This is a genomic window from Nostoc sp. (assembly GCF_036917635.1).
Classification (GTDB): Bacteria; Cyanobacteriota; Cyanobacteriia; order Cyanobacteriales; family Nostocaceae; genus Nostoc.
This window is the reverse complement of sequence record NZ_JBALCW010000057.1, coordinates 1-48,818: the sequence shown is the minus strand read 5'-3', so window position 1 is coordinate 48,818 and position 48,818 is coordinate 1. Positions and strand designations below refer to the sequence as shown.

The 48,818-nt window shown below is 41.5% G+C and carries 40 protein-coding genes and 2 pseudogenes; 20 read left to right on the top strand and 22 right to left on the bottom strand.

Annotated features, from left to right (window positions below; genetic code table 11):
- Window positions 1–294: 294 nt before the first annotated feature.
- The gene (locus V7K32_RS15120) at window positions 295–2,262 is read left to right on the top strand and encodes a putative bifunctional diguanylate cyclase/phosphodiesterase (protein ID WP_334994522.1); all 1,968 of its coding nucleotides are present in this window, start codon (window positions 295–297) and stop codon (window positions 2,260–2,262) included.
- On the opposite strand, the gene V7K32_RS15115 is transcribed toward V7K32_RS15120, so the two are convergent.
- The 5 genes from V7K32_RS15115 to V7K32_RS15095 form a co-directional block, all read right to left on the bottom strand.
- Entirely contained in the window at window positions 2,240–3,349 is a 1,110-nt protein-coding gene (locus V7K32_RS15115) for a WD40 repeat domain-containing protein (RefSeq protein WP_334994520.1), read from the bottom strand. The two genes, V7K32_RS15120 and V7K32_RS15115, sit on opposite strands and share 23 nt — an antisense overlap.
- A gap of 64 nt (window positions 3,350–3,413) precedes the next feature.
- On the bottom strand, window positions 3,414–3,995 hold the full coding sequence (locus tag V7K32_RS15110; protein WP_334994518.1) for a ferric reductase-like transmembrane domain-containing protein: 582 nt from the start codon (window positions 3,993–3,995) through the stop codon (window positions 3,414–3,416).
- 592 nt (window positions 3,996–4,587) lie between these two features.
- A complete protein-coding gene (locus V7K32_RS15105) occupies window positions 4,588–5,583 on the bottom strand; it encodes a PRC-barrel domain-containing protein (RefSeq protein ID WP_334994516.1) in 996 nt (331 codons plus the stop codon).
- Between the two features lie 245 nt (window positions 5,584–5,828).
- Window positions 5,829–9,488, bottom strand: coding sequence for a chromosome segregation protein SMC (gene smc / locus V7K32_RS15100; protein WP_334994514.1), 3,660 nt, complete (start codon window positions 9,486–9,488; stop codon window positions 5,829–5,831).
- 394 nt (window positions 9,489–9,882) lie between these two features.
- Window positions 9,883–10,353, bottom strand: coding sequence for a BON domain-containing protein (locus V7K32_RS15095; protein WP_334994512.1), 471 nt, complete (start codon window positions 10,351–10,353; stop codon window positions 9,883–9,885).
- A gap of 470 nt (window positions 10,354–10,823) precedes the next feature.
- On the opposite strand from V7K32_RS15095, the gene V7K32_RS15090 reads away from it, so the two are divergent.
- The 4 genes from V7K32_RS15090 to V7K32_RS15075 all read left to right on the top strand — a co-directional run bounded on the left by V7K32_RS15090 (window position 10,824) and on the right by V7K32_RS15075 (window position 15,336).
- Window positions 10,824–11,744: a ribonuclease D gene (locus V7K32_RS15090; protein WP_334994510.1), complete on the top strand. Its 921-nt coding sequence runs from the start codon at window positions 10,824–10,826 to the stop codon at window positions 11,742–11,744.
- A 361-nt stretch (window positions 11,745–12,105) separates the two neighbouring features.
- Window positions 12,106–12,948: a tetratricopeptide repeat protein gene (locus V7K32_RS15085; protein WP_334994508.1), complete on the top strand. Its 843-nt coding sequence runs from the start codon at window positions 12,106–12,108 to the stop codon at window positions 12,946–12,948.
- 702 nt (window positions 12,949–13,650) lie between these two features.
- The gene (locus V7K32_RS15080) at window positions 13,651–13,887 is read left to right on the top strand and encodes a hypothetical protein (RefSeq protein ID WP_334994506.1); all 237 of its coding nucleotides are present in this window, start codon (window positions 13,651–13,653) and stop codon (window positions 13,885–13,887) included.
- A 666-nt stretch (window positions 13,888–14,553) separates the two neighbouring features.
- The gene (locus V7K32_RS15075; protein ID WP_334994504.1) at window positions 14,554–15,336 is read left to right on the top strand and encodes a hypothetical protein; all 783 of its coding nucleotides are present in this window, start codon (window positions 14,554–14,556) and stop codon (window positions 15,334–15,336) included.
- Between the two features lie 414 nt (window positions 15,337–15,750).
- On the opposite strand, the gene V7K32_RS15070 is transcribed toward V7K32_RS15075, so the two are convergent.
- Both V7K32_RS15070 and V7K32_RS15065 read right to left on the bottom strand, forming a co-directional pair.
- Window positions 15,751–17,319, bottom strand: coding sequence for a sodium:solute symporter family transporter (locus V7K32_RS15070; RefSeq protein WP_334994502.1), 1,569 nt, complete (start codon window positions 17,317–17,319; stop codon window positions 15,751–15,753).
- A 227-nt stretch (window positions 17,320–17,546) separates the two neighbouring features.
- The gene (locus tag V7K32_RS15065) at window positions 17,547–17,822 is read right to left on the bottom strand and encodes a DUF485 domain-containing protein (RefSeq protein ID WP_334994500.1); all 276 of its coding nucleotides are present in this window, start codon (window positions 17,820–17,822) and stop codon (window positions 17,547–17,549) included.
- 658 nt (window positions 17,823–18,480) lie between these two features.
- Between V7K32_RS15065 and V7K32_RS15060 the strand changes: the two genes are divergently transcribed.
- Window positions 18,481–18,954, top strand: a complete 474-nt coding sequence (locus tag V7K32_RS15060; RefSeq protein ID WP_334994498.1) for a hypothetical protein — start codon at window positions 18,481–18,483, stop codon at window positions 18,952–18,954.
- 285 nt (window positions 18,955–19,239) lie between these two features.
- Here the strand turns inward: V7K32_RS15060 and V7K32_RS15055 are convergent, their stop codons facing one another.
- The 4 genes from V7K32_RS15055 to V7K32_RS15040 form a co-directional block, all read right to left on the bottom strand.
- Window positions 19,240–20,631 (bottom strand): hypothetical protein, encoded by a 1,392-nt coding sequence (locus tag V7K32_RS15055; RefSeq protein ID WP_334994496.1) that lies wholly within the window; start codon window positions 20,629–20,631, stop codon window positions 19,240–19,242.
- A 295-nt stretch (window positions 20,632–20,926) separates the two neighbouring features.
- Entirely contained in the window at window positions 20,927–22,597 is a 1,671-nt protein-coding gene (locus V7K32_RS15050) for a phosphatidylglycerol lysyltransferase domain-containing protein (RefSeq protein ID WP_334994494.1), read from the bottom strand.
- Window positions 22,598–22,782: 185 nt separating this feature from the next.
- Window positions 22,783–23,691, bottom strand: a complete 909-nt coding sequence (locus V7K32_RS15045; protein ID WP_334994492.1) for an alpha/beta hydrolase — start codon at window positions 23,689–23,691, stop codon at window positions 22,783–22,785.
- A gap of 137 nt (window positions 23,692–23,828) precedes the next feature.
- Complete coding sequence (locus tag V7K32_RS15040; RefSeq protein WP_334994490.1) at window positions 23,829–24,806, bottom strand: alpha/beta hydrolase; 978 nt, start codon at window positions 24,804–24,806, stop codon at window positions 23,829–23,831.
- A 128-nt stretch (window positions 24,807–24,934) separates the two neighbouring features.
- On the opposite strand from V7K32_RS15040, the gene V7K32_RS15035 reads away from it, so the two are divergent.
- A complete protein-coding gene (locus tag V7K32_RS15035; protein ID WP_334994526.1) occupies window positions 24,935–25,867 on the top strand; it encodes a lysylphosphatidylglycerol synthase domain-containing protein in 933 nt (310 codons plus the stop codon).
- A 296-nt stretch (window positions 25,868–26,163) separates the two neighbouring features.
- Here V7K32_RS15035 and V7K32_RS15030 read toward each other — a convergent pair whose 3' ends face one another.
- Together V7K32_RS15030 and V7K32_RS15025 are read right to left on the bottom strand one after the other, a co-directional pair.
- Complete coding sequence (locus V7K32_RS15030) at window positions 26,164–26,403, bottom strand: hypothetical protein (protein ID WP_334994486.1); 240 nt, start codon at window positions 26,401–26,403, stop codon at window positions 26,164–26,166.
- A gap of 622 nt (window positions 26,404–27,025) precedes the next feature.
- Window positions 27,026–28,330, bottom strand: coding sequence for a CCA tRNA nucleotidyltransferase (locus V7K32_RS15025; protein ID WP_334994484.1), 1,305 nt, complete (start codon window positions 28,328–28,330; stop codon window positions 27,026–27,028).
- Window positions 28,331–28,416: 86 nt separating this feature from the next.
- On the opposite strand from V7K32_RS15025, the gene V7K32_RS15020 reads away from it, so the two are divergent.
- The 3 genes from V7K32_RS15020 to V7K32_RS15010 all read left to right on the top strand — a co-directional run bounded on the left by V7K32_RS15020 (window position 28,417) and on the right by V7K32_RS15010 (window position 31,190).
- A complete protein-coding gene (locus tag V7K32_RS15020) occupies window positions 28,417–28,665 on the top strand; it encodes a Ycf34 family protein (protein ID WP_196523277.1) in 249 nt (82 codons plus the stop codon).
- Between the two features lie 316 nt (window positions 28,666–28,981).
- On the top strand, window positions 28,982–29,641 hold the full coding sequence (gene tsaB / locus V7K32_RS15015) for a tRNA (adenosine(37)-N6)-threonylcarbamoyltransferase complex dimerization subunit type 1 TsaB (protein WP_334994482.1): 660 nt from the start codon (window positions 28,982–28,984) through the stop codon (window positions 29,639–29,641).
- A 130-nt stretch (window positions 29,642–29,771) separates the two neighbouring features.
- On the top strand, window positions 29,772–31,190 hold the full coding sequence (locus tag V7K32_RS15010; RefSeq protein WP_334994480.1) for a DUF3370 domain-containing protein: 1,419 nt from the start codon (window positions 29,772–29,774) through the stop codon (window positions 31,188–31,190).
- A 53-nt stretch (window positions 31,191–31,243) separates the two neighbouring features.
- Here V7K32_RS15010 and V7K32_RS15005 read toward each other — a convergent pair whose 3' ends face one another.
- Window positions 31,244–32,161, bottom strand: a complete 918-nt coding sequence (locus V7K32_RS15005) for an AEC family transporter (protein WP_334994524.1) — start codon at window positions 32,159–32,161, stop codon at window positions 31,244–31,246.
- Between the two features lie 102 nt (window positions 32,162–32,263).
- Here V7K32_RS15005 and V7K32_RS15000 point away from each other — a divergent pair, with 102 nt between their 5' ends.
- Window positions 32,264–33,067, top strand: a complete 804-nt coding sequence (locus V7K32_RS15000) for a M15 family metallopeptidase (protein WP_334994479.1) — start codon at window positions 32,264–32,266, stop codon at window positions 33,065–33,067.
- Between the two features lie 226 nt (window positions 33,068–33,293).
- Window positions 33,294–34,451 (top strand): DNA cytosine methyltransferase, encoded by a 1,158-nt coding sequence (locus tag V7K32_RS14995; RefSeq protein WP_334994477.1) that lies wholly within the window; start codon window positions 33,294–33,296, stop codon window positions 34,449–34,451.
- Here V7K32_RS14995 and V7K32_RS14990 read toward each other — a convergent pair.
- The 3 genes from V7K32_RS14990 to mrdA form a co-directional block, all read right to left on the bottom strand.
- Window positions 34,414–35,163 carry a hypothetical protein gene (locus tag V7K32_RS14990; RefSeq protein WP_334994475.1) on the bottom strand — a complete coding sequence of 250 codons (750 nt, stop codon included), beginning with the start codon at window positions 35,161–35,163 and terminating at the stop codon, window positions 34,414–34,416. The two genes, V7K32_RS14995 and V7K32_RS14990, sit on opposite strands and share 38 nt — an antisense overlap.
- Window positions 35,141–35,392, bottom strand: a complete 252-nt coding sequence (locus tag V7K32_RS14985; protein ID WP_334994473.1) for a helix-turn-helix domain-containing protein — start codon at window positions 35,390–35,392, stop codon at window positions 35,141–35,143. The genes V7K32_RS14990 and V7K32_RS14985 overlap by 23 nt, the downstream gene beginning before the upstream one ends.
- A gap of 222 nt (window positions 35,393–35,614) precedes the next feature.
- Window positions 35,615–37,462 carry a penicillin-binding protein 2 gene (gene mrdA, locus V7K32_RS14980; protein ID WP_334994471.1) on the bottom strand — a complete coding sequence of 616 codons (1,848 nt, stop codon included), beginning with the start codon at window positions 37,460–37,462 and terminating at the stop codon, window positions 35,615–35,617.
- 199 nt (window positions 37,463–37,661) lie between these two features.
- Here mrdA and V7K32_RS14975 point away from each other — a divergent pair, with 199 nt between their 5' ends.
- Window positions 37,662–38,789, top strand: coding sequence for an ABC transporter ATP-binding protein (locus V7K32_RS14975; RefSeq protein WP_334994469.1), 1,128 nt, complete (start codon window positions 37,662–37,664; stop codon window positions 38,787–38,789).
- A gap of 55 nt (window positions 38,790–38,844) precedes the next feature.
- Window positions 38,845–39,273 carry a hypothetical protein gene (locus tag V7K32_RS14970; protein WP_334994467.1) on the top strand — a complete coding sequence of 143 codons (429 nt, stop codon included), beginning with the start codon at window positions 38,845–38,847 and terminating at the stop codon, window positions 39,271–39,273.
- Between the two features lie 129 nt (window positions 39,274–39,402).
- Here V7K32_RS14970 and V7K32_RS14965 read toward each other — a convergent pair whose 3' ends face one another.
- Window positions 39,403–40,176, bottom strand: coding sequence for an MlaE family lipid ABC transporter permease subunit (locus V7K32_RS14965; RefSeq protein WP_334994464.1), 774 nt, complete (start codon window positions 40,174–40,176; stop codon window positions 39,403–39,405).
- A gap of 715 nt (window positions 40,177–40,891) precedes the next feature.
- On the opposite strand from V7K32_RS14965, the pseudogene V7K32_RS14960 reads away from it, so the two are divergent.
- Window positions 40,892–41,587 (top strand): annotated as a pseudogene (locus tag V7K32_RS14960) (hypothetical protein); the annotation flags it as partial.
- Between the two features lie 259 nt (window positions 41,588–41,846).
- Window positions 41,847–42,035 (top strand): hypothetical protein, encoded by a 189-nt coding sequence (locus V7K32_RS14955; protein ID WP_334994462.1) that lies wholly within the window; start codon window positions 41,847–41,849, stop codon window positions 42,033–42,035.
- A gap of 449 nt (window positions 42,036–42,484) precedes the next feature.
- On the opposite strand, the pseudogene V7K32_RS14950 reads toward V7K32_RS14955, so the two are convergent.
- Window positions 42,485–43,637: pseudogene (locus V7K32_RS14950) on the bottom strand (alanine--glyoxylate aminotransferase family protein).
- A 164-nt stretch (window positions 43,638–43,801) separates the two neighbouring features.
- Between V7K32_RS14950 and V7K32_RS14945 the strand changes: the two are divergent.
- From V7K32_RS14945 to V7K32_RS14935, 3 genes are all read left to right on the top strand, one after another.
- Window positions 43,802–44,191: a DUF1499 domain-containing protein gene (locus tag V7K32_RS14945; RefSeq protein ID WP_334994460.1), complete on the top strand. Its 390-nt coding sequence runs from the start codon at window positions 43,802–43,804 to the stop codon at window positions 44,189–44,191.
- Between the two features lie 357 nt (window positions 44,192–44,548).
- On the top strand, window positions 44,549–45,217 hold the full coding sequence (locus V7K32_RS14940) for a DUF1345 domain-containing protein (protein WP_334994458.1): 669 nt from the start codon (window positions 44,549–44,551) through the stop codon (window positions 45,215–45,217).
- Between the two features lie 114 nt (window positions 45,218–45,331).
- Window positions 45,332–45,577 (top strand): ChaB family protein, encoded by a 246-nt coding sequence (locus V7K32_RS14935; RefSeq protein WP_334994456.1) that lies wholly within the window; start codon window positions 45,332–45,334, stop codon window positions 45,575–45,577.
- 378 nt (window positions 45,578–45,955) lie between these two features.
- On the opposite strand, the gene V7K32_RS14930 is transcribed toward V7K32_RS14935, so the two are convergent.
- From V7K32_RS14930 to V7K32_RS14920, 3 genes are read right to left on the bottom strand one after another with little or no spacing between them, the layout of a single operon-like run.
- A complete protein-coding gene (locus tag V7K32_RS14930; protein ID WP_442938746.1) occupies window positions 45,956–46,135 on the bottom strand; it encodes a hypothetical protein in 180 nt (59 codons plus the stop codon).
- Between the two features lie 60 nt (window positions 46,136–46,195).
- Entirely contained in the window at window positions 46,196–46,861 is a 666-nt protein-coding gene (locus tag V7K32_RS14925) for a response regulator transcription factor (RefSeq protein WP_334994452.1), read from the bottom strand.
- A complete protein-coding gene (locus V7K32_RS14920; RefSeq protein WP_334994450.1) occupies window positions 46,858–48,123 on the bottom strand; it encodes a sensor histidine kinase in 1,266 nt (421 codons plus the stop codon). Before V7K32_RS14920 ends, V7K32_RS14925 begins: the two co-directional genes overlap by 4 nt.
- A gap of 227 nt (window positions 48,124–48,350) precedes the next feature.
- Here V7K32_RS14920 and V7K32_RS14915 point away from each other — a divergent pair, with 227 nt between their 5' ends.
- Window positions 48,351–48,629: a peptidase gene (locus V7K32_RS14915; RefSeq protein ID WP_334994448.1), complete on the top strand. Its 279-nt coding sequence runs from the start codon at window positions 48,351–48,353 to the stop codon at window positions 48,627–48,629.
- Window positions 48,630–48,818: the final 189 nt, after the last annotated feature.

The following is a 48,818-nucleotide window of genomic DNA, read 5'->3' as shown; positions in this document are numbered from 1 at the left end:
ACTTCTTGTGGGGTGGGCATCTTGCCCGCCCATATACAAGGGCGGGCAAGATGCCCACCCCACAAGATTGGGTAATTTATTTCTTGGAAGTCCCTAAAGCGCAACTACGAGCCAAATACAGAGATTTTACTTTTCGTTACATAGTTTGATTTTATCTTGTCTACCTACTTACGTAAATACTAGAAGTATATCCTGCTATAGTATATATGCCAGCTTATTAGTATTAATAAGTACTAACATTTCAATTTAACAATTACTTACACCCACGCTTCCTAATTTTGCAGCTTCAGCAACATGGATGTAGATGACTTTAGCCAACAGATAGAGCAATTGCAATCGCGGGTAAGGGGAATATGCCAGCGCAGTGCAACTCAATCGAACTCACAACAAGAGCTAATAATAGCGGCTTTCGATGAACTCCAAATAGCACTGGAAGAACTATTGGTTGCCTCCCAGGAGCTAGAGGTAACAAGAGCAAGAGCAGAGAAAGAACGCCAGCGTTACCAAGAATTATTCGATTTTGCGCCGGATGGTTACTTGGTAACTAATACCGTAGGGAAGATCCTAGAGGCTAACTATGCAGCAGCAAGTATGCTCTCTGTACACCAACAATATCTGGTAGGTAAGCCATTAATTCTATTTATTGCTCAACAAGACCGCCAGATATTTCGCTCCCTAATAAATAATTCGCAGCAGATAGAGGACTGCGTAATTGAGATAAAGCCCCGGTTTGGTACACCCTTTCCTGCTAGTATCAGGGCATCTCCAGTGTATGACTCACTAGAAAATTTGGTAGGCTGGCGTTGGTTGCTACGTAATATCAGCGAAGCTAAACAAGCACAAGAACAAGTGGCAAAACGCACAGTGGAACTGGCAAAAGCAAATCAGCAATTGCTGAGTGAAGTTAGAGAGCATAAACGAGCCAAGTCACAACTGCTACACCTTGCATTTCACGATGTACTGACGGGACTGCCAAACCGCGCTTTATTTATGAACCGCTTAGAAGATGCGGTCAATTATGCCAAACGGCATTCAGATTATCTATTTGCTGTCTTGTTTCTAGACCTAGATCGCTTCAAGGTGATCAATGACAGCCTGGGACACACATTTGGAGATCAATTACTGGTTACCGTTGCTCAAAGGCTTCAAGAATGCTTGCGCTCTATAGATATAGCTGCACGGCTGGGAGGAGACGAGTTTATCATCCTACTGGTGGGAATTAGAGATGTATTAGAAGTGGTAGCGGTTGTTGAGCGAATACAAAACAATCTGGCACGAACTGTGGTTCTAGACGGACACGAAGTGTCTACTACAGCGAGTATTGGCATTGCTTTAAGCATAAAAGGTTGTGAACAACCAGAAGATTACTTGCGTGACGCCGATATTGCGATGTACCGAGCTAAGGCACAAGGCAGGGCGTGCTATGAGATTTTTAACACTGATATGCATATTCAAGCAATGGCGCAATTGGAGTTGGTTAACGAGCTGCGCCGAGCTATTGAGCTTCAAGAGTTTCGGGTTTATTATCAACCGATAGTGTCACTCAGTCGCGGCAAGATAACTGGTTTTGAAGCACTTGTGCGCTGGCTACATCCAAAACACGGCATTGTTTTGCCAGAGTATTTTATGTCAACTGCCCAAGAAACCGGCCTAATTATGCTTATTGAGCAGTGGGTCTTGCATGAGGCATGTAGTCAGATACAGCAGTGGCAAAAGCAATTCTCCTCTACTTGTGGGGATCTGGCTGAGTGTGCCTTGACCATTAGTGTTAATCTTTGTACTACTAGGTTCAGTGAAGAAAACTTGCTGCCGCACATCAATAAAGTTCTACAAGACACTGGACTCCCCGCGCCGAGTTTGACGCTGGAGATTACAGAAGGCGTAATTATGGAAAACCATGATAAAGCCATCATCAGGGTAAAGGAACTGAGAAATTTAGGAATTAAGTTAGCAATTGATGACTTCGGTACGGGCTATTCCTCATTAGGTCGTCTCTACCACTTTCCAATTAATCAGTTGAAGATAGACCGCTCTTTTGTTACCAGGAGCATTTTTAATGATGGAAATTTAGATATTGTTCAGACAATTATTACATTGGCACACAAATTAGGTGTGGATGTGACCGCCGAAGGGGTGGAGACAGAAGAGGAACTAGCACTGTTGAGAAATTTGAACTGTGAATATGGGCAGGGATATTTTTTCTCCCATCCATTAGATAGCTCTCAGGCGGCGGCATTAATTATGGCAAATCCTCAGTGGTGATGGACTTGGTTAAATATCTTTCAAGTGTTTGAGTATGAGCGGTAGTATCGCGGGGTATAGACCAAAGTTTGATGGTTTCGTCAGCACTGCCACTTACTAAGGTTTGCCCATTAGGGCTAAAGGCAACAGACCATACAGACTTGGTATGTCCTGCAAAGTTAGCAAGGAGTTTGCCACTAGCTAAATCCCAGAGTTTGATTGTTCTGTCATAACTACCACTGGCTAAGGTCTGTCCATTAGGGCTAAAGGCAACAGACCATACAGACTCAGAATGCCCCTTTAGAGTGTGCAACAATTTGCGATCGCCTAAGCGCCACAGTTTGATGGTTTTATCCATACTGCCACTAGCAAGGGTTTGCCCATCAGGGCTGAAGGCAACAGAACGTACTTCTTGGGAATGCCCTGTGAGAGTCTGTATCAGTGTCGGACTGTCAGTATTTAGCTGCCAAATTCTGATGGAGTTATCTTTACTGCCACTGGCTAACTTTTGGCTATCGGGGCTAAAAGCAAGAGACTTTACCCAGACTACATCCTGGAGCGTAAAGATTTCTTTGCCTGTGTCCAGATTCCAGAGCTTAATGGTATTATCAGCACTGCCACTAGCAAGCAATTTTCCGTTGGGACTTATAGCAACTGCTTCTACATCGTCTTTATGCCCATCAAGGGTATGGATGAGAGTTCCTGTTTCCAGATTCCACAGTTTAATTCGATTATCCCAACTGCCACTAGCGAGTATACGGCTATCAGTGCTAATTGCCAAGGATACAACTGCATCAGCATGACCTTTAAAACTGTGGAGTAATTTACCAGTGTGCAGATTCCAAATGTTGATTGTGCGATCGTAGCTACCACTAACCAAAGTATTACCATCTGGACTGATAGCGATCGCATAAATCCAGGCTGAATTTCCCTTGAGGGTTTGATAAGGTTGAATGATTGGCAAGGCCATAGCCCCATCTGTGGCCATCTGGAATGGAAATAGTAAACGATAGGAGCCAAACCCAACCAAGGTTGCTGTAGACGTAATTGCCAGTAATACTGTAATTTTATTAACAATTTGGTTTGGCACTACAGAGTGAGTCTCCATTTACACAATTTGGGCAACAAATAGTACTAAGAAAATAAAGCTTGTTTTAGTTTCAACTAATTAATTACTTCTGCCGTGCTGTACTAGTGCTTTTTTCTGGTAATTCTGCTTTAGTTACTTTAGTTGTAATTTTTTGTTGCCTATTTTGGTGTTCAATCCAAAGTCGGATGATAAATAAAACTGTGATTAGGCTAATAGCAAAAACGCTAATTGGTGTTAAATATGTCCAATGACCTGACATTTTGTCTGAGATATGCCAAATCAAAATAACCATAGCTACATAAGTGAGTTTATGTAATTGCTTCCAGTTCTTTTTCAGCTTTTTTACACTCCAATTATTAGAAGTTATAGACAGCAGTGTAAAAATTATGAAAGTGCTTACGCCCTGGAAATATATCCAAAATGTCTTGATGTCAAAAAAATCAAAGTTTCTCTTTTGAACCATTAAAAAACCATGACCTAAAGCCAAAAAGAAAGCTATAATACCGATGTTGCGGCGGTGTTTTAGCAACCATTGGGGAATACCAGTCTCTTTTGCTTGCGGAAAAACAATTCTTAGAGTTGTGGGAAGTAATGTGGCTATATAGCTAGCTAGTGATAGAAATCCCAGAATATTAGCAAAGGGTGATTCATCAATTGAAAGCATGATTAATCTCTAAAAATAATATTGTTGGCTATAGTAGAAACCACAGGTATAGGTAATGAAAAATAACCTCCGCTCATCCTATTTGATATAGCGGATAAGCTAGGCATTTTAGATATGAAATAAAGGCTAGTATTTTACCAAGACAACTTTGCTAGGGAAATAAGTTTGTAATAACGATTTTAGTTTTTCTGTTAAGCACTGAAGGACATCTTTTTTTTGGTAATTTTCTACTTACTTAAGTAGGTAGACAATGATAAAACCAAACTATGTAACGAAAAGTAAAATCTCTGTATTTGGCTCGTAGTTGCGCCCTCTTGCGCTTTAGCGCAACTACGAGCCAGTGATAATTATTTGCGCCCACTTACTTACATTCATAAATTAGCAATTAGCCGCTTGATTAATTGTTTACATCGTAGTATGACTACTTGGAGGTTCACAGTACCCTACAGGGTACTCTCTCCAACTGCGATCTTTCCTGGGATGACGCAGCATTAACAAAATAATCACGTTAGTTTAGGCGATGGGTTTTACTTTTATTCATAAAAAAACCCCTCCTCGCTGGCGCGGGGAAGGGGTTGAGGGTGGGGATAACCTAATATCCGCCTTCTTCTTCGTATTCTGGCTGTCTTTCCTTGACCTTTTTGGGAATATTCACCGGTTTTGGCGCATCTTCCCAAGCATCGCCGTCTACATCGTCATAATCATCGTATTCATCAACATAAGGCTTGCTGTAGGGCTGGGCTTCATATTTTAGCGGCTGCGGTTGTTGATACCTGTCGCTGCCTGTTGCCTCGCTCCAGTTATCTTCTTCCTCATCTTCTTCGTATTGAATAGATTCATACTGCCGCGCCTTCATTACCTGACGCTGTGGCCTTTGTTCTTCCACATAGTCTTCTGTCCATTCCTCTTCTCGCGCTACGGGTTCGGGGGCGCGAACTTTTTGCCTGGGTGGCTGCAATGGCACTCCACTAGGCAGTTGATTGGGTGGTGCAACTGTACGCGGTGGAGTATAGCCGTATTCTTCTTCTGCATCGCGTTCCCAAGGGGCTTTGCCGATACCCAGGCGCTCTAGTAAACCAACTGTCAACTGGTTTACCCGTTCTTCGGCTCCCTCAAATACAATCAACCGATTGGGGCCAGTGCTGACAATTTCATCTACTGAGAACTCGTAAGTACTCAGAAATTGATCGGGAATTTGGGGCAATCCTAAAGAAGCGATAACTATGGAGTTAAGCTTGCCGGTTTCGCCGTTGAACTTGAAGCCCCGAACTTTGCCTAAGACTTCACCTGTCTCTGTAATTACTTCCCAGTTAATCAGATTACTGAGAGATTCAACTTCGATATCTTCAATTACATCTTCGTTATCAACCAGGATGACATCACCAATCTGGCTGATGTTGTTGAGGTACATATAGCGCGGTATGCCCGAAATGGAGATCAGGCTGTCTCGCAAACCAACAGCCACAACCTCTCGTTGATCTATATCAACCCAGACTTGACTGATGATGCCTAGCCGCTTGCCGTTGTCGCGGGTAATCACCTGGGTATTTAATATGTCGGAACGCCTAATTATCTGTTCGGAGGTCATTCTATACCGAGTCCTGATCTCGAATCCGGTTTAACGCGAGGTACGACTTATTCTTGAAACCCCACTTCCAAACTTCTCCCCCACAGGGAGAGAGGCTTTGATTTTTGCTCCCCAATCCTTTTAGGGAAGGGGTTGGGGAGCCAGTGCGTTGGGCGGCTGTGCCGACTTGAAGCATCTGGCGTGGTTAGGTTTGAGAGAAAGTCGCACATTACGTGGTTTATCTATACACTATTATTAACAAAAACTCAAGCAGATGTATTGGATGATTGTAACTTAATCCCCAAAACTTGAGTGTAAGCTCCTCGTGCTTGAGTAACGCCAATTGTGCGTTCGGCTGATTCTATCATCGGACGACGCAAACTCACAACTATAAATTGCGCTTGTTGTGACTGTTGTTTAATCATTCTAGCTAATCGCTCTACGTTTGCCCCATCTAAGAACATATCAACTTCGTCAAAGGCGTAAAATGGCGATGGGCGGTAGCGTTGCAGGGCAAAAATAAAGCTCAAGGCTGTAAGTGATTTTTCTCCCCCAGACATGGAAGCTAGGCGCTGTACGGGTTTCCCTTTGGGGTGCGCGACTAAATTTAGCCCGCTACTAAAGGGATCTTCAGGATTTTCGAGTTGCAAATAGCCGTCACCATCTGAAAGGATGGCAAAAATCGATTGAAAGTTTTCGTTGACGGCATCGAAAGCTTCTTTAAAGGCAAGTTGCCGCAATGTGGTAAAATTTTCAATCCGCAAAAGTAATTCGGTGCGTTCCCCTTCTAAAGTTTGCAATTTTTGAGTGAGTTCTTGGAGACGGTTTTGAGTGCGTTCGTATTCTTCTAACGCCAGCATATTAACAGGTTCCATTGCCTGTAAGCGTTTGGTAAGCGATCGCAATTCTTTCTGTAATTCCTCCAAATCTACTTTATCTGGAACTTCCGGCAAGGGATTTGGTAATTCTGCTCCCATATCCCGCAACTGATTTTGTAGTGCAATTAGTTCTTCCCGCCGCTTCTCTTGGGTTTCTTGGAGTTTTTGGATTTCCCATTGCAATTGTTGTTGACGCAAAAGATGCGATCGCACTTCCAATTCTGTAGCGTCGCGTTTTTGTTTCTCTTCTCCCAAATTCTGTTCCATAAGACTCAGCGTCGCACGGGTTTCGGCAATTAAAGTGCTGAGTTGTGAGTGTTGAGTGCTGAGGGAAGTTAGTTGATTTTTTCGCGTCTCTTGCTCACGATGATATTGGGCAATTCGCTCCTCCCCTTCTTGGCTTTTCTCTTGCAACCGTTGTTGTTGATTTTCCAAATTTTTTAATCTTTGTTCTGCTTCCCTTAATGCCGCCTCCCGTTGTTGCAATTGTTGCTCTTGAATTTTAATGGTTGCCTGGATTTGTTGCCATTCGCTGGGGGTTTGGGATGCTTCTAACTCTGCTAAAGCGTGTCGCAATTGTTGCAACTGATTTTCTTGCCCCGGTAATTCCCGCTCTAAAATTTCCAGACGGGATTGAGCAGTGGCTAACTTTTCGCTGTTTTGGGAGAGTTGCGATCGCATCACCTCTAATTGCGCTGTCAAACTCTTAATATCTTTTTGCAACTGCTCCAATTGCAACTGCTGTTCGCGCCGCGCCTGACGCGCTTCTGTTAATTCCTGGCTGAGTTTTTTGGTTCTGGCTGACAAAGTAGCGATCGCTTCTGTACAACGTTCTAAAACTCGCTCAATATCCAGCAAGCGACTTCTTAAAGCGATCGCTTCATCAGATTCCGCCGCTTCCGCATTCCCAAACCGCAAGGCTGAACGCTGGCTGTTACTACCACCAGTCATTGCACCGCTAGTTTCTAACAATTCCCCGTCTAAGGTGACGATGCGATATAATCCTAAATTTTTCCGCGCCGCCTCAAGGTTGGCAAATACTACTGTGTTACCAAAAACATAGCTAAATACATCTTTGTAACGGCGATCGCAATCGACTAAGTTAACAGCATAATTAACGAAACCGCTAGCAAAACGCAGCGTTGCATCTTGAGTAAATTTGGGAGCGTGAATTTTATTCAGTGGTAAAAAAGTCGCTCTCCCTGCACGTTTCTGTTTGAGCAATTCAATTCCGGCTGCGGCGATGCTGTCATCCTCTACCACAATATGTCCCAAACGTCCACCAGCTGCCATTTCCAAAGCTAACTGATGGCGGGGTTCCACTTTGCCCAATTGCACAACTAAGCCACAAAGTCCAGGCATTCCCGATTGTAAAATGACTTTACTAGCTTGGGTTCCTTGGACTTCTTGCTGTGCTTGGGCTTGCGCCTCTATTTTATCCAACTGGCGTTGTTTTTCTCGTTGTTCAAAAAGTAAGCGTTTTTGAGTTTCCTGTTGGATTTGCAGTTCTTGTTCTGTGGCTGAGAGATTTTGGGCTAAATTTTGGATGGGTTCGCTAGAGGCGTTAAATTCCGTTTCAACTTGACTACAGTCAGTTTGTTTTTGGGCTAATAACGGTTCATCGCGTTCAATTAACTGGGTTTGTTCTTGGATTAACTGCTGTAACTGATTATTGCGTTCTGTGAGTTGTGCTTGTTCTGTGCGTTGAGGTTCTAGAGTTTGCAGCAGAGTTTCAATTTGACGGTTGAATGCCGTTTGTTGCTGCACCCACGCTTCCGAAGCTGAGGCGATTTCGGCGGCGGCTTCGCGGGAGGTTTCTAGAGCTTGGTGCGCTTCGTTTCTTTGTTGTTGTGAAGACGCGATATATCCCGTCTCTACAATTTGTGTTTGGGCAATTTCTTCTAGGGAATGACGGTGTTTTTCAATCTCTTGCTGAGTTTGAAGCAGACGTTTGGCGGTTTCCTGCGTTGCTGTTTCTAATTCTGTGAGTTGACGCTGGAGTTGTTTTCGTTCAGCTTCTTGGGTGGCGAGGGTAGATTGTACCGCCAAAAGTTCATCTTCTCCCAATGCTTTGACATGTTTATTGAGTTGTTCCAGTTCAGCAGTTTTTTGGACTATTTCAGAATTTAGGTTTGTGAGTTGGGTAGTGAGTTCAGTCGAATTGCGATCGCTATTTTGAATTTCGTGAACTAATTTCTCAAGTTGTGCTTGTAGCGATCGCCATGATAAAACAGCTTCCCACGATTGTTTCGCTAGAAATTCCGTGCGGAGTTTTTGATATTTCTCAGCTTTCGCCCGATCTTGAGAAAGGCGATCGCATTGTGCAGTTAATTCTGTTTCAATAATCCGACAGCTATCTTCTTTTTCTTTCACCTCATCTAAAGTTGATTTGGCTTGAACAATTTTGCGATCGAACGCCGCCACCCCCGCCAATTCATCAATAATTTCCCGCCGTTCGCGCGCATTCATCGAGATAATGCTGGTGACATCGCCTTGCAGCACAACATTGTAGCCTTCAGGATAAACCCGCAGGTTACTTAATTGCTCATGCAATTCTGTCAGCGTGCAAGCTTCACCATTGATATAGTAATTCGACGTGTAAGTGCCTTGGTGAGTGACTCGCAGCCTTCTAGTAACACTCCACTCTCCCGATTTTGGATTTTGGATTTTAGATTTTGGATTTTCTTCCCCTGCTTCCCCTGCTCCCCCTGCCTCCCCTGCCTCCCCTGCCTCCCCTGCTCCCCCACTCTGCGCCTTTGCGGCTTTGGGTGAGTCCTCTGCTGACAAATCAAATGTCACCGTGACGCTAGCTTCAATAGAAGCGCGTCCTTTAGAGGTTTGGGTGTTATTTACCAAATCTGGGAGGCGATCGGCTCGCATTCCCTTAGAACTGGAGAGTCCGAGGCAAAATAGCAGTGCATCTAGAATATTCGATTTACCTGAACCATTTGGCCCAGATATGACAGTACACCCCGGTAGCAAAGGGACTGATGTTGTGCCACCGAAGGATTTGAAGTTCGTAAGTTCCACGCGCTTGATATGCACCATAGGCGCTGGTTCACTGGGCTAATGAAGAATAAGTGTATCAAGTAATTAAAAATTCGCAAGAGGGTAGGGGGAAATTTAGGGATTATCGAACCACAGAGGCGCAGAGAACGCAGAGAGGGGAAGGAGAATCGTGGTAGTGAGAAAATTATCAGTTCATTATTATTTATTGCAAGACTATTTTACAAGTATGTAAGATGATTTTATGGGTAAATATAATAAAGTATAGTTATAGTTTGGCGCATCTTAAGACAGAATTAGTATAAGGGTTTTAGTGCTTAGAAAATAAGGACTAAATTGCTTACTACGAACTTGCGAATAAAAAACAGGACTTACGCAAATGTAAGTCCTTGTTTGGCTTTTATGCCGATGTTAACTGAGAACTTGAGTTATTCGTTTATGACTTTTTCACAGCTTCAACTTTTGCTTCCACCTTCACCGTTTTTACACCTTTCACTTCTTTAGCCAAAGTTTCAGCTTTCTTGAGTTCTTCAGCAGAAGTGGCTGTGCCTTTAAGGATAATTTCACTCTCTTTGTTTTCAACTTGTAACTTATTACCTGGTAAGCCTTTATTCAACTTTTCGCTAACTTGAGTTTTCAAGTTGCTCTTAGCTTTTGTTGCTGCCGTTTTTGCAGAATCGGTTTTAGTAGTATCTGTGCTAACTGCTAAAGGAGTCGTTTGTATTACTGGAATTTTAGCAGTAGTTTTATCCCCAGTTTGATTTATCTGAGAAGCTGGTGTTGCTGTTGGTTGAGCAGCTTCATTAGTAGCGCTAGGAGTTTCTGAACCAGTTTTAGGAGCCTCTTGACAGCCAAAAGTACCAACTACCAAAATGCTACTAACTAGTAATAGAATTAGCTTTTTCATTATCTTCTCCAAATTGAATAAATACTAGAAGCGATTAATTGAGGTGTGTGTGATTGTGAGGAGCAGATGTTAAAAAGCAATTAAATGTGAAGTAGCAAAACTTTCCAAGCAAGTACTCAGGTTGCTGGAAATTGAAACTTAGACGATTTATTGAGGCTAAGATTTTGCAGCCATTTCTGAGAAGCGCCAATTCAATTTTCCTGACGGTTGCTAACCAGGATGCCTCTGCATACAGTCTGTAGCTCTCTATGAATTTAATGTAGATGCACAGTAGCTCTTTCGATGGTAGACTATGCAGCCAGTAGTGACTCGATGTTATCAGATTTAAGTCAGTTTGGCGATATCTAAGCCTATGCAACTCAAAACTTCAGCATTTTTGCAATCCTGTGGCAGCAAAATTACCAACAAAATGTTACTTTAGAAAACTATGGCTTACTTACAATGCCCCAAATATCAGGAAATATTAGCCAATGCCATACCTTACTTCCGCCGGCGAAATTAGTGCCATTGTCGCTGAATATACCAACGCTAAAACGCTGTGGATAGATACAGAAGTAGCTGACTATAAAAGCCGTAATCCTAGACTATCGCTGATTCAGGTATTAGATAATCCCAAAGATATGAGTGGCGATCGCGTCTACCTGTTAGATGTCCTAGATAAGCCTAATATTATAGCTGAATTTATTGAAAAAGTTATGATAAATTCTGCAATTGAAAAAGTTTTTCATAACGCCAGTTACGATCTAAAGCTTCTCGGTAACAAGAAAGCCAAAAATATTACTTGTACTTTAGACATAGCAAAAAAAATTCCCTATTATCTTTTACCATTACCTAATTATCAACTCAAAACCATAGCTACATCAGTTTGTAGCTTTAACAATATCGATAAACAAGAACAAACAAGCGATTGGGGAAAACGTCCTCTGACTGAAGAACAGATAGAATATGCTTACTTAGATTGTATTTATCTGGCTCAGATTCACTCAAATTTATTAGATTTACAAGCCCAAGCCAGCCCCGATCCCGCAACGGAAGACTTAATATCACTAAGTGGCAGATACTCGCAACTTGAGCAACAATGCAAGTTGTTAAATTCAGAATCTGAACATTTACAAGAACGCATGAAAAAAGCCATGCAAGCTCAGAATATATCTGAAACTGCCTATTACAAACTGACTAGTTATGAACGGACTACAGTCAAAGCTACTTTTACAGAATTGGCAAGGCTAGCCCAAAGTGAAGGGATTAATTTAGATTTTCCAATCACACTCACTCAGAAACTCCAAAAAGATTTAGGACAAAATCTGGAACAACTTTCTGTAGATATTGAAAAAACCACCTCTTGGCGGCTAAATTCCAAAATTCAAGAAAGTGGTATTGAGGATGAGTAAATTGTTTAGATGGCTAGAAATGCCAGATTTTATAGAGTTATTATCTGAGAATAGATATTAATATTTAATTTTTTTTCAAAAAGGATTCTAAAAAAGATGAACAACAGTAAGTTTCTGTTCATAAATCCATTGTCAAGAATTACAGAGATGACAATAGCAAAAAGCCAAAATGACAAGTTTTATACTTTATGTTTTATGAGTTTTCCTTAATATAACTATTAAATCACTTTATTGAAGATCAGGTAAATTTATAAATTAACTTGAAATGTCTATTAAAAGCTAGAATTAACTATTGAGTTAAAAAGTTAAAATCTAGATGGTACTAATTGCGTTCAGGTGTTATGGCAGTTTATATTAAATTATGAGACGGCGTTTATTTAAACAAAAGCGAACAAGGGTAAATCAAGTATTTACCCTAGCTATTTTTACTACATTGACAGCAATTAGCAGTGTTTCTTGTAGTAAGAATGACAATGTTTTGGTAACAGAAATAGGAGTCAGTCAACCTAGCCGTCGTTCAGTTACAGCATCCATTGGTGGGCAATTTTATCTTCAGGGAAAGAATCAGCATTTAAACGGCGATTTACAAGCTGCGATCGCTTCATATACTAAGGCAATTGAGCAAAATTCTCAATATGACGCTGCCTACAACGGGCGGGGATTAGCCTACTTTGATTCGGGAGACAAAGAAAAAGCGATCGCAGATTACAATCAAGCACTTCGCATCAACCCTAACGACGCCGAAGTCTACAATAACCTGGGGAATGCCCGCGCCTCACTAGGAAATAACAGAGAAGCAGTGAAAGATTACAGTGAAGCGATTCGCCTGAACCCTAACTATGCCGAAGCCTACAATAACCGGGGAAATGCCCACGCCACCTTGGGACAAAAAAGAGAGGCGCTAGATGATTTTGACCAAGCGATTCTCCTCAACCCCAAATATGCGATCGCTTATAATAACCGAGGAAATGCCCGTTCTGCCAATGGAGAGCCACAGGGTGTGATCGAAGATTACAATCAAGCCATTCGCCTCAACCCTAATTTTGCCCCTGCTTACAATAACCGGGGAAATGCCCGCGCCACCAATGGAGACAAGCAGGGAGCGCTGAAGGACTTACAACAAGCAGCAAACATTTTTCAAAGTCAAGGTAACAATGATTTATATGAACAAGCGATGAAAAACATCAAAGAACTTGGACAGTAGCCAAAAGCAGGGTTTTAGTTAAAGGCGAACAGTCCGGCGAGTTATACCAAATTGCATTCAAAAACTTCACCTCACCTCCAACCCCAGGGCAAACGCATCTAAATTACTCTTGATCACAACCATGATTAAGAAGCAACGAAAAAATAAGGATTTCTCGTTTGATTTACTTTCCGAGACTCGGTGCGATCGCTAAAATCTTTGTCAATAAGAAGGATTAATGAGATAATTTTCGAGTCTATTGATAATACATGAGCCTTATTGACATGATGCGGTCGCCCTGCCTCCAACCCCTCTCCAAAGCATCGGAGAGGGGAGGCGATTACGTTAGCAATTGGCGGGGTGAGGTTATTTATAATATTCGAGTAAGTAAGTGGGCGCAAATAATCATCACTGGCTCGTAGTTGCGCTAAAGCGCAAGAGGGCGCAACTACGAGCCAAATATAGAGATTTTACTTTTCGTTACATAGTTTGGTTTTATCTTACCTACCTACTTAAAAGTAAATTACTTATGTCCCTTTTACGTAATGTAATATTTGCTAAAGTGGGCAGTAATAATGCTAGTTTGTAAAACAATAGTGAATCTCCAAAATAAATTAAGCAACGAATCATTTAAAAGCGTTGTTTAAGTTTTTCAACTCAGAAATAAGCTTGTGTATTTAGAGATTCTTTCCGGTTAATAGTAATTAAATTGAGGTGAAACAGATGGAAAATAGAAAACTAGATAATCTAGATAACGAACTAATTAGTTTTGATTTAAGTCCAGAAGACATGGAGGCAATCAAAGGTGGTACAAGCGTGCCAGTAGATACCTCGAATGGTAGTAAATGTCCATCTCCTGCGAAGCAGCACCCTTTTGGAATTCTAATCGTTGCAGTACCACCCAAGCCCCATTTTCCAATTAGAATAGTTGCAGTACCATCCAAAAGCAAAGACGATTAATCATTTAATTGAAACATTAAGTTTAAGAAGATGTTTGAAAAGTCTAATGATTTTTTATTAGTCGGCGCTCAGACTTCGTTTGTCTAGTAGCAAATTATATGAGACTGTTGGTCAATTCACTCTCTTGTTACCACACCCCTAAAATATTGATTCTGCGTTGTTTTCCAGCCCTGCAATAAATTGCGGGCTAATAGCTAAAGTGCGTTGAAACGCACTAAAATTCAAGAAATTAATATGGATTGCAATACTGCGTAGGTTTTGCCTAAAAAATTACTTTAGTGTAGGTTGGGTTGAGGAACAAAACCCAATATTTTCAGGGCTTTGTTGGGTAATACTTAAGTTAAACCCAACCTACAAATTTTCAAAACCTACGTAGTATTGATATGGATTGGGGTTGATGGGTTAAACTCCCTATCAATTGCTAACAGTCTCATTATATTTGCCCAAGACTTTTTAAATATCCTCTAAGGTTTGTATCTACACCTATGCTTTTATAAGTTACGCAAAAGTACACGCCGTAGGGGCAATTCATGAATTGCCCCTACGTGAAAATAAGGGTTTCGGCTCTTGTTTGCGTAAGTCCTAGTTTTAAGAGTTATGTGGTACTAATAATTATCCAATTAAGGGTAGTAATTATACTAAATATAGTTTTTTGAGATAAAATATATGAACAATGTTAGTGAGTTGGCGCTCAATTATTTACAACGTTATAACTGCCAGATTTTTGAAGATTATCAAAGTGTTTTGAGACAGGCTTGCGAAATTCATCCACCACCACACGGTATGGCATGGTACGGTAATTCCTATCGTCAGTTTGCTCGTAATGCTGAGTGGTTCTCTAATTCCCTGATTACTAACGTCGCTGAAGAAGGAACTGGTTCTAAACAAGTTTGGCAATTCTCAGAGCGGATCGAAAATCAGGAGTTTGCCCAGTTGGTGAGAAATCACTCGATTGATGAGTCGCGCCACTCACTAATGTTTGTGGCACTATTGAATATTATTTTTCCCACAAAAATAGAAGCAGATTTCCGTACAGAGTTGAAAGCCTTTTCTCCGCAATACTATCACCACAACCATCCGCCCCTAGTTCCCATTTCTTCAGCTCAGATAATGGATGATTTGTTGGTGATGGATGAGATTATCCAAATCAATCTCTTAGAAATTCGGGCATTGATCCTACAATTATTATTGCGTCCAGTACTGCAAGCTTATGCCACACCTAATAACTTAGCAAAAGTAACTCGAATGTCTGATTTATTGATTTTCGATGAAACTAAGCATATTGAGTACTCTGGTTACTGCATTGGTAAGTACATGGAGCAAGGTGATAAATCTTGGGTGCGGGAAATGATGATTTACCGTCAAAAGACTGTTAATGAAATGTTTTTAGAAGATTTGGAATTAGCGGATTCTGTTGGCACTACTATTTTACGGACAGAAAATCGCTAGTCTGCTTGATTGCTTCTTATACCCGAAGAACCCCAAAGAGCCAAAGCTATGCTTTGTCTCCCCTCCCGAAAAGCGGGGAAGGGATTAAGGGGAGCCAGTGCGGTCTTGGGGTCTCCCCAAGTGGAGCATCTGGCGTGTGCGGTCTAATGACTGTGGTTAGCATAACTATTTATGCGGACATGATATAAGTAAGCGCAAATAATCATCACTGGCTCGTAGTTGCGCTTTAGCGCTAAAACGCAACTACGAGCCAAACACAGAGATGTTACTTTTAGTTACATAGTTTGGTTTTATCTTGCCTACCTACTTACGCAAACTAGGGAAAAATTGAGTTTTTTAATCCACAAAGGTGGGTTTCGCCTGTGTAGACGCGGTTTATAACCGCCCTTTTAGCTATTTTGTCGGTTAAGAAAATCACATCTGAGAACCAATGTGGATGCGATCCTCAACTTCGGCAAATTTTTCTAGTGCCTGCTGTTCAGTACTCAATAGTGAAACGACGATCGCTACAATAAACGCTAGGGGAATAGTAACTAATCCAGGATTTTTTAGTGGGAAGGGTGCAGAAGCGTGCTTGAGAATCGTTATTTGAATAGTAGGTGATAAATAAATTAGCACCAAAGAGGAGATAGTACCTACTAACATACTTGCAACCGCACCGTTAGTAGTGAAGCGTCGCCAAAGCATGGATAAGAGCAATGCTGGGAAGTTTGCACTAGCAGCGATCGCAAATGCTAAACCTACCATATAAGCTACATTTTGCCCTTTAAACAAGATGCCCAAAAATATCGCCACTAACCCCAAAAGCATTGTTGCACCGCGAGCCACCTTTAGCTGTTCTGACTCGTCAGCATGACCCGATCGCACCACGTTTACCCACAAATCGTGGGACAATGCAGCTGCACCTGAGAGTGTCAAGCCAGCAACAACCGCCAAAATAGTTGCAAAGGAAACAGCAGCAATAAAGCCTAAGAAAGCATCACCACCGAGAAATTCTGCCAACATCGGCGCAGCCATATTCCCACCAGTACCAATTTTCTCGATGGCATCTTTACCTACCAACACCATCGCTCCAAAGCCCAGGATGAAGGTAAGGAGATAAAAAACACCAATAATAGCTGTAGCGTAAGTAACAGAGACCCGCGCTGCTTTGGCATCGGGTACTGTGTAAAAACGCATCAGGATGTGGGGTAATCCAGCAGTGCCGAACATCAACGATATCCCTAAAGAGATAGCATCCAAGGGGTTAGAAACCAGTTTGCCCGGAGCTAATACACCTGTATATTTCTCAGATGCAGCAGCGAAAAGAGCGATCGGGTTAAAGCCAAATCGTGCTAGTACCAAGATAGCTAGTAAGATCGTTCCGCCAAGCAACAGAACTGCTTTGATAATTTGTACCCAAGTGGTAGCAATCATCCCGCCAAAAATCACATAAGCCATCATCACGCAACCGACGATCACCACAGCTAATTCATAATCAAAGCCAAACAATAGTTTGATTAGCTCCCCAGCACCTACCATTTGGGCAATTAAGTAAAAGCTAATCACTACGAGCGTTCCAATCGCCGAGGCTATCCGTACAGGTTTTTGCTTTAAGCGATAAGCCACTACATCCGCAAAGGTGTATTTACCTAAATTTCGTAGTGGTTCGGCAATTAGAAACATGACAATCGGCCAGCCCACCAAGAAGCCGATAGAATAAATTAAGCCGTCAAAGCCGTTGAGTGCCACCAGTCCAGTGATACCTAAAAAGCTAGCTGCACTCATGAAGTCTCCTGCTAGGGCTAGCCCATTTTGGAAACCGCTAATATTACCGCCAGCTGTGTAGAACTGTGCCGTATTTTTGGTCAGTTTTGCCGCCCAATAGGTAATCCCTAGAGAACTGGCAACAAACAGAAAAAAGAAAGCGATCGCTAACGGGTTAAACTTACCAAGACTAGTAATATCCGCCGCCAGTGGCAGATTGAACCACACACTATTCATGCTTTTTTTGGTTTAGTATTTTGGATTTTGAACTAGAATTTGCTAATAGCCATTGGGCATTGGGCATTGGGCATTGGGCATTGGGCATTGGGCATTGGGCATTGGTCAATAATCAATAGTTCTTCTTCCCCTGCCTCCCCTGCCTCCCCTGCCTCCCCTGCCTCCCCTGCCTCCCCTGCCTCCCCTGCCTCCCCTGCCTCCCCTGCCTCCCCTGGTCCCTAATCCCCTCACTTACGTGTTAGCCTTGCTATTTGGTCGTCGTAACTGTTATTTGCCCAACGCACGTAGATAAAAATTAATACCCATGCTGAGACAATTACCAGCGCTCCTAGTAAAATTCCCAGGCTGAGACCAGGAAATACTAATGACCCCAGTAGGGGCTTATTGAACGCGATTAATAGGATAAAGCCAAAGTAAATAAACATCATGGCTCCACTGAGAATCAGGGATACCCGCCAACGTTCAGCTGCGAGAGCCTGGAGAGCCTTTGTGCGATCGTTCATGTCTTCCTTTAGGTTGAGAAGATTAGGTCAGATTGTCTCATTGAACCTGATTTCTGCGTAATTTTCTTAAAGATTATTAGTAAATCTATTGCCATATCAAGTAATAAAACTAACTTTGCCAAGTAATATACAACTGATTTTTTATTAACTCAGACACATTTCATGACTAACTAAAGGCAAATAACAAGTTAAATAACAGCAAATGACAGGCTTATTAATCTCACTCCAATTAGACAACAGTCTCGTTGTTAGTCTTTTAGCCAAAATGAGCGTAAGAGTTTTTGGTCTTTTAGCATTCTTCATCAAAACTTTATTAAAGTTATTTTTGATTTATGTGTATTATTTAAAAGTCAGTTTTGAGATAAATTGCAATTAAATATCAGAGTTTTAACTTCGATATATAGTTGGTAGCTTTGCTAATTTTAAAAATTGCTTCCAGGTGCAGTTTATCAATTTAGCTAGCTACTAATTGGTGAAAATTAAGGCTGACTAACGCTCTTTAATCAATCTGGCTAAAGGAAATAAACCCCCTTTTTATCCACAGGATAAACGCATCTTAAATTAGGTCAAAAAATCTTGTATTTGACCAAATCTTTTTGTGTTTAAATTCTAATACTACCAGTTCTTTGCTAACCTTTTATCACACAGGATCTTTATCATGATTTGTCAAAATCTTGCGCTTAAAGCAGTAATCACTGCATCAGTAGTAGGTTCCCTTCTAAGTACTCTTTCTGTTCGTCCGGTTATGGCTGACAAGGTGAGCAATAGTTGTAATAACGCAACTATACAAGGTGCCTATGGATTGCAGGATATAGGTTCTCGAAAAACTAAAAACGGAACTGTAGATTACACAGCAGTTAGAACAGCAAAGTTTGATGGCAATGGTAACCATCAAGGCAAAGGCATTAGCAGTATTGATGGAGTCATAAAAGCCTACACAATTACTGCAACTTACAAAGTTGCGACGGATTGCAGTTTTGAACTTAAGGGTACTCAAACTTTTGAGGATGGAACCTCTACACCTTATAGTCAGTTCGGTGTTGTTATTCGAGGTGGTAAAGAGATTATCGAGTTACAAACAATTAGTGGTAGAAATCAACCTGGACGCTACCAGAGAATAGAGAACTACTAATCTTAAGGCAAATTAATTTTCAAAGCAGTGAGATTTTTTCTTAGGTGCTAAAAATTAGGGGTATAAATTAGCGATTTAATAGTGCGTAGGCATCGCCCAATACTGCTCGGTTAACAAGATTTGTGGGTTGGGTTTAACTTTAGTGTTACCCAACAAATCCCTGAAAATGTTGGGTTTCGTTCCTCAAGCCAACCTACATATTTTTCTTTTTTGGGCTTAACCGAAACGTATTGGGGGTTCTACTGGTTGGATTCTCACAAATCAAATAAGATTTGTATATACAATCTAATTGTCTACACCAACACAAATAAGTTTGCTGTAATATTCAGTTTTGGCATATATGCTGATAATACTATCACCAACTGCAAAAAAAGTACCTTGTTGCTCATCTTTAGAAAATTGCAAATTGGGATATTTAGCAGCAGCTTCTTCGGTAGTCATGGCTTTTGCTTCCATTTTATTTGGCAATACCCCAGTACAACCAATGTAAAATACTAAGGGAGATATCTTATATTGGTAGATATTTTCTGCATATTGTTCTAGCTTGTTATTTGCCGTCGTTAAAGCTGCAACCATTTCCTCTTTGCTTATCTGCTTACCAGCTTGCTTTTCCTGCAATAACTGTGCCAAACTATCAGCTCCAACTTTCTTAAGAATACCTCCAACAATGCCATTTTGCTCAAGCCCAAGAAAATCATCAAAAATTGGTTTCATCAACTCGTCAACTTTTGTAATCTTGGTGCGTGATGATAGTAGTCTGTGCCGAACTGCGAGATTTTCATTCAATGCGATCGCAAAAGTAGGCTTGATGATAATTTCTCCAGTTATCTTATCATAAAGACGATACATTCTATTCAAAAATTTGTTAGCAGAATGAAACTTACTGAGGTTAAGAATATCTTGACTACCGATATCAATTTTATAACTCACTCTTGAGTCAAGAGTACCATTAACTAGCGCTTCATGGATATCTGCGTATTCATTAGTTGTAGGAAAGTTGATGTAAACATTTTTAGACAGATAGTGCTTTTTAAACTCATCTAACTGTCCTGCTACAAATACATCTGACTCATTTCTTAAGTGAGCAGAAATAATACTAGTAAGTACTTTAATTTCTGCGAGTTCATTGAATAGTCCATCAATGCTGGTGTAATGACTATTTGCAGCTACAAGCGACAAGTTATCTAACTCAATGGTATGTTCAGCACGAAAGTCAAAATCTTCTGCATCCAACACACCCTTTTCTTTTAGCAAGTAAAAGGCTTTTTTACTGCTGATTTTGACTTGTAAAGACTTGACGTTTATTTTACCGTCACTGACAATTGTGTAATTATTAAAGCTATTGAGGTCATTTACTAGCAAACCTGCTACCTCAATAGTCGGGGTTTGGTCTTCAACTTTGGCAAGTTTGACTTTGTGTTTGATAAGCATGTTGATAGTAGCAGTATTACGATTAAACTGAAACTCGCCCATACCAACATACTCAGCATTATCTATATTTTCTGTTCGCAACCAAGGCTGAAGCAGTTCCCCATTTTGGTTTCTCACACCTTTAACGCGCTTGATACCTGTTCTTTGATAATCTTCTTGCAGGTGCTTGATATTGACGATAATATTGTTGCGATATTGGGCAAAAATTTGGATTAGTTCTACCAGAGAAATTTTATTATTCGTCATATTGCTACCTTCTATATAAAGGTCAAGAATCTTTTCCAGCCTGTTAAACGGGAGCATCCCAAATTTCCCATTCCCTTGATAGCCCTCATCCCATTATTTGGGATTCGGGGAACTAGAATTATGTCTCCCCTCTCCCATATGACGGGAAAGGGGCTGGGGGTGAGGGATTTTATAGTACAATTGTACCATAAAATCCCAAATTGTGTAGGCATCGCCCGTGATAGTAGTCTGTCAATAAATTGATGGTAAGTAAGTTCGTAGTAAGGACTTTAGTCCTTATTTTTTCAGTCCAGATTTAGGCTCCGGGTTTGAAATAATCGAAGAGGCGATCGCCTGAATCTGCGCGAATTAATGCTACAACTACATCTGGTAAGGCAGCTAAACTGGGGTAAACTAAATAACGTGGTTCCCAACGGGGGCGGAACTTCTCTCTGTAGGCGTGCAGTCCCTTGAAATTGTAGAAGCGATTCAAATGCCCGTATAGGTAGTGCAATACTTTCTCCAAGCGGCGTGATTCTGGGTTCTCTCCAACTCCCGCAAGGGCAGAAAGACCGAAATTAAAGCTGTCGTAGCCACCCTCTTTAAAATGTTGAAGCAGGGAAATAAATAGAAAGTCCATTGTGCCATTTTCGATGGACGCGCGATGTCGCATCATGTCAATAGTGGCTTCGTTGAGTTGGTACTCTCGAAGAATGTTGGTAAAGGCGCTGATGTTACCTTCGGGATTATGCACCACAGCAATCTCACACTCTCGCAGGTAAGCTTCGTCAAACCAACCCAAAGAAAAGTGTTTTTCCGAACCTTGTACCATCTTCAGCCATTCATCACTTACAGATTTGAGTTGGTGCAATAAATCATTGGCGATGGGTGGTTGGTAAAACTCGATTTGGTATCCTAGCTTAGTTAAACGACTGATTGATGGTCTAAAGTTTTTACCGGCTTTACCTTGTAATGTAAAACTTTTCAGGTCAACGATCGCTTCTTCTCCAATCTTGAGTACCTTAAACCCCAATGACTTGTAAAGTTCAACATTATCGGGCAAAGTTTGATAAAAACCAGGATACCAGTCATTGCGCTGGCAAAACTGCCAGAAAGCAACAATTGTCTCTTTGCGGTCTTCAATGGGGCCGATGGGATCTCCTAATGCGATCGCACCCCGTCCCTTGGGGACATAAGCAATTAAACTATTACCCGAAGGACTGAAATAATAACTTTTATCATTTAAGAGTGTGAACGCTGCTAAAGAAGAACATCCATATTCCTCAACAATTTCTTTAGCTCTTTTTCGCTCATTTGGCGTTACTAGATTCCGCCAAAACACAGGTTGCAACAGCATTACCATTGCATACGTAATAGTAACTGCGGCAATAACATATATCGAATTAGCAAAAAATTCTCCAAATTTGCTTTTTGGTTGCAGTCCCCAATTATCCTCAGTAAAGAACATCGCCAAAGTCTGAACTATCGCTTCACGCCAATTAAAGTTCTCTGAAAACTTGCCGTCTAATAAGTAAAATCCAATGGTTCCGTATGCCAGGGTAAACAAGAAAGCGCCTATCAGCGCTCGAACTCCCCGCGCAATCGAAGGACGGTCTGATTGCGCCGTGAAATAATGGCGTATCAAGATTAATTGCACCAGCAAAACTCCAGAGAGTAGACTTTCTTCATAGTCCAATCCCTTCAGCAAATGGCTGAAAATGGAAATCACTAGTAAACCAATGGTAAGTAACCAGGCTATTCTTTTTCGACGTAATAAATTAGTCGCAAGTGCTAGTAATACAAACCCAGTCAGGGCTGCAAATATATGACCACTAGCCCGGATTTCAAATGGTAAAAATTCCTTCAACCAGTGATTTCGACCATATAGGTTAGGTGTCACTGCTGATAACAAATTTACTACTCCGACTAAACCTGTAAGTAAAGCTGCACTCCAAAGTCCAATCTGAGTTTTTAAATTATTAGTCATTACTCTAAAAGTATTAATTAGGAGTTAGTAGTTATAAGTTAGGAGTTTTGGCTCTCCCACTCTCTTTATATACTAAAATAATTAACAAAGCTATTTTATAGGCTGTGTTAATTATAGGGATTAAGTTTTAAATTTTAGTCATAACATCCTAATTTTAATTCCGTTCAAATTTTAACTCCTAACTCTTAACTTTTAACTCCTAATTTTTTAAACTGTTCCCCTACATAGGAGAGCGAATCTTTAAGATGCTTGTGGAAGTAATTCCAGCCTATATCAGCACCAGACAAACCATGACCTCCGGGAAACGCATAAAATACGTGAGGAATGGCTAATTTATTTAAGGTTTCGTTGAAATCTTTGGTAGAAGACAATAAATTAGTATCGTTCAAACCCGCATCTATGTAAACACGCAATCGCTTCCTATCTTCAATTGGTAGCTGTTGCACGATTTGTTGGGGGCTATTTTGCGAGCCGCTATTATCGGTAAAATAACCGCTATGACTAAATAGAATCTGGAAGTTGTTGAGATGGCGCAACCCGATATTAAAAGCCCCCCATCCTCCAGAAGAAAGACCGCCCAACGCCCAAAATTGGGGTTCTTCTAAAGTGCGGTAGCGTGACTTGACAATTTGCACTAGTTCTGAACCAATTAAAGTCCCCACTTTGCCATTTGGCCCATCAAAATAATCGGGGTCGTATAAAGGACTCGAACCCCGATTATCATTACCATCAGGTGTAATTACAATCGATGGGGGTAATTTTTTACTTTGATAAAGTTTATGCAATACATCTAAGAGTGCATATTTATCAGCATAAGCACGGGCATCATCATGACCACCGTGTAGTAAGAATATCACTGGATAGCGCTTTTGCTGATTTTTATTATAATTAGGCGGCAAAATCACGCCATAGTTGCGGACTGCACCCATCGCTTGGGAGTTGAAGGTTGCTAATTGAAACTTTAGCCCACTATTTGCCTCTTTTTGAGGTGGATCTAGTTGTGGCGCACCTAAGATGAATACATAATAATAACCAGCAGTAGTCACGAGTGCGATCGCTCCTACCAAAGTAATTAAAAATTTAGAAATCTTCATATCACTTTAATGTGTAAAAAATTACCTCCATTGGAACTTACTATAGTTAATCTACTGAAAAAGTGCATCTGAGTTTTCCACATTGATGTTTAAATATCAACAGATTTCTAAAATGGGATGATTTTTACTGGGAATTGCTAATGATTTCGACGATTTTTATTCTGATTCACACCTAAGTTATCAGCCCTATGTGCTATTTCAGCAACTCGAAATTGTTCACCCACAAATGTTAAAGAATCGGATAAATGTTCCCGCCAGTATTTCCAAGTGTGACTACCCGGAAACTGACGAAACAAATTATAAACTTTTAGCTTGTTTAGGACTTTACTAAAGTTTTGAGCTTCGTTGATTTCTTCAATATCTGATATACCAGAATCTAGATAAATTCGCAATTTTTTTTGAGATCGTAAAGGAATGGTTTTGATATAAGTTATTGGGCTATTGATTGGGCCGCTTTTATCATGAAAATAACCGCTATGACTAAATAAAATCGAGAAATGATCTAGATTGTGTAATCCCACATTCATTGCTCCCCAACCACCAGAAGATAAACCACCCATCGCCCAAAAATCTGGATTGTTTAGTGTCCGATAACGACTTTGCACAACTTTTACCAACTCATCCCCCACGGCTGTAGAGACTTTACCGTTAGCGCCATCAATATATTCGGGATCTCGGTAGGGGCTAGAGCCACGTTTGTCGTTGCCGTCTGGTGTGATAATGATACTGGGTGGCAATTTCCCTTTAGTATAAAGTTTTTCCACAGTTTTAAGAGCTTGTCCCTTACTCTGAATAAACCAATCAGCAGGATTGCCATGTCCACCGTGGAGGAGAAATATTACAGGATAGCTTTGTTTGGGGTTTTGTTCATAACCAGGGGGTAAAGAAACGCCGTAGGTGCGACTTGCGCCCATTACTTGACTATTGTAGGTTTCAATTTTGTAGGTTAGCAAAGTAGCTGAGTCGCTAATATTGGAGTGGGTTGGAACAACGGAAGGCTTTGTTTGCAAATCTTGTTGTTGTGGTGGTTTTGCTACGGTACTTTGGGAGAAATTACAGCCAACGAGAGTTAATGCTGAAATTAGCAAGAGAATTTTAGATTGTTTGTACTTCATCTATTAGGTTAGCCGATGTTTGCCTACAAAAGTTTATGCCAATAATATGTCAATGCTGTGTCAACAGGATGGAAACTTTACGACTGGTTGTAAATTAAAAGTCAAGGGTTAGGATAAGTTTCTTGATGATGCTTAAAAAGCTGCGACTCAATTTTAGTTCTTTGTTTGGCTTGTTGCTGCTGGTGCTTTGCCTGTGGGCGATCGCTAACCAATTGCATGAGTATAATTATCGTGATATCCTCAAGGCTCTAGCAGCAATTCCCAAAAGTCGCTTAAGCTGGGCAATTTGGCTAACAGCGTTGGGTTATCTCGTGATGATTGGGTATGATATCTTAGGTTTTAGCTACATTAATCGTTGTTTAAGTTGGAACAAGATTGCTCTAACCAGCTTTATTAGCTCTGCGTTTAGTAATACTATAGGTTTTGCCTTGCTAACTGGTAGTGCTATCCGTTATCGATTTTATGCTAATTGGGGAGTTTCAGCAGTTGCGATCGCACAAGTAATTGCTTTTGCCAATTTTACTTTTTGGTTGGGGATGTTTGCCGTTGCAGGTTTCTTGTTTATTATCAACCCACTCAAAATTCCTACTCAAATCCATTTACCTTTTGCCACCGTGCGTCCCATCGGCGTGATTTTTCTGCTATTAGTTGCAGCTTATTTACTAGGAAGTATTTTTATTAAACAACCATTAATAATTCGTGGACAAGAATTTCGATTTCCTTCTTTTAACATATCTTTGGTTCAAATAGCAATTTCTAGTTTTGACTGGATTCTTGCAGCAGCAGTTCTTTATGCTTTACTTCCTAGCAATATATCTTTGTCATATCTAGACTTTTTAGGCATTTATTTACTAGCGATGTTTGCAGGTGTAGTTAGTAATGTGCCTGGTGGTTTGGGAGTATTTGAAACTATAATTTTGCTGATTCTATCTTCTAAAGTTTCGGCTGCGGCAATTTTGGGTTCAATGTTAGCTTATCGGGGAGTCTATTATTTCTTACCTTTGCTAGTAGCAGCAGGCTTGCTAGGACTTTATGAAATTAGATTTAGAGCCGGGAATTAAAAAATAGACCTCTTGCATGAATCAAAAGCCCTCATCCCCCAACCCCTTCTCCCAATTTTGGGAGAAGGGGAGCAAATTTCAAAGTCCCTCTCCCAAGCTTGGGAGAGGGATTTAGGGTGAGGGGTATTGATCTAAAATTTGCAGAATCAGTAACTACCGTTATTTTTAAATGCGGAATCCTGCGGTGCTATCTTCACATTTTGCAGCAGAAATTCCTAATTTTTGCTAAGACGATCGCTAAACAAAGTTTTATAAATTCTTCTGTTATTTGTTCTCTGTTACCTATTGAGAGGCTGTTAAACTAAGAACCATAAGTAAAATCTCGTATATTTTGGGAAACTTATGGAGCCAGTATCGCTGACAGCAGCTGCGATCGCAACCTTGGTCATCACCAAGGCTATAGGAAAAACCGTAGAGAAGATAACCGAAAGTACTTTAGGCAAGTTTTGTGCAAAGCGTACCATGTTAAAAGTTAGATTTGCGTTAGCGATCGCGGAGCGTCTTGTAGAGAAGGTATCGCCTAGACTAAAATTCATATTGAGTTTAGTAAAAATACCTGATTACTTCTTTAAAAGCAGCTTTTACTTTCTCAAAAGCTGCTTTTAATCTCGCATTTTAGTGTTTTCCGCAAACAAAAGCAGCTTTTACTTTCTCAAAAGCAGCTTTTAATCTCGCATTTTAGTGTTTTCCGCAAGCAAAAGAAGCTTTTAGTTTCTCAAAAGCAGCTTTTACTTTCACATTTTGGTGTTTTCCGCAAGCAAAAGCAGCTTTGACTTTTTCAAACCCCAGTTTGCTTACTCATTTGAGTAATTCACGCATTCATTTTGGTAGATCATTGAGCCGAAAGCTTGCTATGCTACCCCCGGATTTCTTCTAAGGGACTTCCAAATAAAAAAATATCCAATTAACTCCTGTGGGGCGGGCAAGATGCCCACCCTATGGACTGGGCGGGCGAGACGCCCACCCCACAATATTGGATAGTTTATTTCTTGGAGTTTCCTAAGAAACTTCTTGTGCTGTGGGGTTAACGATTAAATTGCAACCAATTTTTTGAGCGGCTTTCTTCTTTTTCTGGAATTGGTATCAAGAGTAATAATGGGCTAAACCTTAGCTATCCGCTAACAGAATTAATTCTGACCAAAAAAGGTGAATTAATATCTAACCTTCAAGTAATTGACGTGCAAGTGCGATCGCTTGTATTGTTGTTGAGACTTTCCCCTCAGCTTGTGCTACACCAATTTCTCTCAATAGTTGGCCGATAATTGGCGAAGCTGGAATATCTAATGCTATAATCAACTCCTTCCCGCTCACTAGTGGAGTGGGATGAGCGACCAGATCATCAGGGTTCAGGTAGCGGTTGATCAAAGGTGCTAAAATTTGGCAGGGTTTTGCTTTGGTTTCCACTGCTGTGTGTAGTGGCTTGTCACCAGACATCGCATCTACCAAAATATCAAGTGCTACAGCTAAGACTGCCGTAGCGGCAAATACAATATCTGCGTCATGGAAGAAAAAGTATTGTTCTCGCAAAGGCATATCAACTACTTGAAGCTGCGGTAACAGTTTCAAGGCAGTGGTTACACCCCGGATTTCGGCGCGACTATAAGTTAGTTCCTGTAATTCTATTTCTGCTAACTCTGGAACTGGGTTGACAAGACAAGCAAGTTTGGCGATACCTAACCAAGTAGTTTTAATACTATCGCGGACATATTCTTGCAGTTGTACCCCTAATTGTTGCCAATTTTGGCTGAGTAAGGCAGCTGCTTCGTCAACTGCTGCTAGTTTTATCAAGCTTTCACGGGTGGCGTTTTTGAAGAAAGGGGCAAGTAAACCATCTTCCCAAGCACTTGTAATCCAAGGAGTTCCCTGAGAATTTGCCAGTAGATAGCCAATTTCTACCCTAACTCGTTCGGCTGCAACTTTGCTGATATGTGATGCCAAAGAACGAATTGCGGCTTGGGTAGCTGGCTCAATAGTAAAACCTAGTTGGGCAGCTTGGCGATAACCTCGCATTAACCGCAAAGGGTCATCTTTTAGGTTCGCGGGTGATACCATTCGCAAAATCCCTTGTTGTAAGTCTAAATAACCTTGCAGAGGATCGATGATTTCTTGCGTATAGGGATTATAAGCGATCGCATTTACTGTAAAATCTCGCCTGTGCAAATCAACTTCTATACTATCTCCTTCTTGTTGGGCAAAGTCAGCTGTGGCGTGAGGGAAAACCACACGCGCAATTTGTCGTTCTGCATCGAGTAACACAAAACCAGCTTTGTAATGATGAGCGATCGCTCTCGCTACCTTTACCGCCTTAGATGGTATAACAAAATCTAGATCCAGATATGCGCGAGTTCTGCCAAGGATGGCATCTCGGACAGCACCACCTACCATGTAAGCTGGTTGTGGCAAGAATTCCAAGCTAAAAGGCCAATTTTCGGGAGCTAGAGTAGAAGGAATCGATTCAAGCATTGTAATAAAAATCAACCCAGCAACTCATGAATAACAGTTGGGCTTACGTTAGATTAACAATAAAGGCCCCTGGAGTTGGTTCTATTATGTGTATTTGCGTGAATTGCCACTATGTAGACAGCTGTTTTACCTATCATGCCGTAGAAGGGCAGCACCAACAGCCTCACTTAACCGAAACACCAAATTTTGATCCGAATGAACCTTCTATCAATGTCAACATTCGGACTAAAGATGATGTAATTGAAATGGAATGGGATGTTGTTGGTTGTCTGAGCTTTAAGCGAGAAACGGGGAAGTGGTCGAAGTTGCGTCCTGGTGAATTAGTGCCTACTTGATTGGTGTATCTTACAGCTATTTTCAGGTAAATAGACCAGGCGGTAGGGACACAGCAATGCTCATTGGTGTCAAATTAAGCTGAAATCTTCTGATTGTATGAGTTTTGCCCTCACCCCCAGCCCCTCTCCCAAAAATGGGAGAGGGGAGCAAATTCTCTAGTTCCGCGAATCCCATTTTTGGGATTCGCGGTTAAGGGATGAGGGTAACTCTGGAACAGCTACTGCGATCGCACAAAGAGTGAACAGGTAAGAACCGCTATGTTATATGCTTGAATAAATCACGTTAACTCTATAAAAATAGATATTTTAAATAACTTTGACAACGGAACTAGAAAACCTTCCAATAAATAAATACGCCTTAGCACTACATACCACCACACCGGAATTAGGTTTGGCAATTAGTAATTTTGCAGGCGATACTCGCTCTCAAATTTGGAATTTGGGGCGTGATTTATCTAGTTTAGTGCATCAATATTTAATTGAATTTATCAAACCGCAAACTTGGGCAGATTTTTCTTTTATCGCAGTTGCAAAAGGCCCTGGCGGCTTTACCGGGACTCGGATTGGCGTTGTCACTGCTCGGACTTTAGGGCAACAGTTAGATATTCCTGTATTTGCGATTTCAACATTGGCTGCGTTAGCTTGGAAAGAAGCAAGCAAAAGTCAAAGTCTAAAAACTATTGCTGTGGAAATGCCAGCACAACGAGGTCAAATTTTTGCTGCTATTTATCAGTTTGAGCCAGATACTTCTAAACTAAAAGTGTGTTTGTCAGATAGAGTATTCACACCAGAAGCATGGCAGGAAACTTTAGCAAATTGGAACACTAATTATCAGTTGATTCAAGCTCAATCTGGTTTAGCAGCGACGGTGACAAGTATTTTAGAACTAGCTAATCTCGATTGGCAAGAAGGTAAGTTTCCTAATTGGTCAGAGGCTTTGCCATATTATGGGCAGCATCCAGTACAGGGTGCGTAATGCTTTTAAACGAGTTAGAAACATAGGACTAGGGCGTGTTAAGCGATCGCATTCTCAGAAATCGGCTTACAGGAACTTGTAGTAATAACTTGTTATCTTTAACACCACAGCTTGATTTACGCTCAAATTTATGCTCTCTCCCTTACCATCATCTGTATTCATATTTGTATTAGGACTTGCGATAACTCAAACCTTTGGATGCACAACTCATAAAGATAATTCAGCGATCGCTCAAACTTCACCTCAGCCAGCACCCCAAGAAATCGTGCAACCAGGAGAAGTTAGACCTCTACCAGGCAAGTTGAATACAATACCCGTTTTTAACAGCAATAGCCCAGAATGGATTAAAACTGAGGGTATTTTACTTTCTACCTTTCCTACAAACGCTAAAAAAGTTCCAGCAGCGCACCTCAATTTTCCTTTGGAGGGACGCTTTGACTTATTCGCCCACCACTACAGCCACACTCCCAAGGATTTACAAACGCTATACCTGGGCGTAATTCTGTATAACCCTGGTAAAAAATCTGTAACAGTGGATGTATTGCAAGCAGCGAGTTATTTGATGCAGGATGCGCCCTTTGTCACCTTATCTCCCTACATAGAAAATAACGATGGTAAGGCTTACTCAGGCCCAGGCGATCGCGCTGTTGGTGATGTACTCCGAGGTGTTCGACAAGCAGATTTTCCGGCAAAGCTGATAATTCCCCCAGGACAAAGCCGGATGTTACTAAATCATCCCATTCCTGTACGAAATCTAGAAAAGCCGGTGAATGGTCGCTCTACCTTTATGCGGCTGCGGAGTAGCGATCGAGTTTATGTGGCAAGTTTAGCGATGTTTGCCAAGAAAAATTCTGATAATACAGAACGCCAACCCACTCTCGTAGAATGGCAAGCTTTACTAAATACCGGGAACTTGGCCGGGCCGCGAGATAAAACCCCAACTCCTCCAAATGCTACCAGTGGCGCACTAATTTATGGACGTGTAGCTGGTGTGTCTAGTGGTTCCCAATGGCAAGCAAAGTTGGTGGATAATCCCCAAAGCGCAAATCTAACTATTCCCCAGCGTGGCAAAGCTATTTCTTATGCTTTAGACACACTGCTCAGTGGTCGATTGGGGACTCAACAAATCCAAACGGCCAAAATGCTGGTACGTTATCCAGATACGGCTTATGAAGCACATGGTAATTATGGGGTGGAATATAAACTTACTTTACCCTTAAGTAACAATACTAACCAAAACCAGACTGTGACTGTTACTTTAGAAACACCTTTAAAGGAAGATAAATTATCCCAAAGTGGTCTGCGTTTCCGTAAACCATCCCTAGATTTTCCTTTCTTCCGTGGTACAGTGCGGCTACGCTATTTCGATGACCAAGGTGAACAAAAGACCCGCTACATACATCTATGGCACAGAACTGGTCAGGTGTTAGAACCGTTGGTGCAGCTTGTACTTCCACCTTCGACTAAGCGGATAGTACAGGTAGATGTGATTTATCCGCCAGATTCGACACCACCGCAAGTGCTGAGTGTAAGAACTTTAGAAAAGTGAGAGAATTTTTCTTGGGGGTTTAAGCGATCGCATCACAGTGCATAAATCTAAAATCAAAATAGCCACAGCCAAACTGGGAGAGTAAGCAGCAATAGTATAACCCCAGCCGCTAAAGCCGTAACTGCCAAATCGCGATCGAGATTGAATGCCTCAGCAATTACCAGTGTGGCAAAAGCTGGAGGCATGGCCATTTGTAAGACAATTACCTTGGCGATCGCCCCAGTTATTCCAAACAGCGGTAAAATACTACCTAAGATCAACGGAACTACCAACATTTTGATTCCCAAGCTCATCCCTACTTGTGGTAAACTACGCCAAGATTTGAGCAGCGCCAGTCGCATTCCAATTAACACCAAAGATAAAGCTACGCTACTCCAAGCAAATTTCTCCAGACAAAATTCCCCGACTGTCGGAATTGTCACCTGTCGAAACAGCAAGCCAAATCCGAAACCCCACAACGCAGGATTAATTAAGATTGCCTTAGCAGTCTGCCAATGATTCTGGACACCACCGCCAAAACGGGCTGCTAGGAACACACCCAAGCCATAAGTTCCTGGGAATGAACCTAACAAATCGTACAATAACGCCCAAGCGAAGTGTTCCTTACCTACCATTGCTAAAGCGATCGGAAAACCAAGATAACCTGTGTTACCTAACATTGCTGCTAATATCAAGCTAGCCTGAGTTGGTGGTAGGGGGACAGTATTTCTAAAATAGGCTTGTGCTTTAATTCCTAACCAAGCTAAAAATGCTCCTAGTAAAATGGCTAGGTAAGCGAAGGCAGGTGCAATCCAAATTTGCCCCGACAAACTAGATTGACGCAAAAACGATACTATGCTGATGGGTACTCCCACCCAAAAAAGAAACTGTCCCAAACGTGTAGGAACTGTCACAGGAAGTTTGCGTCCCAGAATAAAACCTACCAGGACTAATCCACCCAGCTTGACGTATAGTTCTAAAAGGTTTGTCAAGATTGCGCCTAAGAACCACAGATGTAAAATGCTACCTGTTACGTTTACTTTTGTCCAGTGCAAAATCTGTTATGGCTATTCCACAAAAACAGGAGTTTACCCTTGAATAAGGCTGGGTTTTCTGGAAAACCGCAAAACTCATCGAATGACTTTGGTGATGATATTCCAGTGGCTGTACGCGATACCCCTGATGCAACACCTAAATTTTGGTTGCAACCCCGAATTTGGCTTATTGGGGGAGTAACGGGATTTGTCTTGCTGGGTTTAATTGGCGGTTTTTTATTTTTCGCCACTGCACCTAAAAAAACCGCCGATTTTCAACCTTTACCAGTTACTCCTGCTCCGACGACGACAGCAGCATCTAATAATTCTAGCGATATTGTGTTAGGGCATTTTCCATACCCAGAAGCCCCTGAGTCAGAACTAGTAACCATCTTTGCAAATAGGGGCATTAGAATGCGAAAAGCTGCTGCCCAAAAGTTTGAGGAGATGGTAGCAGCAGCGCAAAGTTCAGGTATAATATTATTGCCAATTTCTGGCTTTCGCTCAGTCAAAGACCAAGAGCAGTTGTTTTTTGCTGTCGGCGCCCAACGAAATCAAACCCCAGCAGAACGGGCTGCCCTCAGCGCTCCTCCTGGTCATAGCGAACATCACACAGGTTATGCTGTGGATGTTGGAGACGGATCAGTACCAGCAACTAATCTCCAAACTAACTTTGACCATACCAAGGCTTATCGGTGGCTGCAAGCAAATGCAGCGCGTTTTGGCTTTGAAATGTCATTTCCTAAAGATAATGTTCAAGGTGTGAGTTATGAGCCGTGGCACTGGCGTTTTGTAGGCGATCGCAATAGTTTAGAAATGTTCTACAAAGCCAGAAATTTGAAACCCGCTAAAATAGCTCAATAAAAGTTGATCTAGAGATTACTATAGGATTACTATTTGATTTCTGAACGAAATTAGGTATTGTAGCGTGTGTTAGAACGGAGTTCGTAACGCACTATTCTCAAGGGTTTGATGCGTTTCGCTGTCGCTAACACATCCTACGTATATTTTCAGAAATCAAACCGGATTCCTATATCTTTTTATAAAGGAGTTGGTTGACGATATCCTTTGAGTACTATAGTATTCAAAAATGATATATAAGATTATTGACTTATTTGCTGGCGCTGGTGGTTTGACTAAAGGATTTCACATGGCGGGCTTTGAATCTCTGTGTGCGATCGATGTAAATGCAAAAGCCCTGGCGACCTACAAGCACAATTACCCAAAAACTAAAATCATTCATCAGGACATACGTAAGGTTAGTCCTGATGAATTACGATTAGCGTTGGGCTTACGGCGAGAAGCACCAATACTCTTGATTGGCGGCCCTCCGTGTCAGGGATTGTCTAGAAATATTCCTGCCGGTTATCGCTACCTCAATGATTCCCGTAACCTGCTATATAGAACGTTTTTGGAATTCGTAGAGGAGTTTAGACCCCTTTATGTCGTAATGGAAAACGTGCCTGAAATCTTGAAAGCTTACAATGGCGTAATTAGAGAAGAAATAACAGAAAAACTTGAATCATTGGGCTATAAAGTTGTCTCTTCATCATTAAATGCTGCCCATTATGGAATACCACAAACGAGAGCCAGAGCTTTTTTTGTAGCTAGTCTAGATCGCTCCCTTCATTTTCCTGAACCAACACATTTTGGTGATATTAGGAGCGACTATAGAAATACGAAATCTTGTAATCAGCTTAATTTGTTAGAAGCAAATATTTCTCCACTTGTCACAGTCAGAGATGCGATTGGAGACTTACCACCACTAGATGCAGGACAAGACTATGATGCTGAAGTTTATCCTTCTGCTCCACAAACTACATATCAAGCGATGATGCGTCATCAAAGCATAAAAATTGTTAATCATGTGGCTCGTGCTTTGAGTCCAATTCAATTTTCAAGAGTTCGCGCTCTTTCTGAAGGACAAGATGCTAGGGATTTACCATCTGAATTAGCTCCCAAGAAACACTATAGCGGCGCATACGGGAGACTTTATTGGGATAAGCCAGCAAGAACTATCACTAGATGGGTCTTCCATCCAGGATCGGGTAGGTTTTTTCATCCTACTCAAGATCGAACAATTACAATACGTGAAGCTGCAAGATTACACTCTTATCCAGATGATTTTCACTTTTTGGGAACATATACTGAGATGGCTTCTCAAATTGGCGAATCTGTACCTCCCCTGCTAGGTAAAGCGATCGCTTCATCTATTCTTCAGACCTATCTTCAGAAAACTGCGTATTGATTTGATCTTGCAAAGCAGAGAGAACTGTTTCCACATATCGATCAAGCGTAAGACGAGTTCTTTCAACTGTAATGCGAACTGCCTGTGTAGGAATAGTTCTAGCTCGAAAAAGTTGTTTCTGATTTTTGTACCAAACTAATTCTATTTTGCCTGCAACGCTTCCCTGTAGTCCAGCCCCTAATCCCCCAGTAGTTCTATCTACCGTCCAAGCCCAAGAAAAGGTATTTGGGTCAAGAGGATTGAGTGGAAACTCGCAGTAAATATACTCGTAGCCTTTGATAGTTTTCAGTAATATGCCTTCATAACTATTTACAACACTTTGTGCTGCCTGACTCAAAATAATCTTCTCGTTCCAATGTTGGATAATGGCTGATCCAAGCTCATTAGGTAAGGATTGCTCAGTCAGACCAGGAAAACCCAGTTGGACAGCCTTCTTGATGACATCTGCTCTCTGAATGACAAACAAAAATGAATTTGTAAAGTTGAGGCTATTGAGTTGTAGGGATTTGAGTGACCAACCAGTTTTAGTCACCAAGTCAACAGCATCATAGAGAAGCTTGCTACGTCCAAAAGCGGGATCTGATAAAGGAATATCCTTAATATAATGAAAAATTGCTTCCCACGTATAATCTTCTATCGAGCCGATGACTGGAGATGCAATAGTAGCAATAATGGCTTGGCTTAATCTTTCAATCTCGTTGTCCGTCAACACTGAGGCTTTCCTCTACAGCTTGTAAAAACTCGCTCATTGTCATACCTAAAGCATTGGTAATATGGTTGAGAACTCTAACAGATGGACTTTTTAGCCCTCGCTCAAGCTGGCTGATGTAAGTCCTGTGCAGACCTGTCACTTCTGCAAGATACTCCTGTGACCAACCTTTTTCTGTGCGATGACGCTGTAGTTCTAGTCCTAAAATTTGGTCTAGTTTACTGGGCTGCATGAAGAAAAAGCCTAGTATTTTGAATACAAAAGTTCTACAGACTAAAGTATTCAAAATCTCGAACTATGCAACGCCAAGTTTATTTACTCATCAAAGTTAGCTTAGACATTATACTAGTGGTCTGTCCCATTAGTTATGAAGGGTTTGATTTGAGCGATAAATCGCTCAAATCAAGGACCAAAGTCCTTACTACGAACTTATTCACCCCTTGGGGACAGACTACTAGTCTCCAGTGCCATGTCCAGAACTCTGAGTTTTAGCTTCTGATGGCTCAACCTGAGGTTTTTGATACTTACCTGGATACTTATGCTGAAAATAAGCTTCTAGCACTTGTAAAACCATCGGCCCGCAAATCGTACCCCCATGTTCGCCAGTATTTTCACCAAAGGCCACAACCACAATTTCCGGCTTATTACTGGGGGCATAAGCACCAAACCAAGTATGATTGGGGCGACCAACACCAGCTTCAGCAGTGCCACTCTTCCCAGACGCTGGGGCAATTGTCGGCACGTTCAAGTGCTTACCTGTACCCTCACTCACTACCCTCCGCAGTCCGTCGCGGAGAACTTTGATAGTTGTCGGCTTCATATTTAAGGATTCTCGCCAACTTTTTGCTTCTTCGTTGTCTTTGAGCAAATGCGGCTGAACTCGATACCCGCCATTAGCAGGGACAGAAAACATAATCGCCGATTGCAGGGGTGTAACTTGCAAAGCACCTTGACCAATTGACATATTAATGGTATCGCCTACAGTCCAAGGTGTTTTCAAAACTCTCTGCTTCCATTTTTCATCTGGAACCAAGCCTTTTGATTCTTCGCCCTGAAATTCAATGCCAGTTTTTTGACCAAATCCGTATTTGCGACTCCATTCGATTAAAGTTGGGCCACCGACTTTTCTACCAACTTGATAGAAGAAAGTATCACTACTCATAGCGATCGCTCTTGGAAATCCTAATGGCCCAAATCCGGCGTGATTCCACTCACCAAAAGTCACCCCACCAACGGTAAGAGAACCAAAGGTCTGTAATATTGTATCAGGAGAAAATTGCCCTGATTCCAACCCGGCTGTCGTGGTGACAATTTTGAAAGTACTGGCGGGGGGAAAGGCACTCAAGGCGCGATTGATCAAGGGATGGTCTTTACCTTGTAAGGTTTCCCAATCTTTCTGGGAGAGTTTTTGTTTGGAGAAAATATTCGGGTCAAAGGTGGGGTAAGATACCAGTGCTAAAACAGCACCGTTATTCGGATCGAGTGCTGCGATCGCCCCTCGGTGATTTCCCAAAGCTTTTTGGGCTGCCTTTTGCACATCCAAATCTATAGTCAAGTGCAAATCGTTACCAGCTTTTGCCTGTTTCTCCCCCAAAACCCGGATTGGTCTACCCGCACCATCCACTTCTACTTGCTGACCGCCCCATTCACCCCGCAGCATTTTCTCATAAGCCTTTTCCACCCCCATCTGACCGATTACATCTCCGAGTCGGTAGCCTTGCTGCTTTTTGTCCTTTAACTGGTCGGGGGTCAACTCTCGCGTATAACCTAGTACATGAGCAAATTCCTTGCCGTGGGGATAATAACGCACAGAATCTGTATTGATTTCCACTTCGGGAAGTTCATTTTTATACTCCTTTAATGCCGTGATTTCTGCTTCATTTAGGGCGCGAGCCACCCGAATGAGTGAAGAAGAATTAGCACCAGCTTGTTCTAATTTCTTTTCCATTTCATCTTGGGGAATGTTGAGAATTTGCGCTAGACGCGGCCCGACTACAGACCAAGAAGGCTTAGTATGTGCCATCGGCCACAAATATACAGAGCTAGGATAGCGAGTAGTGGCTAAAAGTTTACCGTTGCGGTCAAAAATATTTCCCCGTTCCGGTTGTTTGGAGATCATCCGAATTCGGTTTGCTTCGGCTCGTTCTCGGAGTTTTGGCCCTTCAACAATTTGCAAATATGCCAAACGTGTCCCAATACCGCCAGTCATTAATAGGGTAAATACGATTAAAAATATTGATTGGAAACCACGTCCAACTGTACGTGTATCTTTTTTGCTGCCAATTGATGGGAATAAAGACATAAGACAAATAATGATTCTAATAGGGGTATTATCTGTATACAATTACCCTAAACTCATGTCTAGTACTGAGTATAAAAGAATTGGGCGAGTATCTTCTTGAACAATTGTTTTTGGCGGATACAATAAACCAAAGTGTCAAATCTAGTCTGCCCAATAGACTACTGACATCACGTAATATCACGGCATTCTACTGAGGATTATGGCTCAAATTGTCATGCAGAATCAAAGGGGGATAACAACTTTTCAGCCACTTGATGTTGAACTGCGTAACGTGTTCAAGTTTTTTAACCAAGAACCAGCAGTAAATGGAATCGATTTGGATGTTAGACAGGGAGAATTTTTTAGTATTTTAGGCCCCTCCGGTTGTGGTAAAACAACAACACTGCGTTTAATCGCTGGGTTTGAAATCGCTGACGCTGGGAAGGTGTTGATTCAGGGTCAGTCTATGACTAATGTGCCGCCTTACCGCCGACCCGTCAATACTGTATTTCAAAGTTACGCCCTATTTAACCACCTGAATGTCTGGAATAACATCGCCTTCGGACTGCGGTTAAAAAAAATAGCCAAATCGAAAATTGAAGCTAGAGTTGAAGAAGCTTTAAAACTCGTGAAAATGGAAAGTTTGCGATCGCGCTTTCCCAATCAACTTTCTGGTGGTCAACAGCAGCGAGTCGCTTTAGCAAGGGCTTTAGTCAATCGCCCCACCGTCGTATTACTGGATGAACCTTTAGGGGCGTTAGATTTAAAATTACGTAAAGAAATGCAGGTCGAGTTATCAAATTTACACCAAGATTTGGGAGTGACCTTTGTGATGGTGACACACGACCAAGAAGAAGCATTGTCTTTGAGCGATCGCATTGCCGTGATGAACCAAGGTAAAATTGAACAAGTTGGCACTCCTAGCCAAATCTACGAACGTCCTTGCACATCTTTTGTTGCTGATTTTATTGGTGATACTAATTTATTTAGCGGTGAAATTGTAGCAGTAGACTCTTCTAATATTAAAATTTCGACAAAAACGGCACTCTCAATTGTTATTAGCCGCGCTGAAGATACACCATCTGAATTATCACAAGCAGTGGTAGTGAGTGTCCGCCCAGAAAAAATACAGCTTTCCCTTTATCCACCCAATTTGCCAACTAACTGTTTTGAAGGACGGCTTGTCAATGTTATGTATTTGGGTACACATGTTAATTATGTTGTGGAATTAACAAATGGCATTAGCATAAATGTGTTGCAACCGAATACTTTTGGCGTTTTAGTAGACCGCGACACGCCCATCTATGTTTGGTGGGCAGAAAATGATTGTTTAGCTATTAGTCAATAGTTATAAAATTCAATAATGGAATAAAACCTTGACCCTGTACTAGGAGTATTAACCCATGCCAATGCAAAGAGTTCCTTGGGTGTCCCTGGCGTTAGTACTGCTTAGTTACAGTACTTTGGGCTGGCTAATATCTGAAACACGCGCTTCTGTGTCTATGTGGCTGGCGACTGTCGTTGCTATCTTGCTTTTAATAGTAACGTTGAGCATTCCCTGGACGAAAATAACATATTACTTCAGTATTTTACTTAAATCAAATACGAGGTCTTTCGCCGTTGCCGTTATAGCAGCTTTCTTGTTCTTTATTATGATTGCCTGGTTTCGAGTATTTCTTGATACTTTGCTGATCGTTTCGGCAACTATATTAGTCAAGATAGACTTTCAAACAGCAGGTCTTAGGGCAGGGCTAGCCTTTTTAACTGCATCTATCTTTTCATTAAGCGGTTTGGCCTTGGGTGCGCTAATCTACAAGTTAATATATTCGTGATGTTAAATTAGAAGTTATACTAAATTTTGTTAACGTTATAACGTATACCCAATAAAACAACTTCCTTTTTAGCTCAGGTTTCCAACTTGTTAAAAAAAGTCGGTAATGTTGTTCAATACTTGCTTGGTTTCAAAATACAGGCTGTTCAAACAGCAGTACAGAGAGGAAAAGATCCATCATAAAAATTGATATCCAACTAGTAACTACTGCTTTTGTTGCCGATTCTCCTACTTCCTTTGCTCCTCCCTTAGTAGTTAATCCCCAACTACAACCAATAACAGCAACTAGCATCCCAAAAAGAAACCCTTTTAGCAAAATAATAAACAAATCTGACGGTTCTAAAAAATTTCTGACTGATTCTAAAAATATTTCGGGAATAATTTTGTAAAAATATGATGCGGCAAAAACTCCGCCGAAGATGCCCGTAACTAAAGCTAAAATCGTCATCAAAGGCATCATTAAACTACAAGCAATTACTCTAGGAACTACTAGATAATCAATTGGATCAGTTTTGAGCATATAAAGTGCATCAATTTGCTCTGTAACTTGCATTGCTCCTATTTCTGCTGCAAAAGCAGAACCTACTTGTGCGGCCATTATACTAGCGGTCAAAATAGGAGCCAATTCTTTACAAAAAGCTAAGGCAAAAGCACCTCCCACAGCATCTATAGCCCCAAATCTGATTAATTCTCTTGCCATCTGAAGAGTAAAAATCATCCCTGCAAAACCACTGACAAGGAGAACTGGAAAGATAGAACCTGGTCCTGCGATCGCCAGATGTTGTAGAATCTTGCGATAGTACGTTTTTCCTTGGAGTAAATGTAGCCACACTTGACCGAAAAGCAGTACTGCTATAAAACAGCGTACAATCCAAGATTGCTCGAAATTTGTTTTTAGTCGCAATTTTATCGTCCTTAAGACTGGCTTTTTATGGACATTAATTTGTCTTTTGAGCAAAACGACGCTGCTGAGATGATATGCAGCTTTTTTAACTCTTCTCGGTGGAAAAGACGCGCCAGATAATAAAGACCGTAAAACCTAGATAGGTGAATACTGTCAGCCATTCTTGCCAGCTACCAAATTTATTATTCATCAGCAAAAGCCGGAAAATTAATATTTTTAGATCCTACACGCTGACGCTGCCAGTCGCTTGCTGTATTTTGGGAGATAAAGGCTACTCAAAAATTTTTAGCGAATTTTCCGGAATCGATAAGAGCAAAGTGGTATCACTTATCAGAGCATCGATATTATACTGAACCTCTATAACTAACCCTCGGGGAATATAGCCCCATTGTTTACGCTCAAAAGCCTGGTCACTAAGACTGGGCTTTTGATGTTTATACCAAGATGAGTACGCGAAAAACGAACCTTATTAGGCACAGAGAACACAGAGAAATAAGAGTTTGAGAGAGTTTTGTGTAAGTTAGGGTCAGAGCAATTGCAACACTTGTTTAAACTATTAGGGTATCAAATAAAACTTTATTCCAGAAACTTTTAAGAGATTTTATCGGTCTGGTGTTCCAAATTCTGCAAAAATCAACCAATGTTATCTTCTGCTCAAGGTATTCCCGGATTACCCGATTTGACGCATCCGATTGAGTACCCCGGAGGTTTAGATGGCTTTCCTTTCCAGCTACAACCAGGGGAAGAAACTACTTTTCGAGTTACCTATCAGGCTCAAGGAGGGCCTCGCTGGGTTTATAGCGCAACGGGACAGTTGCTTTCTAATTTTAGCCTCATAGCAGTTGCTAACTTTGCTCCGGCTGATTTTGCTAGTGGTATTGTACCGAATGAAATTAAAGTTAACGGACGCAGTACACAATTTACTTGGAAATTTGACGATAATGTTTCAGTCAAAAATCCATTTGGAGTGTTTACCAACACCGAACCTATTCGCCACACGGGCGTAATTCCCCGTCTTTTATTGCTAGCACCAGCAATATTTTTGTGGTGGATATTATTGTTATATTTGTCACTGCCAATGAGTTTGAAAAATATTGCGATCGCTGCTAGTATTTTCTTTGCTTGTCTATTAATGTTGACTTATCTAGCTCGCGTCATGAATGCTCAGTTGGCTTGGACTTTAATTTCCATCATCTTACTGTTTTTGACATGGGGATTGGGGGCAAGTCGTAGTGCTTCTCTTGCTGCTATTATCTGCACTATTGCTGGAGCAGTATTACCCATCTTTGGCTTATTAATACCGTTCAGTGGACTAACCCTCAGCCTCGCGGGTTTGCTTTGTGCCGTCTGGCTAGCAGTTCGTCACTGGTATGGCTGGTACAGTTTGCATCCAAAAGAGCAAAGATTGTAGGGCTGTAGAAAAATGCTAAATATTAAGTGATTCCGCTATGATTAGCGAAGTTTTAGTAAATAGCACTTATGGACTTCTAAGTAAGTGGGCGCAAATAATCATCACTGGCTCGTAGTTGCGCTTTAGCGAAGACAGCGAAGACAGCGAAGACAGCGCAACTACGAGCCAAATACAGAGATTTTACTTTTCGTTATATAGTTTGGTTTTATCTTGCCTACCTACTTAAGAAATAAATTATCCATCTGGTGGGGTGGGCAACATGAGCGCCCTGAATATGGGACGGGTGAGGACACCCGTCCCACAAGAAAATTTGGGATGTTTTTTTATTTGTCAGTCTCTTATGGATAACGATTTACTGACTTTTTTGGCGGCGGCTGGGTTACTCGTCCTCTATCTCATCTTTTCTGCATTGACTGAAATGGGAACTAAATTACCCTGGAAGAAATAAACAGATAAGCTAAGTTAAACCACGCCTATCTTGAAACCTATAGTTCTTCCATGATGAAAAGGATTTGCCCTCATCCCCCAACCCGAATTCCAGATTTGGGATTCGGGGAGCCAGAATTTCAAACTCCCTCTCCCAGATTTGGGAGAGGGATTTAGGAAGAGGGTGAAAACTACGGTTCTCAACTTTGATAAGGTTTAATATATTTATTGTTCGAGGGAATGCCAAATGCGCGATCCACAGAAGAACCAGATTAAAATTGAGCCAGCAACCCTCGTATTAATTGTGTCCCTACTAATACTCTTGCCTCTACTGTTTGTTGGTTTTTTATCGCAATGAGTTTGCTTTAATTCTCGAATGAAGGTTAGCGCGATGCCTACGCTGGGGTACGCCTACGCTCTTTATATCAGGTGCGTTAAGCTACTGATAACGCATCTGATATCACCAAAAAACTACTTAGGCAAAACTTGCCGGAGTGCTGCTAAAAGTTGGTCAACACTTTCCTTTCGACTATTAAAGCCCATCAATCCGACGCGCCAAACAAGACCTGCTAATTCGCCAAGACCGCCGCCAATTTCAATATTATGTTCATTGAGTAACTGGCGGGCGATCGCTTTCCCATCTACCCCTGCTGGAATACAAACAGTGGTGAGCGTTGGCAGTCTATACTGTTGCTCAACGTGCATACTCAGTCCTAAATTCTCCAATCCTTCCCAGAGATATTCTACGTTTTTCTGATGCCGTTGCCAGGAGTTTGCTAACCCCTCTTCTGCAAGCAAACGTAATGCTTCCCGCAATGCATAATATAAATTAATCGGTGCTGTATGGTGATAGATGCGTTCAGCGCCCCAATATTTACCCAGTAACAACATATCCAAATACCAGTTTGCAACCTTTGTTTGGCGCTGTTGCAATTTTTCAACTGCACGCGGACTCATTGTAAAGGGCGAAGCACCAGGCGGGCAACCCAACCCTTTTTGGCTACAACTATAGGCTAAGTCAACTCCCCAAGCATCCAAAAACAAGGGGACACCACCCAAACTTGTCACCGTATCTACCAACAACAAAGTGCCAAATTCACGACACAAATCAGCGACTCCTTCCAATGGTTGACGTGCGCCGGTGGAGGTTTCGGCATGAACTAGAGCTAAAATAGTTGGACGATGAGTTTTTAATGCAGTTTGGAGTTCATCCAGGTTAAAAACTTGTCCCCAGGGTTTGGTAATGGTTCGCACATGGGCGCCATAACGTCCAGCCATATCTACAAGGCGATTACCGAAGTAACCAGCTACACCAATTAAAACCACATCACCGGGTTCTACAGCATTGGCGATGGTTGCTTCCATTGCGGCTGTTCCCGTACCACTGACTGCAATGGTGAGTGGGTTTTGTGTTTGCCATACGTAGGTAGCGTAGCAACGACTGAATTTCATCCATGAGGGCGAGAAAAGCTGGGTCAAGATGCCCAACGGGTGAAGTATTCATCGCTTGAAGAACTGTAGGATGGGTATTGGAGGGACCAGGCCCCAACAGCAGACGGGATCGAATTAACAGAGGTGCGAGTTGCAAGCACCCAGAGTCGTTGATTGAAATTGTTTGCGTCATAAACTGGCTTCGCCTAGACGATACTTACCGGATCATAGAGCGATCGCATCACCGATGTTTTAGTTAATCTGTCATTTGTCAGAAGATGCAATTACGCCGAAGTATTAGAGTAATTCAAGCAAATGTGAGAGAGTATATTTATTCACTTACCCGGAGACATAATTATGGTTTTTGCTGGCAAACGACCAAATAATTTAGGTATCAGCAATGGTAAATTAGCACCTTGCCCTAATTCTCCTAACTGCGTTTCTAGTCAGAGTGCAGATGCAAGCCACAAAATTGCACCACTGATTTTTACATCTACCACAGAAGAAGCGATTAGTAATCTTAAACAGATTATTGAGTCTTTACCAAGAACTAAAATAATTACCGAAAGTCAAGATTATTTATATGCAGAATTTAAAAGTGCTTTACTAGGATTTGTGGATGATGTAGAATTCTATTTAGACCGGAATGCTAATGTGATCCAAGTACGTTCCGCCTCACGCTTAGGTCAAAGCGATTTGGGTGTTAATGGTCAACGAATAGAAACGATTAGAGCCAAGTTAAAATAATTCGTAATTCGTAATTCGTAATTCGTAATTGAATTAGTTAAAAATTTACACCACAACAAGTAAGCTGATTCTAAGTTATGTAGTTAAAATACTTAAGAATAAGGGGGAGGTGGATACACAAAGCTGCAATTTGAATGACGATTAAGTAGGTAGACAAGATAAAACAAAACTATGTAACGAAAAGTAAAATCTATGTATTTGGCTCGTAGTTGCGCTGTCTTCGCTAAAGCGCAACTACGAGCGAGTGATGATTATTTGCGCCCACTTACTTAGCTTAAAGAACACCAAATTGTAAAATTGGTGTGGTGTTTTCATTAGTTATGAATTACGAATTAGTTATTTGCGATCGCAACATTTGTGAAACTTAATTTGTTTAAAAACTTTGACCCCCGCCCCAGATTGATCATTGCTGTCGGACTTGCTGGATTAGTTTCAATAATTCTTCCATCTTGGCTGCACTTACCTACTCGCATTCTCTGTGCTTGGAACTTTGGTGCTGACTTTTTCTTAGCCGTAACCTGGTGGAAGATGATCAAAGCTACCCCAGAAAAAATTCGCCGTTATGCTGAGAATGAATATGAAGGACATTTAGCTATATTCTTACTGGTGATAGCTGCGGCTTGTGCTAGTGTTTTAGCGATCGGGTTTTTATTAAGTAATAAAAAAGGGTTATCAACAATTCTGCTTACCCTACATGTCATACTTTCAATTATGACCATTGTTGGTTCCTGGTTACTAGTGCATACGATGTTTGCAGTGCAATATGCACACAGCTATTACAAATCTATTAGTCGTAATAATAAACAAGAAATCACCAAAGGTTTAGATTTTCCTAATAACGACTATCCAGACTATTGGGAATTTTTATATTATTCATTTGTAGTTGGCATGACAAGTCAAGTTTCAGATGTGGAGACGACATCACCTGCTATGAGGCGCTTGACTCTATTACATAGTATATTATCCTTCTTTTTCAATACCACAATTTTAGCGATGAGCATCAATATTATTGCATCGCTGATTTAAAAATCGCTTAACTCAGCCAAAAGTATGATTATTTACTTCTCTACTTTCAGAAAGAGGAAATTCTATTGCAAGTTTTTTAACATGAATTTAAGTTGAGATAATCGGAGTAAGTTTATGGCTGATCAAACAATAAATGAATTGCCTGCTGAAATTCAAGAACAGTTGCCTGAACACGCACAGCAGATTTTTGCAGCAGCACTTAGCGCTGCTCAAAGTAATGGTTTGAGTGAAGAGGGTGCGCGTGAGATTGCCTGGAATAGTGTAAAGAATGAATACGAACCAGGCAGCGATGGCAAATGGCAGAGAAAGCCTGAAGACACTGCTATACATAATAAATCTGTTGTGTCTGGTGGTAATTAAGTAAGTTTAAGCTTGGCATAGCTATCTTTTGTTAGAGGTAACGGAAAATTTAAAGGGAATTCCATTTTTACGAAGCGGGGATGGAATTCCCTTTTGCTTTTTCATAAATTTTTGCTAGATGATAGACATTTTGAAGAAACTATAATTATTTAAATATTGGCTAGAAAAATCTATACAGGACATGCTAATTGGGAGCATCCCGTCAGGTGCAAAAACCTTGATAGCCCTCATCCCCTAACCCCGAATCCCATCATATGGGATTCGGGGAACTAGAATTATGTCTCCCCTCTCCCATATCATGGGAGAGGGGCTGGGGGTGAGGGAAAAGATTTAAGCCAAAATTGGGATGCTCCCTGCTAATTGAACAAGACGAAACTGCTATTCTTCTAAACCTTCACTTGTTTGAGTGGCATAACTAATATTACGTCGCTGCACCATAGTTCTGGCAGCTAGTTCAGCAGGGTTATTATGCAACGGTAGTTCAGGATTCTCTAAAACCAATAACAACTCAGATACTTTTGCTGCTGTTAATCTTTTTCGTTCATCTAATTGCTGTATCGGCTCAACAATCTGGGGTAGGCAGGTTTGATGTTGTGTAACTTTTACACGACAGGATTTTTATGATAGTGATATCAAGGGTAAGAACGCACTTGCAAACATCGCCGCTTGAGTGCGATCGCGGACATTCAGCTGACTCAGAATGCGGGTGATGTGGTTTTTCACCGTTCGTTCTGAAATGTAGAGAGCTTCTGCAATTTCGCGATTGCTGGCACCGGCAATAATCAATCTCAACACCTCTCGTTCTCGTAAAGTCAGTCCTGCAAGTTCGGCGGGGAGTTGGATTGGTGGAGATTCAGGAAACACTGGCGCGATCGCTTTTTCGATCAATCCTGGACCCATCTGGGTATATCCTTTATACACGGCTCGAATCGCAGCCGCTAGATCATCCGAATGTGTGTCTTTTAGTAAGTAGCCTCGTGCTCCTACTTGCATTGCTTGTGAAACATACTCATCATCGTCAAAGGTGGTTAGTACAATTACTTTGATCTGATTGAATTGCTGATGAATCAAGCGAGTCGCCGCTATGCCATCCATCACAGGCATTCGTACATCCATCAATACGACATCTGGCTGTAACCTTTCAGTCTGAATGATTGCCTGCTGACCGTTTTCTGCTTCACCAATCACTTCTAAATCAGGTTTGGCATCGAGGAGGCTTCTCAAGCCTTGGCGAATAATCAGTTGATCGTCAACGAGCAATAGGCGGATTTTGGCATAAGTCATAGTACTGGCTGAGGTAATGGAATGGATATCGCAATGCGGCAACCTTGCTCCCGCTGGCTAGTGAGCATAAATTGTCCTCCGAGAGCAGCAGTTCGTTCTCGCATTCCTTGAAGTCCAAATCCAGTCGTGTTGCGCGTTGGGTCGAATCCTTGTCCATTATCAACGATCTGAAGATGAATCGTGTTGTAATTTTGCTGAAGCTGAAGGCTAACTTGTGTCGCAACGCTATGTTTGGAGATGTTAGTGAGAGATTCTTGAATGATGCGATAGAGAGCAGTACTCATCTCGATCGAGATTGGTTGAGAAACTTGCAGCAGCGAGGTTGGTATGATTCCGGTTGTCGCTTGAAATTCTGCGCTCAATGCTGCAATCGCAGCTTCAAGCGATCGTCCTTGGAGGGGATTGGAGCGTAAGGTTGCAATCGATCGACGAACTTCCTGTAATGCTCGCGCGCCGAGTCGTTGCGCTTCTTGCAAAAAGGAATGCGTTTTTTCAGCTTCTGGCGGCAAAAATAGCAGCGCATTCTCTAGTTGAATACTTTGAGCCGTCAGTGCATGTCCTAACGCATCATGAATTTCTCGCGCAATTCGATTGCGTTCTTGCAGCGTAGCTTGATCCTCGATTCGTAAAGCATAGGAGCGCAGTTGTTCATTGGCTAGCAATAATTTTTCGCGGCTTTGGCGTTCTGCTAGTAACGCATTGACTAAGAGCAAGATAAATAATAACGTTAACCCAAATGCGATCGCGGTATTGATGTTAAGCGTTAGAATCGTGTTCGCAATGGACTCAGATGAAACATCATGGTGAGGTTTGTGATGTGGTGGGGGCATTCCCCAAAACAGCATCAGCACTGAGAAAATAAAAACTAATGCAGCAACGATTAATTGTCCTGCTTGCTGAAAAATTAAACAACTGCGAATCACAATAATTAGACCCAGAAGCGGAAAAAATCCAGTTCTTCGATCGAGCCAAAATGTCAGCCCAAGTAACCCCAGTTCCAATGCGGTGTATAAAATTTTGTGGCGAATTCCTTGCATGGGAAGCTTTAAGCCCATTACCCCAAACCCAAGCAAAATCAGAATCACCAGCATTTGATCGGTCGCATTAATTCCAAATCGAGCAGGTCGAATCTCTATCAGGAAGGCAAGTCCGAGCAGAATCCATTCGAGATAGAGAATTAAGCGAAAGGAATGATTGGGGAGTCGCGATTTGAGGAACTGCCCAGGTGAAGAGGCTGCTGAACGGATAAATGGGCGCTGCATAGAATAAATGTCTGGGGACTACGATCGATCCAGCCTTTTTCAGAACAATCTATTTCTACTCTAATAGAACTGACGCGACCAGTGCTGTTTCTCTCTATCAAATTTAAGTCGCTCTCTTTGGGACTTTGGTACTAGATAAAATTAGGAACATCGATCCATGTAATCAATCGATCTCGACTTCTAAGATTTGAGTATCAACTTTTGAACCGTTCTTGTTTATATCACGCATGAATCGTCTTTTTCGTAAATATCATCGGTGGCTTGCGATCGTTTGTGCGCTGCCACTCTTGCTGACCGTGATGACCGGAATGACGTTTCCGATTGCGAAAGCACTTCATCAACGCCAACTGGCAGGCTTTCTCATTCACCTTCATACCTTAGAAACCTTTGGGCTGGGTGACTTTTTTCCCATTCTCAATGGGCTTGGATTACTCGGACTGTTAATTACCGGAATTTACATGACCCGTCTATTTCGAGAAAAACGCGCTCATTCACTTGACCTTTAAGGAAGTTCTACGATGACTACTCAATTCCATCTGTCTGCTTGATATCAATCTTACCAGACCCCTTGGTGCTTCTTTTGCAGATTGGTTAGCACAACAGGGCAAACGCATCTTAATTGGAACGAAAAATGAGGTATGATGGAGGGTTAGCATTTTTGCTGCTACTCCAGGTGAGCGGTGCATCCACTACTT

Bases quoted from the DNA above. Each gene is read 5' to 3' on its own strand.
- V7K32_RS15010 (WP_334994480.1), top strand. From the start codon at position 29,772: ATGCTCTCTCCCTTACCATCATCTGTATTCATATTTGTATTAGGACTT.
- V7K32_RS15025 (WP_334994484.1), bottom strand. From the start codon at position 28,330: ATGCTTGAATCGATTCCTTCTACTCTAGCTCCCGAAAATTGGCCTTTT.
- V7K32_RS15055 (WP_334994496.1), bottom strand. From the start codon at position 20,631: ATGACGAATAATAAAATTTCTCTGGTAGAACTAATCCAAATTTTTGCC.
- V7K32_RS15060 (WP_334994498.1), top strand. From the start codon at position 18,481: ATGATTTGTCAAAATCTTGCGCTTAAAGCAGTAATCACTGCATCAGTA.
- V7K32_RS14995 (WP_334994477.1), top strand. From the start codon at position 33,294: ATGATATATAAGATTATTGACTTATTTGCTGGCGCTGGTGGTTTGACT.
- smc (WP_334994514.1), bottom strand. From the start codon at position 9,488: ATGGTGCATATCAAGCGCGTGGAACTTACGAACTTCAAATCCTTCGGT.
- mrdA (WP_334994471.1), bottom strand. From the start codon at position 37,462: ATGTCTTTATTCCCATCAATTGGCAGCAAAAAAGATACACGTACAGTT.
- V7K32_RS15090 (WP_334994510.1), top strand. From the start codon at position 10,824: ATGCCATACCTTACTTCCGCCGGCGAAATTAGTGCCATTGTCGCTGAA.
- V7K32_RS15040 (WP_334994490.1), bottom strand. From the start codon at position 24,806: ATGAAGTACAAACAATCTAAAATTCTCTTGCTAATTTCAGCATTAACT.
- V7K32_RS14970 (WP_334994467.1), top strand. From the start codon at position 38,845: ATGCCAATGCAAAGAGTTCCTTGGGTGTCCCTGGCGTTAGTACTGCTT.
- V7K32_RS15110 (WP_334994518.1), bottom strand. From the start codon at position 3,995: ATGCTTTCAATTGATGAATCACCCTTTGCTAATATTCTGGGATTTCTA.
- V7K32_RS14915 (WP_334994448.1), top strand. From the start codon at position 48,351: ATGAATCGTCTTTTTCGTAAATATCATCGGTGGCTTGCGATCGTTTGT.
- V7K32_RS15120 (WP_334994522.1), top strand. From the start codon at position 295: ATGGATGTAGATGACTTTAGCCAACAGATAGAGCAATTGCAATCGCGG.
- V7K32_RS15115 (WP_334994520.1), bottom strand. From the start codon at position 3,349: ATGGAGACTCACTCTGTAGTGCCAAACCAAATTGTTAATAAAATTACA.
- V7K32_RS15030 (WP_334994486.1), bottom strand. From the start codon at position 26,403: ATGAATTTTAGTCTAGGCGATACCTTCTCTACAAGACGCTCCGCGATC.
- V7K32_RS15085 (WP_334994508.1), top strand. From the start codon at position 12,106: ATGAGACGGCGTTTATTTAAACAAAAGCGAACAAGGGTAAATCAAGTA.
- V7K32_RS14925 (WP_334994452.1), bottom strand. From the start codon at position 46,861: ATGACTTATGCCAAAATCCGCCTATTGCTCGTTGACGATCAACTGATT.
- V7K32_RS15020 (WP_196523277.1), top strand. From the start codon at position 28,417: ATGTGTATTTGCGTGAATTGCCACTATGTAGACAGCTGTTTTACCTAT.
- V7K32_RS14945 (WP_334994460.1), top strand. From the start codon at position 43,802: ATGGTTTTTGCTGGCAAACGACCAAATAATTTAGGTATCAGCAATGGT.
- V7K32_RS15035 (WP_334994526.1), top strand. From the start codon at position 24,935: ATGCTTAAAAAGCTGCGACTCAATTTTAGTTCTTTGTTTGGCTTGTTG.
- V7K32_RS14935 (WP_334994456.1), top strand. From the start codon at position 45,332: ATGGCTGATCAAACAATAAATGAATTGCCTGCTGAAATTCAAGAACAG.
- V7K32_RS15070 (WP_334994502.1), bottom strand. From the start codon at position 17,319: ATGAATAGTGTGTGGTTCAATCTGCCACTGGCGGCGGATATTACTAGT.
- V7K32_RS14920 (WP_334994450.1), bottom strand. From the start codon at position 48,123: ATGCAGCGCCCATTTATCCGTTCAGCAGCCTCTTCACCTGGGCAGTTC.
- V7K32_RS14955 (WP_334994462.1), top strand. From the start codon at position 41,847: ATGAGCGCCCTGAATATGGGACGGGTGAGGACACCCGTCCCACAAGAA.
- V7K32_RS15095 (WP_334994512.1), bottom strand. From the start codon at position 10,353: ATGAAAAAGCTAATTCTATTACTAGTTAGTAGCATTTTGGTAGTTGGT.
- V7K32_RS15065 (WP_334994500.1), bottom strand. From the start codon at position 17,822: ATGAACGATCGCACAAAGGCTCTCCAGGCTCTCGCAGCTGAACGTTGG.
- V7K32_RS15105 (WP_334994516.1), bottom strand. From the start codon at position 5,583: ATGACCTCCGAACAGATAATTAGGCGTTCCGACATATTAAATACCCAG.
- V7K32_RS15045 (WP_334994492.1), bottom strand. From the start codon at position 23,691: ATGAAGATTTCTAAATTTTTAATTACTTTGGTAGGAGCGATCGCACTC.
- V7K32_RS15050 (WP_334994494.1), bottom strand. From the start codon at position 22,597: ATGACTAATAATTTAAAAACTCAGATTGGACTTTGGAGTGCAGCTTTA.
- V7K32_RS15075 (WP_334994504.1), top strand. From the start codon at position 14,554: ATGAACAATGTTAGTGAGTTGGCGCTCAATTATTTACAACGTTATAAC.
- V7K32_RS14975 (WP_334994469.1), top strand. From the start codon at position 37,662: ATGGCTCAAATTGTCATGCAGAATCAAAGGGGGATAACAACTTTTCAG.
- V7K32_RS15080 (WP_334994506.1), top strand. From the start codon at position 13,651: ATGGAAAATAGAAAACTAGATAATCTAGATAACGAACTAATTAGTTTT.
- V7K32_RS14985 (WP_334994473.1), bottom strand. From the start codon at position 35,392: ATGCAGCCCAGTAAACTAGACCAAATTTTAGGACTAGAACTACAGCGT.